We start from the raw sequence: 57,334 nt of genomic DNA, 5'->3' as shown, positions 1-57,334 counted from the left end.
CGAGTTGCTCGACAGGCTCGGCCCGCAGATTTCGCTCGCCGCCGAGAACGGCCCCACGGCCTGCGTCGCCGCCGGCCCCTTCGACGCCATTGCGGCCCTGCAGGCGGCACTGGAAGCAGACGGCATTCCGAGCCGCCCGCTGCAGACCTCGCACGCTTTCCATTCCGCCATGATGGACGCGGCCGTCGCGCCCTTCGAGGCGCTGGTCGGCAAGGTGACGCTGCGCGCACCGCAGACGCCGATCTACTCGACGCTGACCGGCCAGCCGCTCGAAGACGCCGAAGCCACCAGCCCTGCCTACTGGGCCCGACACCTGCGCGGCACCGTGCGCTTCTCGCCGGCCGTGCGCTGCGCGATGGAGCAGGTGACCAACCCGCTGTTCGTCGAATCAGGCCCGCGAAACATGCTCGCCACGCTGGTGCGCCAGCACGGCGCGAACGGCGTCGTGTCGCTGCTGCAGGGCGAGCCGGCCGACGAGGCCCGCACCCTGCACCTGGCGCTGGGCCGCCTCTGGACCTGCGGCGCCGATGTCGAGCTGTCGCGCCTCGTCTCACGCATCGGCGCGCAACGCGTGCGCCTGCCCACCACGCCGTTCGAGCGCAAGCGCTTCTGGGTCGACATCGCCGCCGTCCCGCCCATCGCCACCGTGGCCGCGCCCGCCGCCGCCCCGGCCCCTTCCTTCGTCCCTCTTGTTTCACCTACCGCTCTGGAGTCGATCGTGACAGCAGCAACGCCCTCGCCTCTTCATCCTCCCGCTTCGAACGTGGATGCGCGCCTGCGCAGCCTGTTCGAGGACATCTCCGGCCTAGACATGGCGCAGGCGGAGGGGCACGCGCCCTTCGGCGAACTGGGCCTGGACTCCCTCACGCTGACCCAGGCCGCCACGCAGATCAAGAAGCACTTCAAGGTCAACCTCAGCTTCCGCCAGCTGATGGAAAGCTACCGCAGCTTCGACGCGCTCTCGACCTTCCTGCGCGAAAGCCTGCCGCCCGAGGCAGCGCCTGCATCGGTACCTGCCCCTGCCGTTGTGGCCGCGCCAGTCGAAAACGCAGTCTCCGTACCGCAGGCCGCGCTGCGCCAGCAGATGCCGGTGTACATGCCGATGCAAGGCAGCAATGCGGGCGACGCCCAGCTGTCGCAGCTGATTTCGCAGCAAATGGAATTGATGCGCCAGCAGCTCGCACTGCTGTCGGGCGGCATTCCGTCCGCACCAATCGTCACGCTGCAGGCCATGCCAGCCCAGGCCGCCCCCGCGCCTGCCACACCTGCGGCCGCGGCCCCCGCTGAAGACCCCGCGCAACCCGTGCGCTACGACGTGAACAAGGCCTTCGGCGCCATCGCCCGCATCCATACGCAGCGCAACGCCGAGCCAAGCGGCCGGCAGAAGGCCCGGCTCGCCGCCTTCATCCGGCGCTATGTGGAACGCACGCAGAAGAGCAAGCAGTTCACCGAAGCCAACCGCGCCCACATGGCCGACCCGCGCGTGGTCAACGGCTTCCGGCCGGTCACCAAAGAGATCACCTACCAGATCGTCATCGAGCGCTCCAAGGGTTCGAAGATGTGGGACCTCGACGGCAACGAGTACGTCGATGCGCTCAATGGCTTCGGCATGAACATGTTCGGCTGGCAGCCCGACTTCGTGCAGGACGCCGTGCGCAAGCAGCTCGACGACGGCTACGAGATCGGCCCGCAGCACCCGCTGGCAGCCGAAGTCACGGCGCTGATCTGCGAGCTCACCGGCAGCGACCGCGCGGGCCTGTGCAACACCGGCTCTGAAGCCGTGATGGCCGCGCTGCGCATCGCGCGCACCGTCACCGGCCGCAGCACGGTAGTGGTGTTCACCGGCTCCTACCACGGCACCTTCGACGAAGTGCTGGTGCGCGCCGGCAAGGGCGGCAAGGGCCTGTCGGCTGCGCCGGGCGTGATGAGCGGCATGTTCGGCGACATCCGCGTGCTCGACTACGGCACGCCCGAGGCGCTGGACTTCATCCGCGAGAACGCAGACGACCTGGCCGCCGTGCTGGCCGAGCCAGTGCAAAGCCGCCGCCCCGACTTCCAGCCGCGCGAGTTCTTGCACGAGGTGCGCGACATCACCGCCAAGAGCGGCTGCTGCCTGATCTTCGACGAGGTCATCACCGGCTTTCGTACAGCGCTGGGCGGCGCGCAGGAGCTGTTCGGCGTGCGCGCCGACCTCGCCACCTACGGCAAGGTGATCGGCGGCGGCTTTCCGGTCGGCGTGATCGCGGGCAAGCGCGAATTCATGGACGCGCTCGACGGCGGCCCCTGGCAGTACGGCGACGACTCGATCCCCGGCGTGGGCGTGACCTACTTCGCGGGCACCTTCGTGCGCCATCCGCTGGCGCTGGCCGCAGCCAAGGCCTCGCTCACGCATCTGAAAGAGGCAGGGCCCGCGCTGCAGGCCGGGCTCACGGGCAACACCGCCGCCATGGCAGCCGAGCTTTCGGGCTGGTGCAAGGAAGTCGGCGCGCCCATCGAGATCCGCCATTTCGCTTCGCTGTGGCGCGTGAGCTGGCTCGAAGACCACCCGCTGCAGGACCTGCTGTTCGCAATGATGCGCAGCCGCGGCGTGCACATCCTGGACAACTTCCCGTGCTTCCTCACGAGCGCGCACAGCGCCGAGGACATCGCCTTCATCCAGCGCGCCTTCAAGGACTCGGTCGCCGAGATGCAGGAGTCCGGCTTCCTGCCGCGCCGCGCTCCCGCCCCCACCCGCTTCGACGTGCGCAAGCCCGTCGAGGACGGCTGCGTCCTGGCCCGCGACATCGACGGCCAGCCCTTCTGGTACGTGCCCGAGGACGCCGCCTCCCATCAACACCTCATCAATGGAAAGGCCGCAGCATGAACGCCGTCCTCAAGCCCACCGCCAGCGGTGGTGTCATCGAATGCATCATTCCGACGACGGAATCGCAGCGCGAAGTCTGGCTCGGCGCAGCCTTGAGCACAGAAGCCTCGATGGCCTACAACGAGTCGGTCGTGCTGCGCCTGCGCGGCGCGCTGGACTGCCCGGCCCTGGCGCGTGCCATGGCCCGGCTGCTCGAGCGCCACCAGGCGCTGCGCGCCACCATCTCGCCCGACGGCACCTACATGCTGGTCAGCCCTCCGGGCGAGAACCTGCTGCTGGAGCAGGACCTGGGCAGTCTCGAGCCGGAAGCCCGCGCGCAGGCACTGCGCGACGCCCACGACGATGCGGTGTGCACGCCCTTCTCGCTGGAGCATGGCCCGCTGTTCCGGGCCGCGTTGTACCGCCTGGACGACGCCGAGCACGAACTCGTGATGTCGGCGCACCACGTGGTGTGCGACGGCTGGTCGTGGGCTGTCATCACCGAGCAGCTGGGCCATCTCTATGCCGAGGAAACCGGCATTGGCCTGAAGCTCAAGCCCGCGCCGCTCTTCGCCGACTTTGCCGCCGAGGAAGCCGCCGCTGCCGCGAGTGCCGACATGCAGCCGCACATCGACTACTGGCTGGGCCGCTTCTCCGGCAGCACGCTGCCGGTGCTCGACCTGCCGCTGGACCGCCCGCGTCCGGCTGTTCGCACCTTCAATTCGCGCCGCGCCGAGCGCCTGCTCGACAAGCGCCTGGTCAGTGCCGTGCGCACGGCGAGCACCAGGGCCGGCGTCAGCCTTTTCACGGGCCTGCTCAGCGGCTTCGTTGCCACGCTGCACCGCCTCACCAGTCATGAAGACATCGTCGTCGGCATTCCGGCGTCGGGCCAGCTCGCGCACGACATGCCCGGCCTGGTCGGCCACTGCGTGAACCTGCTGCCACTGCGTATCGCCACTCATTCGGGCATGCGCTTCGACGCGCTGATGGATGAATGCAGCACCGCCGTGCTCGACGCCTTCGACCACCAGGCGCTGACTTACGGCGCGCTGCTGGGCCAGCTGTCGCTGGAGCGCGACCCGAGCCGGCTGCCGCTGGTGAGCGTGGCCTTCAACGTCGACCCCGACGTGGCGAGCAGCGCACAGGCATTCACGACCCTCGATGTCGTGCAGGACACGATCGCCCGCCAGTACGAGAACTTCGAACTGTTCGTCAACCTGCGCCCGCTCGATGGCGGTCTGCAAGTGGAGGTCCAGTACAACACCGACCTGTTCGACGAGGTCAGCGTGCAGCGCTGGCTCGGCATGTTCGAGTGCGTGCTGCAGTCGGCCTCGCACAAGCCCGACGAGACGGTCGGCCGGCTCGAAGTGCTGTCCAGCACCGCCGCGCGTTCGCTGCTGGCGCTGCAGCCCGCGCGCGTTCCGCTGGTCGGCGAACCGCTGGCGCACGCCGGCTTTCTTGCACGCGTACCGCGGCAACCCAACCACCCGGCGGTGCGCGACGGCGCGCGAAGCTGCAGCTACGGCGAGCTCGACGCGCAGTCCAACCGCCTGGCGCGTGCACTGCGCATGCGCGGCGTGGGCCGCGGCCAGCGCGTGGGGCTGTGCCTGGAGCGCAGCCTGGAGATGGTCGTCGCGATGCTCGGCATTCTCAAGGCGGGTGCGTCCTATGTGCCGCTCGACACCGCGTTTCCCCAGGCGCGGCTGGACCACTACGCGACCGACGCCAGCCTCAGCCAGATGCTGACCACATCGGACATCGCGGCGGCGCCGCGCGGCTGGCGTGCCGACGCGGCCCTGCGCGTCTTCGAGATCGATCGCGACACCGCCTGGCTCAAGCTGTCCGGCGATGCGCTGCCGCCGAGCACCGACGACCCGGGGCCCGAAGACGCCGCCTATGTGATCTACACCTCCGGCTCGACCGGTTTGCCCAAGGGCGTCATCGCCCATCACCGGGGCGTGGCGCACCTGCTGCAGTGGATGCAGCGCGAATCGGGCATCGGCCCGGCCGACCGCATCGCCGCCGTCACGACCCTGTCGTTCGACATGGCCGTGCCCGACCTGCTGCTGCCGCTGGCGGCGGGCGCCGAACTCGTGATGGTGAAGCGCGAAGTCGCCATGGACGGCAATCGCCTCTCAAAAGCGCTCGACGAAGAACAGATCACGCTCCTGCAAGCCACCCCCGGCATGTGGCAGCTGCTGCTCGATGCGCAGTGGGCTGGTGGCGCGCCCGGCTTTCGCGGATGGACCGGCGGAGAAGCGCTGCGCCCGAGCATGGCGCTGGCGCTGTGCGAGCGCATGGAAGGCCTGTGGAACGGCTACGGCCCGACCGAAACAACGGTGTACTCCACGGCCTGGCACGTTCGCCCCGAAGAGATCGCATCGCGCGGCGTGTCGATCGGCAAACCCGTCGACAACACCGAGATCTGGATCCTCGACGCCAACCTGCAGCCCTGCCCCATCGGTGTGCCGGGCGAAATCTGCATCGCGGGCGAAGGCGTGTCGCTGGGCTACCTCGACCGCCCCGAACTGACCGCCGAGCGTTTCGTCACGGTGCGCATCTTCGGCACCGCGAAGAAGGTGTACCGCTCGGGCGACCGCGGCCGCTGGCGCAACGACGGGCTGCTCGACCACCTCGGCCGGCTCGACTTTCAGGTCAAGGTGCGCGGCTACCGCATCGAGCCCGGCGAGATCGAGGTGCGCTGCTGCGAGGTGGCCGGCGTCTCGCGCAGCGTGGTCGTGGCCCGCGAAGACAACCCCGGCGACGTGCGCCTGGTGGCCTACCTCGCGCTCGCCCAGGGCACCGGCTTCGACCTCGATGCGCTGATGGTGCATCTGCGCAAGCACCTGCCGGCCTTCATGCTGCCGCAGCACGTGGTGACGCTCGACGCGCTGCCGACCCTGCCGAACGGAAAGATCGACCGCGTCTCGCTGCCGCCGCCGCAAGCGGTTGCGCGCAACGAGGTACGGCGCGGCGCCGCCCCGCGCAACGAGCACGAACGCAAGGTGCTCGCCGTCATGGAAAAGGTGCTGAGCCTGCCGGGCCTCGACATGCACGACAACTTCTTCACCATGGGCGGCCACTCGCTGCTGGCTGCGCGGCTCACCACGCTGCTGAGCCGCGAGTTCCAGGTCACGCTGCCGCTGCGCACCCTGTTCGAGGCGCCTACAGCCGAGAAGCTGGCCGCGGCCATCCAGGGCCTGCAGGGCGCAGGCGTCGGCCTGGAGGCGCCGATTGCCTGCCGCAGCGAGCGCCGCAGCGCGCCGCTCACGCTTGCGCAGGAACGCATCCGCTTCATGGAGCAGCTGCACCCGGGCCGCTCGGTCTACAACGCGCCCTCGGCACAGCGGCTGACCGGGCAGCTCGACGCGGCGCGCTTCGAAGGCGCGCTGCGCGAAATGATCCGCCGCCAGCCCTCGCTGCGCACTTCCATCGGCATCGATGCGCAGAGCGGCAAGCCGATGCAAATGATCGCGGAGTCTGTGGAATTCGCTCTGCCGCTGGTCGACCTGCGCGGCCTGCCCGCTGACCAGCGCGAAGCCGAGCTGGCCGAACACATGCAAGAGCTGTCGGACCGGCCGATCGACATCCATCGCGCGCCGATGATGAACACGACGCTGTTCCAGCTCGACGACAACGAGCACGTCTTCCTGTTCGTGCCGCATCACCTGATCTGGGACGGCTGGTCTTTCGACCTGATGCAGCGCGAGCTGGGCGCGCTCTACGACGCCGCCGAACGCGGCCGTCCGCACAACCTGCCCGCGCTCGCCATCACCCACGGCGACTATGCCGAGTGGCTGGAAAAGTGGCTGACGGAGCCTGCCTGCGAGGAGCAGCTCGCGTTCTGGCGCGGCCGGCTCGAAGGCGCAAAGGCCGTGCGCCCGCCAAAGACAGACATGCCACGCCGCGCGGGCAAGAGCGGCCAGGGCGGCGCGCACTGGATCCACGTCGACCTGCAGAGCACGCAGCATCTGCGCGAGATCGCGCGCGACATGGACGTGACGCTCAGCATGCTGACCTTCGGCATCTACGCGCTGACCATGGCGCAGGTAACGGGCAACGACACCATCGTCATCGCCAACCCGGTGCGCGGACGCCAGCAGGCCGAGACGGAAGACGTCATGGGCTTCTTCAACAACGTGCTGCCGGTCTCGCTCGCGGTCGACCAGTCGCTGCCGCTGCCTGCCTTCATGCGCTACGTGAAGCAGGAGCTGCTGTCGATGATGAACAACCAGCAGGTGCCGTTCGAGCGCCTGATGGCCGAGCCGGGCTATGCGGGGCAGATCAAGACCTCCGGCCCCTACCAGGCGATGTTCTCGTTCCAGGATGCACGCGAACGCGCCCGCAGCGTCGGCAGCCTGCAGACCCGCCAGATGCACGTGATGCAGCACGGCGCCACCGACGACATCGGCGTGTGGCTGATGGACAAGCCGCACGGCCTTGAAGGCGCGCTGATCTACAACGCCGACGTGTACCTGCGCGAGACCGGCGCCCAGCTGCGCGAGCGCTATCTCGAAGTGCTGCGCCGCGTTGCCGACGATCCCGCCGCCACGCTTGCGCAGATCGCCAGCACCGAAGGCTCGACCAGTGCGGCCTACCTGCGCAAGCTGGCAGCCGCGGATGCGGACAAGAGCGCGCCGGCCGATGCCATCAATGGCAATGGGCACAAGGCGCCACAGAGCCTGCTCAACCCCGAGCAGGCGCAGCTCGCCCAGATCTGGGCCGGCGTGATCGGCATCGACGTCAGCGACATCCGCGCCAGCGACAACTTCTTCGACCTCGGCGGCGACTCGCTGCTGGTGCTGCGCGCGGTGCAGCAGGCCGCGCAGATGCTGGGGCACCGCGTGGAGCCGCGCCGCTATCTGTTCGAGAACCTCGGGCAGATCGCCTCTTCGGCCCACGCCGCGCCGCAGGGCGTGCCGTCGGACCTCGCGGAACTGGCTGCCGGCACGGCCGCGCAAGCACAGCGCGGCGGGCTGTTCGGCGCCCTCGGCCACTGGTTGCGCAAGGGGTGAAGAGCATGAACAGCTCCGCCTACGCACTTTCCATCGACGCGCCGGTCTGCCGGTACGTCGATCTGGACAGCTTCACCGACCTGCTGCCCGCCCAGGTGCTCTCCGAAGAAGAATGCGCGCGCGCCGAGAACCTGCGCTCTCCCATCGACCGCCAGCGCTTCGTGGCTGCGCACATCGCGCTGCGGCAGGCGCTAAGCGAGTACACGGGCCTGCACAACGCCGCGCTGCAACTGTCCACCGGCTCCTTCGGCAGGCCCTCGCTGTCGGGTCACACGCGCACCCAGTTCTCGCTGAGCCACAGCCAGGGCCTGGCATTGATCGCCATCGGCGGGCGCGGCCCGCTGGGTGCCGACGTCGAACTGCTGCGCCCGGTGCCGGATGCGGCAGTGCTCGCGGCGGAATACTTCACCCACCGCGAACAGGAAGCGCTGGCCGCCCTGCCCGCGCACGAGCGCGATCGTGCCTTCCTGACCTGCTGGAGCCGCAAGGAGGCCTGCCTGAAGGCCATCGGCGTGGGCCTGCTGGTGTCGTCGCAGACCTTCGAGGTGGGCCTGACGCCGGAGCGCCGCAGCGTCGAGCTCTCGGTGGCCGGCCGCATCCTGTGGCTGGTGGTGGGGCCAGCGCCCGAGCGGCTCGACTGCGTGGGCTCGCTCGCCGAATGGCGCCAGACCGAAGCCCGCGCCCAGTCGTTCGGGTCGGATGACGGCGGCACACACATGAGCCGGTCGACCGCTCCCAAGACGAGCACTGCGGCGCGCTACGCAGGGGCCACGCAATGACCCGCTTCACGCCGCTCATGTTCGGGCCGGCCTCGCGCCAGGTCTTCGGCGTGTTCCATGCGGCCGACGAAGACCGGGCGGAGAACACCGCGGTGCTCCTGTGCCCGCCCTTCGGGCAGGAGGGCCTGCGCACCCATCGCTTCTTCAAGGTGCTGGCCGAACGCCTCTCGCGCGCCGGCATCGCCACGCTGCGCTTCGATTTCTACGGATCGGGCGACTCGCCCGGCGACGAGAGCGAAGGCGAGCTCGACGGCTGGCGTCGCGACCTGTGCTCGGCGCACGAAGAACTGCGCCGGCGCGCGCCGGGCGCCTCCATCGTGTGGATCGGCGCACGGCTCGGCGCCACGCTGGCCGTGCTGGCCGCGCGCGGCGGACGCTGCGACCCCGTACGGCTGGTGCTGTGGGAGCCGGTGATCGACGGACGCCGCTACGCGCGGCTGCTGCGCGAACAACACGTGGCCGCCATCGACACGACCTTCTGCATTCCCGACCTGGCCTGGCGCCGCGGCCTCGTGCAGGAGCCCGACGCGCTGCCCGAGGAAGCCCTGGGCACCGCGCTCTCACCCGCGCTGCGCGCACAGCTCGCGGCACTCGTCCCCGAGTCGCTGCCGCTCACCGCCCTGCACGACACGCTGGTGCTGGCCGAACCCGACGACGAGCGCACCGCGCAGTGGGCCGCCGACCAGCAGTCGCGCCACATGCCGGTTCGCCTCGCGTACTTCAAGCACCAGCTCGACTGGGCCTCCGACCCGTATCCCAACAGCGCGATGGTCCCGGCCGATGCGCTCAACCGCCTCCAGGGGGCTCTTCATGAATGACATGCCGACAGCAAGAGCAACGCAGACGCCGATGCGCTTCGGCCCCGGCGAGGCGCTGGTGGGCATGCTCACGGCACCCGCGCAGCAGGCGCCGGGCGGCATTGCCTGCCTCATGTTCAACATGGGCGCCAACCACCGCGTGGGTCCGCGCCGCATCAACGTGAAGCTGGCGCACGTGCTGGCCGCGCGCGGCGTGAGCAGCCTGCGCTTCGACCTGGGCGGCGTGGGCGACAGCGACGCGCTCGACACCTCGCCCGACCTGCAGGCGCGTGCCGTGCACAGCCTGCAGGCGGCCATGGACATCGCCGAACGCATGCTGGGTACCCGGCAGTTCGTGATCGTCGCCATGTGCTCGGGCGTGGAACATGCCATGTCGGCGGCCCTGGCCGACACGCGCGTGGTGGCGGTGTCGCTGTTCGACGGCTTCGCCTTCCCCGAGCGGCGCGCCCGCTGGGAGCGCAACCTGCGCCGCGCGCTGGCAGCGCCTGCGCATCCGTCCTTTCCCGGCAAGGCCAGGCGCTGGCTGCAGCGCCACTTTTCGCGCAGCCACTCGACAACGGCGCTGCCTGGTTTCTTCGCGGAGAAGCGCACGCCCGAAGTCAATGCGGCCTGGTTCGGCACTGCGCTGCAGAGCCTGGTCGAACGCAAGGTGGCGGTGCAGCTTCTGTATTCGGGCTCGCTGCATGTATGCGACCGCGGCCGCGACCAGCTCGGCGCCTTCGCCCGCCTGCCCTACACGCAGGCAGTGCAGTACGAGTTCATGGGCGAGGTCGATCACACCGTCTGCACGGAGAAGGGACAGCGACTGTTCCTCCAGTGTGTTGGCGATTGGGTCACCGACCGCTGCTTCGGCGCCAGCACCGAACGACGCAGCCAGAGCCGCCCGCTCGCGGGCGCCGAACACGCCATGCCCACCACCTGGGCCGCGCCCTGAGGCGCGCCTTTTCACCCTTTCATTCACCCCGAGCACCCACCTTCAACCGGCCGTCAAGGAGATCACCATGCAACGCAAAGATCCAGCGACGCAGTCATGCGGAACGCGCCCTCTCGCAGTCCGTGCCCAGGCACAGGTGGAGTCTCGCTTGCGATGGCTTGGCCTGGCCATGCTGCTTTCGCTCGGGCTGGTCGTGCTTTCGGGCTGCGCGCCGGGCTTCGGCTCGGTGGGGCCACTGGGCCTGGACAGCTCCACCGGTGACAGCACGGCCTCCGCCGGCAGCGGCAAGGTCATTGCGATCACGCCCGACCTGATCCGCGCGCAGATCGCGCAGAAGCCCAAGAGCGTGCCCGACAGCATCAAGCGCCTGTTCGCCGCGCCGCCGACCTACACCATCGGGCCGGGAGACGTGGTCGGCATCATCGTGTACGACCACCCCGAGCTGCTGCCGAACGCCGGCGCGGTGATCGCGCAGCAGTCCGACCCGACCGGCGTGACCGTCGCGCCCGGCTTCATCGTCGATGCCAAGGGCGAGATCTTCTTCCCCTACATCGGGCGTGCCAAGCTGCAGGGCCTGACGGAGAGTGGCGCGTCGGAGCTGGTCGCGAAGCGCATCAAGGCCTTCGTGAAAGACCCGCAGGTTTCGGTGCGCATCCAGTCGTTCCGCAGCCAGCGCGCCTACGTGCAAGGCGAGGTGCGCACGCCCGGCCTGCAGATCTTCACCGACGTGCCGATGACGCTGTCGGAGGCCATCAGCCGCGCAGGCAGCTTCACGCAGGCCGGAGACCGTTCGCGCATCACGCTGACGCGCGGCGGTGTCTCGACGGAGATCAACCTGCCGGCGCTCCAGGCCCTGGGCGCCGACGGCAACAACATCCCGCTGCGCAACGGCGACGTGGTGAACGTCGGCACCCGCGAGGACAGCCGTGTCTACGTGATGGGCGAAGTCAAGGCCCCGTCGGCACTGCAGATGCGCAACAACGGCCGGCTGAGCCTGAACGAGGCGCTGGGCGACGCGGGCGGACCCGACCTCGCGACTTCCGACCCCGGCCAGATCTACGTGGTGCGCAATTCGCCCGACAACCTCGACGTGCAGCAGGTCTACAACCTCAACGCGAAGAACCCGGTGGCGCTTGCGCTGGCCGATCGCTTCGAGCTGCAGCCGCGCGACGTGGTGTACGTCGACCGCGTGCCGCTGGTCAGCCTGAGCCGCGTGTTCGGCCTGATTCTGCCGGCCGCCCAGGTCATCAACCTTGCCCGCGACACCGCACGCCGGTAAGCGCCTAGCACCCCGCAACAGGAAAAGGTGAATCCCATGAACGCGCGTTGGCAACCTACGCTTCCCGCACCCGCGGCAGCCCCCGTGACGGTGCTCGAGACCACCGCCTGGACCCGGGAATCCCGGTTCCATGAATACCTCGACATCCTGATCGACAGCCGCTGGCTGATTGCCATCATCGCGGCGCTGGCCCTGCTGGTGGGCGTGGGCTATGCGCTGTTCGGCCAGCGCATGTACGAGGCCAACATCCTGATCCAGGTCGAGGATCCCGATCGCTCGGGCGGCAACTTCCCTGGCGACGCCAACGGCGGCGGGGGCATCAGCGTGAAGACGTCGACCGCCGGCGAGACCGAGATCCTGCGCTCGCGCATGGTGCTCGGCCAGGCCATGGAGAACACCAAGCTCTTCATCAGCGCCAAGCCGCTCTACACGCCGCTGGTGGGCGAGTTCCTCGCGCGGCATTCGAGCCATCTCTCCACGCCCGGCATCTTCGGCATGGGCAACTACGTCTCGGGCACCGAGCAGATCGCCGTGGCGCAGATGGACGTGCCGAGCGCGTTCGAGGGCAAGAAGTTCACGCTGATCGCGGGCGAAGGCGGCAACTACACGCTGACCAACCCGGACCTGGAAACGCCGCTGACTGGCAAGGCCGGCGTGCCGCTCGACGCCACCGTGCCCGGCGGCGCACTGCACCTGCTGGTGGGCTCGTTCGAGGCCCAGCCCGGCGGCGCCTTCGAGCTGGTGCGCCACTCGAAGCAGCTCACCCTGCTGGGGCTGCAGAAAGACCTGCGCGTGGTCGAGAAAGGCAAGCAGTCCGGCGTGATGGACGTCAGCCTGCAGGCCGACAACCGCGGCCAACTGGCCAACGTGCTCAACGAGATCTCGCGCCTGTACGTGCGCCAGAACATCGACCAGAAGACGGTGCAAGCCGAGCGCGCGCTGTCCTTCCTGGGCACCGAACTGCCCAAGTTCAAGCAGCAGCTGGAACAGTCGGAAGACGCCTACAACCAATACCGCAACCAGAACGGCACCATCAACCTGGACGACGAGGCCCGCAATGCCCTGGCGCAGAACGTGGACCTGCAGGCCAAGCTGCTCGATGCAAAGCAGAAGCGGCTGGACCTGGTGGGCCGCTTCACTTCCGCGCACCCGATGGTGCAGACGCTGGATTCGCAGATCGCTTCGCTGAAGAAAGAGCTCGGCGCGGTCGACGGCCGCATCCGCCGCATGCCCATGCTGCAGCAGAACTCGCTGCGCATGCAGCGCGACATCAAGGTCAACACCGACCTCTACGCGACGCTTCTGAACAGCTCGCTGCAGATGCGGCTGGCCAAGGAAGGCAAGGTTGCCAACGTGCGCGTGCTCGACCAGGCCCTGCTGGCCGAGAAGCCCGTGCGGCCGAAGCCGCTGATCGTCATCGCACTGGCGCTGGCGGGCGGCCTGTTCCTCGGTGGCGCCGCGGCGCTGGCGCGCAAGAACCTGAAGCGCTCCATCGGCAGCCCCGAGGACATCGAGGCCGTCACAGGCCTGAGCGTGTACAGCACGATTCCGCTGAGCACCCAGCAGCGCGTGCTCGACCGCGCCATCCGCACCGGCAAGCCCGGCGTCAAGGTGCTGGCGGCGCTGCACGTGGAAGACCCGGCGCTGGAAGGCCTGCGCCGCCTGCGCACCACGCTGCAGTACGCGATGCTGGGCGCGCCCAACAACCGGGTGCTCATCTCCAGCGCCACGGCCGGCGCGGGCAAGACATTCGTGTCGTCGAACTTCGCCACGCTGCTCGCATCCTCGGGCAAGCGCGTGCTGCTGATCGACGGCGACCTGCGCCGCGGCAGCCTGAGCGAGGAGTTCGGCCTGCAGCGCAAGAACGGCCTGTCCGACGTGCTCGCCGGCGGCGTGCCGCTCGAGCAGGGCATCCACCACCGCGTGCTGCTGAACCTGGACGTGATGAGCGCGGGCACGCTGCATCCCGACCCCGCCGGCCTGATGGCCAGTGATGCCTTCGAGCACACGCTGGCAACGCTGTCCGCACGCTACGACGTGGTGATCGTCGATGCGCCCCCCACCCTGCTGGCATCGGAGACCGCCGCAATGGCGCCGAACATGGGCACGCTGCTGCTGGTGGCCCGGGCCGACAGCAGCGAAATGGGCGAGCTGGTGGAAAGCGCCAAGCGCCTGGCCCACGTGGGCGCGGCCTTCCACGGCGTGGTGTTCAACGCGGTGGACACCTCGCGGCGCCAGCACCGCAGCTACGGCTACGGCTACTACGGCTATGCCCCGGCCACGACAACACGCAGCGAACCCCATTACGCGCTGGACACGGCCGACACCGTCATGCCCAAACGCATCGAACCGGAGCACGCAACATCATGAGCACGCTTCGATCGACCACCCCCGCAGGGCGAGGAACAGGCAGCGCGGCGGCCAACACTGCCGCGTACGGGCCGCTCGGCGGCTCGCCCTGGCTGCGCCATGCCAAGCGCGCGGCCGACATCCTGATGGCCGGCTCGTTCTTCGTTTTCTTCGGCTGGGCCTACGCGCTCATCTGGCTCGGCGTGCTCTACACCTCGGGCGGCCCGGCCATCTACATGCAGCCGCGCTACGGCAAGGACGGCCGCGTCTTCAAGTTCTACAAGTTCCGCTCGATGGTGGCCGACGCAGACGCAGTGCTGGCGCGCCACCTGCGCGAGAACGAGGCCGCGCGGCGGGAATGGGCCATTTACCAGAAGCTGGTGCACGACCCGCGCATCACCCGCTTCGGCGCCTTCCTGCGCAAGTACAGCATCGACGAGTTCCCGCAGTTCTGGAACGTGCTCAAGGGCGACATGAGCATGGTCGGCCCGCGCCCCTGCATGTTCACGCAGAAGGACCTGTACGGCGACTACTGGGACCACTACTGCGCCGTGCGCCCGGGCATCACGGGCCTGTGGCAGATCAGCGGACGCAACGAGATCAGCTACCGCCGCCGCGCCGCGATGGACGCGGAGTACGTGGCCCACCTGTCGCTGTGGCGCGACTTCGCGATCCTGCTGAAGACCTTCGGCGTGGTGACCGGTGCGCGCGGGTCGCGCTAGCCGCGGCCGTCACCGCTTCCTTCGATTCCTTTCGACTTCGTCTCCCTCGAACTTCATCAACCTCTTCACGAAAGCTCATATGCGTATCTTTGTTGCAGGTCATCGCGGCATGGTGGGTCAGGCGACGACAAGGCGCCTGCGCGAACTGGGCCACGACGTGGTGACGCGAACCCACAGCGAACTCGACCTCCTCGACCAGGCGGCCGTGGCCCGTTTCTTCGCGACGGAGCAGATCGACCAGGTCTACCTGGCGGCGGCCAAGGTCGGCGGCATTCACGCCAACATGACCTACCCCGCGCAGTTCATCTACGAGAACCTGGCGATCGCCACCAACGTGACGCACCAGGCATTCGTTTCGGGCGTCAAGCGGCTGCTGTTCCTCGGCTCCAGCTGCATCTACCCGCGCATGGCAGAGCAGCCGATCCGCGAGGAGTACCTGCTGGGCGGCAAGCTCGAACCCACCAACGAGCCCTATGCGATCGCCAAGATCGCAGGCCTCAAGCTGTGCGAGAGCTACAACCGCCAGTACGGCGCCACGCACGGCATCGACTACCGCAGCGTGATGCCGACCAACCTGTACGGTCCCGGCGACAACTACCACCTTGAAAACAGCCATGTGGTGCCGGCGCTGATCCAGCGCTTTCACCTGGCAAAGATCAGCAATGCGCCCAGCGTGCTGATCTGGGGCAGTGGCCGCGCGCGACGCGAGTTCCTGTACGTCGACGACATGGTCGAGGGCTGCATCGAGGTGATGAACCTGTCGCGCGCCGAATACGACCGGCAGACCGACGCGATGCGCGGGCACATCAACCTCGGCACCGGCGAAGACGTGTCGATCGCCGAGCTCACCGAGCTGATCCGCGACGTGGTGGGCTACACAGGCGCCATCCGCTACGACCTCGCGCAGCCCGACGGCGCACCGAGAAAGCTGCTCGACGTGTCGCGCGCCAGCAGCCTCGGCTGGCACGCGACGGTGTCGCTGGCCGAAGGCCTTCGCCGCACCTACGCCGACTACCAGACGGCGATCCGCCCGGTCGAGGAAATCGACCCGATCCAGACGGCGCAGGTCGCCGCCTGAGCCACCCCGGCAGCCACACCACAGCAGGCCCAACATGCGCATCCTCTCCTTCTGGTCCGGCATCGTCTGCGCCATGCTGTGCGGCCTGGTCGACCCTGTGTGGGGCTATGCGGCGGTGTGCGCGCTGTCGCTGATCCAGCTCTCGCTGCTGGGGTCCTCGGGCTCCAGCGTGTTCCTGCTGATCCACTACGCGACGATCCTCACGTACTTCTCGATCGCGCCGGCGATGCAGATCTCGCACGACGTGGAGTTCTGGGAGGCAGGCGTGATGAGCACGGCGGCGCACACGCAGGCACTGATGCTCCTGCTGCTGTACATGGCCGGCGTGGAGGCCGCGCGGCTGGGCGTGCCCGACGTACCCGCGCACCTGCCCGGGGGGCACGACCGGCGGCTGGTCGGCGTGGCCCACCCTCTTCTTCTGCTGCTGAGCTGCTCGCTCGCGGCCTTCGCCACGCTGTTCATCAAGCCCGAGCTCAACTTCGTGGCGCGCGGCCTCACTGGCACCAGCGGCGGCGAAGAGAACGTGCCGATCGACTTCATCTTCTATTCCACGCTGCCCAAGCTGGTGGTGCTGATGTGCTTCGTGGCCCTGGCCATCCACGCTGTGCGCCGTCGCACGCTGTGGTCCTGGTGCGCGGCGGGCCTGGCGTTCGGCCTGGCGCTGGCTGCGGCCAACCCGGTGAACACGGCGCGGCAGGTCTTGCTGATCGGGCTGCTGCCTCTGCTCATCCACGCCCTGGGGCGCAGCCGGCGCTGGCTGCTCGGCAGCGTGATCTTCGGCTCCATCGCGGGCCTGGGCCCGGTGCTGAACCTGATCTCGCGCGGCAGCTTCTGGGGCGAAGAGCTCACGACCTTTCCGTTCAGCCAGGACTTCGACGCCATGTTCGTGGTCGCGGGCATCCTGGAGCGCGCACCCATTCCCGATCTCGGCTGGGGTCGCTACCTGCTCTCGGCGTTCTCGTTCTTCCTGCCGCGCGACCTGAAGATGTTCCCGGACTTCGACCCGCTCGGCTGGTCGGCCATCCTCGGCAACTTCTCGCAGAGCAACCTGTCGCTGCCGCCCTTCACCACGGCGTATTTCGACTTCGGACTGGCAGGGCCGGCACTGTTCGGCTATGCGATCTCGGCGGGCTTTCGCGTGGTCGACCGCGCCATCGATCCGAACCGGCCGCTGTCGGGCTCCTACCTGTCGGCGCTGGTGCTGCTCGCCGCCTACGTGCCGTTCATGCGCGGCCCGATCCTGGGCTGGGGACCGTTCGCGGTCTCGGGCCTGATCGCCGCCGTCATTGCCGGCGCCCTGAGTTCCCGTGCCCGCCGGCCGCTGCCGCGCGCGGTGCGGCACGGCCTTCCGAGTGCGTGAGGACGTCGCTGATGGCCACCTACCTCTACTACGACACCGTGCGCCTGAACAAGGCTGCCGGCGGCGTGCTCAACGTGTCCGAGGTGCTGCTGCGCCACATGCGGATGTCGCGGGACGACCGCGTCGAGCCGGTCAGCGAGCGGCATCCGCGCATCTACGCGCTGGCGCAGCGCCTGAAGATCAGCCGCTTCGTGCTCGACACGCTGCTCTACAACTTCCACTACCTGCGCGCGCTGCTCACGGGCGAGCAGCTGTTCTCGGTGTTTCCCAACTACTTCCTGCCGGTGACGCCGTTCGGGCGTCATCGCGATTCGATCGTCATCGTCCATGACCTGCAGTACAAGGCCTACCCGCAGTACTTCAGGCGCAGCAAGCGGCTTTTCCTGGACTGGAGCCTCTGGCGCGCGGCGCACAGCGCGGCGGATGTGGTCTTCATCAGCCGCAGCAGCCAGCTGGACTTCGAGCGCCATTTCGGCCACTGCGAGCATTCGGCCGTGATCTTCAACCCGGTGGACGCGCCCCGGGTCGCGGCGGCACCCACTACACCGGGTGCAGCAACGAATGCGGCGCTGGGCGAGCGCTACCTCATCGCGGCCTACCACTACTACCCGCACAAGAACTTCGGCGGCATCCTCGCCCTCTTCGAGCGCATGAAGCGCGCGGGCCTGGTCGACTACCTCGACATCACCGGCAACGGCGCGGCCGATGTCGAGCGCATGGTAGCCGCGCTGGCGCCCGAGGTGCGCGGCTCGGTGCGGCACCGGGGGCTGGTGTCGCGCGACGAGCTGCTGCGGCTGTACCAGGGCGCCACCGCGTTCATCTCGCTGTCTACCTTCGAGGGCTTCAACCTCTCGGCGGCCGAAGCGGCAACGCTGGGCGTGCCGCTGCTGCTGTCGGACATTCCGGTGCACCGCGAGCTGTTCACGGACTACGCCTTCTTCGTGGGCAGCGCTGCCAGCGACCCGTACCGGCTGGCCAAGCACCTCGCGCGCCACGAGCGCACGCATCCGGTGTGGGCCCATGCCACCGCCTGCGCGCCCGCGGCGGTCGCGGGACGCTATCTCATGCTCAAGCGCGGCGCGCTGTCGCTCGCCCGGGCCATGCCATGACGAAATGGCCGTTCCCCGCGATGCGTTTTCTTGCAGCGCTGCTGTTGCTGGCAGTGATGCCGCTGGCCGGCCGCGCACAACCCGCGGTCACATCGGCGGGCGCCCCGATGCCGGGCTTCGGCGTGATGGTGCATTACCTGCCCGACAAGCAATCGATCAACGAGATCAAGCGCTTCGACGTCGAGGCCTTCGCCTCGACGCTGGCGGACATGCGCGCTTCGCACCTGATCCTGACGCTGGGCCAGAACAACGGCCAATACATCGCGCCCAATGCCGCGCTCGAAGTGCTCTGCCCGGGCAGCGCCGCGAACCGCTCGCCGCGCGACCTGCCGATGGAGATCGGCCAGGCGCTGCGCAAGCGCGGCATCTCGCTGATCCTCTACCTGCCGTTTCGTGCGCCGCAGGCAGACCCCGCGCTGATGGATTGCCTGGGCGACGTATCCGAGCAGGAGCCGCCGCCCGCGCGCTTCATCGCCGCATGGTCGAGCGTGATCCGTGACTGGTCGGAACGCTACGGCTCGCTCGTGAGCGGCTGGTGGTTCGACGGTACCTACAACACGAAGGGCATCACACCGGCCGGCTGGGAAATGCTGTGCAGCGCGGCCCGCACGGGCGCCGCCAACCGCTGGCTGGCCTTCAACGCGGGCGAAGGCGCGGAGCGCTTCAGCATCAAGTCGGCGCCCTGCCAGAACCTGATGGCCGGCGAATACATGCAACCGCCCGCGCATCTCACCGCCCCGCCGTCGGAGCTGGCGCTGCACGTGCTGACGCCGCTGAGCGCCTCGTGGGGCCGCGAGGCGCCGGCGCGCTTCACGGCGGCGCAGCTGCGCAGCTGGATTTCGGAAGCGGCCGCCGTGCGCGGCCTCTTCACGCTGGACATGCCCATCGACGCCGCCGGCCGCTTTCTTCCCGCGCACGTCGCGCTGATGAAGAGCGTTACGGCGCGCAAGCCCTGAGCACAAAGAACGCTGTCACATCCCGTCAACCCTCAACCAAGCGCCATGAACCCAACCCTGCCCTTCATCGTCGTGGAAGACCGCCAGAACAAGACCCTCGCGCTGTGCCGCGAATCGGCGGCGCTGGCCGGCGAGCCGCTTTTCGTGCTGTCGGACACCGACGCGGGCCCGGCCTACGAACGCTTCTGCCGGTCCTACGTGCATCTGTCGAGCAACCCGCCGGAGTTCGAGAAGATCTGCTTCCGACGCTACTTTCTCCTAGCGCAGTTTCTGGAATCCCACCCCGAAGTGCGCGAATTCGTGCTGATCGACAGCGATGTGCTGCTTTTTCAGGGTGCGGCGCCGCATATCGCGCGGCTCGCGGGCAAGTCCGACTTCTCGGGTTCCTGCATGCAGTCCGCGGACGGCTGGAACCCCTGCCAGATCTCGCCGCACGTGAGCTACTGGACCGCGAACGGCTTGCGCCGCTTCGTGGCCTACGTGCTCGACAGCTACGCCACCCCCTCGGGCCGCAGGAAGCTGCGCGACATTGCAGCGCGCTTCGCAGCGCGAGGGGTGCGCGGCGGCGTGTCCGACATGACCCTGCTCTATCTCTGGGCCCACGCCACGGGCAACGACGCCCCCATCAACCGGGTGCTCGACGGCACGGTCATCGACCACAACATCAACGGCATGCACAACCTCGTGCGGCGGGAATTCAAGGTGCTCGGCGGCGCCAAGCGCATTGCGTACCGCGATGGCAAAGCCTGGCTGACGAGCACCGCCGGCGAACTGACGCGCGTGGTGGCACTGCACTTCCAGGGCAGCGCCAAGATGGCCATGCCCTTCGCGCTGCGCGGCCATATGCACACCGTGGCGGCCGTGACCTACGCGCTGCAGATGGCCCGCCGCGCGAAGAACAACGCGTTCCGGGCCGGTGCATTCGTGCGCCGGCTGTTCGACACCGGCCGCGTATCCCGCGCCCCGGTCGGCAAGTAAGCGTGAAGCCAGCCGACGCCATGAAGCACTTCAGCCTGTCACTTGCTCCGCCCGGCGCGCGCATGGCCTGGCTGTCGGGCCTGGGCGCGCTTGCTTCGCGGCTGTATGTGTACCTGTCGGGCTTCCTGGCGATCTTCCTGATGGCGGCGAGCATTTCGCCGGCGCGCTTCGGCGAGTACTCCATCTACCAGTCGGTCATGGAAGTGGCGCTGGTGATGGGCACGCTGGGCAGCTCGCTGCTGTTCTCGCGCAATGCGGCGAGCGTGCCGCCGGGCGTGACGCGCGGCGACGTGGTGCGCACGCTGGCCATCGGCCTGCCGCTGGCCACGGTGCTGGTGACGGTAATCCTCACGGTGCAGCACATGCCCGTGGGCGACGCGCCCTTCCTTCTGCTGGTGGCCACGCTGGCGGTCTTCTCGTTCAACAGCCTGCGTCTCTCGTTCAGTCGCGGCCTGGGCCACGCGGGGCTGCTCAACCTGGAGGCCGGCATCCGCGCGACCATCCTGGTCGTGGGCATAGGCCTGTGCGTGGCGGTGCGCTTCGACCTGGGCGTGGCGCACCTGCTGCTCATCAACCTGTTCGCCGTCGTGGTGGTGTGCGTGGCCGTCGGCCTGCCGGGCAATGGCGCGGCGCCACCGGCCGGGCGCGCCGCGCTCGGGCTGGCATCGCAGGCCGGTGCGACGGTGTATTCGCTGCTCATGTTCCTGCTGCGCAAGTCGGACCTGCTCATCGTGGCGTACTTCATGCCGCTGAGCTACGTGGGGGCCTTCAAGCTCGCGTTCCTGCTGGCCGAAGCGCCGTCGCAGTTCGTGCAGGCCTTCCTGGTCACGAAGACGCCCGCGATGCTGGAAACGGACGCAGGCAATTTCACTGCGGCCAAGCTGCGCCTGGCGAAGCATTCCTTCCTGCTGGGCTGCGGGCTCTTCGTCGGGCTGGCTGCCCTCATCTCGGTGGCCGCGCCGCTGCTCAAGCTGGGCAACGAGGCGCGCACCATCTTCATGTGCATTGCGCCGTACTTCCTGCTGCGCACCTACACGATCCACCACGAGATGGTGCTGTCGCTGAAGACCTCGATGGGCTCGCTCGGCGCCTGGGCGCTGGTGGAGGTTGCGCTGCGGCTGGCGTCATACGGCGCGGTGGTGATGGTCTTTCCGGACAGGCCGCACTACGTGTTCTTCATTGCCTGCGTGACCGACTTCGTGCTGTACGAGACGCGCATGCGCCTGCAATTCGGCTTCTTCCCGATCGTGCGCCTGCTGACACGGAGGCAGGCATCGTGAAGATCCTCGTCTACTCGATGAACTTTGCTCCCGAGCTGGCCGGCATCGGCAAGTACTCGGGCGAGATGGCCGAGTGGCTGCACGCCCGCGGGCATGAGGTGCGGGTGATTGCGTCGCCGCCCTTCTTTCCGCAGTGGTCGGTGCTCGAGGGCTACTCGGCATGGGCCTACCGCAAGAACGACTGGAACGGCGTCACGGTCTGCCGCGCGCCCACCTGGGTGCCTTCGAAGCCTCGTGCGCTGGGGCGCATCGGGCACCTGCTGTCGTTCACGCTGTCGAGCATTCCGCTGCTGCTGGCGCAATTGCGCTGGAAGCCTGACGTGGTGTTCGTGGTGGAGCCGCCCATCTCCTGCGCGCCGGCCGCGCTGTGCTTCGCGAAGCTGCTCGGCATCCGCTCCTGGCTGCACGTGCAGGACTACGAAGTGGACGCAGCATTCGGCCTCGGCTGGTTGCGCGGAGAGCGTGTGCGGCGCTTTGCCCTGGCCGCCGAGCGCTGGCTGATGCGCAAGTTCGACCGGGTGTCATCCATCTCTTCCACGATGTGCACCAAGGCGCTGGAGAAAGGCGTGGACGAATCGCGGCTGGTGCTGTTTCCGAACTGGGTCGACGTGGAAGCCATCCAGCCCGTTGCGCGCCCGCCTGTGGTCGAAGGCGTGCCGGTGCAGGGCTTTCGGGCGGAGCTGAACATTCCCGCCGGCGCGGTGGTCGTGCTCTACGCGGGCAGCCTCGGCAGCAAGCAGGGCATCGAGCTGCTGGCCGAAGCGGCGCGCCTGCTGGTGTGCTCCCACAACATCCACTTCGTGTTCTGCGGCAACGGCCCGAGCCGGGCCTCGCTGATGGACGCCTGCATCCGGCTGGGCAACACGCATTTTCTCGATCTGCAGCCTGCCGAAAGGCTCAACGAGCTGCTGGGCATGGCCGACATCCACGTACTGCCACAGCGCGCCGATGCCGCCGACCTCGTCATGCCGTCGAAGCTGGGCGGCATGCTCGCGAGCGGCCGCGCCGTGATCGTGACCGCGCACGCCGGCACCGCGCTCAGCGAGGCCGTGTGGGGCCGCGGCGTGGTGGTCGAGCCGGGCGATGCGGCCGCGCTGGCCGATGCCATCGAACAGCTCTCGATGTCGCCCGAAACGCGCGAGCTGCTGGGCTCGGCCGGTCGCCGCTTCGCCGAGGACGAACTTGACCGTAACGCAATCCTGCAGCGCCTCGAAGAGGAACTGCAGCGCTGCATCGCCGGCTGACGCGGCACCCCACACGAGGACCACGACCATGCCCAAGTCCACATCCGCACCCAAGGTCCTCGTGACCGGCGGCGCCGGCTTCATCGGCAGCCACACCTGCGTGGCGCTGATCGCCGCGGGCTACCTGCCGGTGGTGCTCGACTCGCTCGTCAACAGCGACGCGCGTTCGCTGCACCGGGTGGCGTGCATCACGGGCGTCGAACCCGTTCTCGTGCGCGGCGACGTACGCGACGCGGCAACGCTCGACCGCGTGTTCGCGGCACACGGGATCGAGGCGGTCGTGCATCTCGCGGGGCTGAAGGCGGTCGGCGAATCGGTGGCCGACCCGGTGAGCTACTACGACGTCAACCTGGCTGGAACCCTGGCGCTGGTGCAGGCCATGAGCCGAGCCGATGTGCGCACTCTGGTGTTCTCCTCATCGGCCACTGTGTACGGCGACTCGCAGCCCTCGCCCATTGCAGAGAGCGCACCTTACGGCGCGGTCAACCCCTACGGCCGCACCAAGGCCATGGTCGAGACCGTGCTGGCCGACCTCGCGCAGGCCGATGCGCGCTGGGGCATTGCCTGCCTGCGCTACTTCAACCCCGTCGGCGCGCACGAAAGCGGCCTGCTCGGCGAGCGCCCGCACGGGCCGCCCAACAACCTGATGCCCTACATCTCGCAGGTCGCGGCCGGCGAGCGTGAATGCCTGGTGGTGCACGGCGACGACTACGAAACGATCGACGGCACCGGCGTGCGCGACTACGTGCACGTGATGGACGTGGCCGAAGGCCATGTGGCGGCGCTGCGCCACGCAGGACGCCACAGCGGCATCCTCATGACCAACCTCGGTACCGGCCGCGGCGCCTCGGTGCTCGAAGTGGTGTCGGCCTTCGAGCGCGCAAGCGGCCGCCGCATTGCCCTGCGCATCGGGCCGCGCCGCCCCGGGGACGCACCCGCCTACTGGGCCGACGCGCGCAGCGCCTTCCTCGCCTTCGGCTGGCGCGCGCGCCGCGACCTCGACCAGATGTGCGCGGACAGCTGGCGCTGGCAGGCCGCGAACCCGCACGGCTTCGACGATCCGGCGCCGGCCTTTACCGCGGACCTCCCGCGCTTTCAGAGCAACGGCACCAGCACCCACATCAACTCCAACCTGGGACACACCCATGTCTGACAACCCATCCCCCTTTCTTGGCGAGCAGGCTGATGGCCGCTCGGGGTTTCCACCGGGCATCGTTCCGCCAGTTGCACCGCTGTGGCCCGGCTTCCTGACGGGGCAGGAAGATGCGCCGGTGCGCGTGCTGCTCGTGGATGACGACGAATTCATGCGCCGGGTGATAGCGCAGGAGCTGCTGTCGGACCTGCGCATCCAGCTCGAAGGCCAGGCAGGCAGCCTGCGCGACGGCCGCCGTCTGCTGGCCACGCACGAGTTCGACGTGCTGATGGTCGACCTGCGGCTTGGCGACGGCACCGGCTTCGACCTGATCCAGGAAGCCCGAGAGCAACATCGCACGGGAGAAATCATCGTGATCTCCGCGCTCGAGGACGAGTCGCACGTGCTGCATGCCTTCGAGCTGGGCGCCACCGGTTACCTGCTGAAGGACGCGTGGCTCCAGAGCTTCGCGCAGGCCGTGCTGCAGGTGGTCAACGGCGGCGCGGCCATCACGCCGCGGCTGGCGCGCCGACTGCTCTCGCGGCTGAGCCACCGGCCCGACAGCCGCACGCCGCCGTCGGTGGAGCCGCCCCCGCGCGAAGCGACGCTGACGGCGCGCGAGTGCGAAATCCTGCGCTTCGTGGCGCGCGGCCACGTCACCGAGGAGATCGGCGTCAAGCTGGGCATCTCGGGGCAGACCGTCAACGCCCACATCAAGAACATCTACAAGAAATTGCACGTGCATTCGCGTGCCCAGGCCGTGAGCTATGCGGCGTACTCCGGCCTGATCTGAACCCCGCCCCACCACAACGCAAACGATCATGAACACCCCCCTCATCCATCCCGTGGTCCTGTGCGGCGGCAGCGGCACGCGGCTGTGGCCTTTGTCGCGCAAGGCGCTGCCCAAACAGTTCGCGCCGCTGGTCGGCGGCAAGAGCCTGCTGCACCTCACGCTCGAACGGCTGGCGGTGCTGAATGCCGACATCACCTGCGTCACGTCGGAAGACCATCGCTTCCTGGTGAAGGAAGCGGTGGAAAACGCGCACGCCACGGGCCTGCAGATCCTCGAGCCGGTGGCGCGCAACACCGCTGCCGCCATGGCCTCGGCCGCGCTGCTGGCCGAGCCCGACGACCTGCTGCTGTTCGCGCCCTCCGACCACCACATTCCCGACGCCGCGCTGTTCGCCCGCACCGTGCGCACCGGCGTCGAGGCCGCATTGGCCGGCAAGATCGTCACTTTCGGCGTGGTGCCGAGTTTTCCGAGCACCGCCTACGGCTACATCGAAGCCGGCGAACCCTCGGCCGACGGGCGCAGCCAGGCCGTGGTGCGCTTTGTCGAAAAGCCGACGACAGCGGTGGCTGAACAGCTGATCCTGCATGGCGGCTACAGCTGGAACGCGGGCATCTTCCTCGTGCAGGCGCGCACGCTGATCGCAGCGCTGCGCGGGCATGCACCCGACATCCTGCTGTCCTGCGAGCGCGCCACTGCCGCCGTTGCAACCGACGGCAGCTTCCTGCGGTTGGACCGCGCAGCCTTCGAGGATTGCCGCGCCGACAGCATCGACTACGCCGTGCTCGAAAAGCACAAGGACATCGCAGTCGTGAAGTTCGAAGGCCTGTGGAGCGACGTCGGCAGCTGGAACGCGGTTGCCAGCCTGCACCCGGCGGACGACGCGGGCAACCGGCTGAGCGGCAAGGCCAGCGCGCTGAACTCGCGCAACACCTTCATCCACGCGCCGCACCGGCCGGTGGTGGCGCTGGGCACCGAAAACCTGATCATCGTGGACACGCCCGACGCCGTGCTGGTGGCCGGCGCGGGCTGCGCCGAGCAGGTGGCCGACGTTGTGCGCAAGCTCTCGCTGGAGGGCTGCGCCGAGGCCACCGAGCACCGCCGCGTGGTGCGGCCCTGGGGCGCGTACGACAGCATCGACCTGGGCGAACGCTTCCAGGTCAAGCGCCTGACCGTGAAGCCCGGCGGCAAACTGTCGCTGCAGATGCACCACCACCGCGCCGAGCACTGGATCGTGGTGAAGGGCACGGCGCGCGCCACCTGCAACGGCGAAGTCACGCTGGTGCGCGAGAACGAATCGATCTACCTGCCCTCGGGCGCCATCCACCGGCTGGAGAACCCGGGCAAGACCGTGCTCGAAGTGATCGAGGTGCAGACCGGCGGATACCTGGGCGAAGACGACATCGTGCGCTTCGACGACACCTACGGGCGCTGCGGCCCGGTCAGGACACTGGCCGACGCATCGCCGACGCAGGCTTCGGCCGGGTCGGGGGCGAATGCGGTGCTGCATGCGCCCATAAGGCGCTGAGCTGTCGATTCAGCCCGCACAAGAGGTCATTGCGGCAGGTACGGCGTGATGTTTCCGAGTGCGTTGGCCACGTAGGCTTCCTTCTCGCCCACGGGGGCGACGTAGTGAAGCGCTGCGGCGGCAGCCTCCAGCCCTTCGGTGCGGGCAATGATCCAGCCGGCCAAATAAGGCGCGGCAAAGCAGCCGCCTGCGGTTGCGACATTGCCGCGTGCAAAGAAGGGCTGGTTCAAGACCTCCACGCCGGCCTCCTGCACCCAGGGCTTGGTGGTCAGGTCGGTGCAGGCCGGTATGCCGCCCACAAGGCCGAGCTTGGCCAGGATCAAAGTGCCGGAGCACTGCGCTGCGATCAACTGGCGGGCCGGATCGAGCGCCAGGCGCCCCATCAGCTCGGGGCTGGCGACGACCTCCCGCGTCTTCACCCCGCTGCCGACGACGACTGCATCCGCAAGGCGCGCATCCTCCAGCAACGACTGGGCGCGTACGGTCACGCCGTTCATGGACGTGACTTCCGGGGTCGGGCAGCACAAACTCACGCGCCATCCCGGCTTCTTGATACGGTTGAGCACGCCCAGCGCGATGAGCGAGTCCAGTTCGTTGAAGCCGTCGAAGGTGAGGATCGCGATGTGCATAGGATTCGTGCGTGAGGCTGAGATGCGCTCATCGTAGGCCGGGCGATCAATACAATCAAAAAATTGTCATGGATACATCGAACGATGGCCGAAGCCCGCTACAAGCAACTGGTCGATGAACTCGCCGCCGAGATCCGCGCGGGACGCCTGCAGCCGGGCGCCCGCCTGCCCACGCACCGGCGGCTGGCCGAGCGCCACGGCCTGGCACTGGTTACTGCTTCGCGCGTCTATGCGGAACTGGAGGCGATGGGACTGGTCAGCGGCGAAGTCGGTCGCGGCACCTTCGTGCGCGAAGCGGCGATGCACGGCGGTGTTGGCGTCGATCAGCGGACCATGGCACCGGACCTGGTGGACCTGAACTTCAACTACCCATCGCTGCCCGGACAGGCCGAGCTGCTGCGCGCCGCACTACGGCAGCTCGCCGCCGGTGGTGAACTGGACGCCATGCTGCGCTATGCACCCCATGGCGGCCGAATGCATGAACGCGCCTGCGTCGCCCGGCATCTCGCGTCGCGAGGACTGGCGGCCGAGCCGTCGAGCGTGCTGCTCGTCGACGGCGCACAGCACGGGCTGGCAGTAACGGTGATGGCGCTGCTGCAACCGGGCGACGTGGTCGCCGTCGACGCCCTCACCTACCCCGGCTTCAAGGTGCTCGCCGAGGCACACCGGCTGGAACTGGCGCCCATACCGGCATCCGGACAGGGGCCGGACCTGGACGCGCTGGAACGCCTGTGCGCGCGCCGCCGCGTGAAGGCCATCTACGCGATGCCGACCCTGCACAACCCGCTGGGCTGGGTGATGAGCGCAAGCCGGCGCCGCCGGCTGGCCGCCATCGCAAGGCGGCATGGCCTGCTCATCATCGAAGATGCGGCCTACGCCTTTCTGGCCGATGACCCGCCGCCGCCGCTGGCAACGCTGGCACCGGAGACGACGGTGTATGTCTCGGGTCTTTCCAAGAGCGTGGCGACCGGGCTGCGCGTGGGCTTCGTCGCCGCGCCCGATGTGTTGGTGCCCAAGCTCGAACGCGCAATCCGGGCCACGACCTGGTGCACGCCGGGCGTGACCACGGCCATCGCCTGCGCGTGGCTGGAAGACGGCACGGTCAACCGCCTCGAGGCAGAGAAACGGCAGGATGCAGCGGCGCGGCAAGCCATCGCCAGCGAGGAGCTTGCCGGACTGCGGTGCGTGCGGCACCCTTCGTCGTACTTCGTCTGGCTGTGCCTGCCGGACGAAACCCGCGCCGACTTGGTTGCGGCGGCGCTGATGCGCGATAGCGTCTCGGTGTCCACTGCCGAGCCCTTCGCGACGTCACAGCACGTGCCGCATGCGCTGCGCCTCGCGCTGGGGTCGGTCGGGCTGGACGAGCTGCGCAGTGCGCTACGGACGGTGCGACGAGTGATCGAGGAGCGGTCGTTCTGAGATGACGTGGCAGGACCCTGTCGACATTTGAGCCACTCTTCCCATGTCAAGGCGCGCTGCGGCGCAGGAACATATGCGTGGCGCGCTCGCCTGCCACCTGTCGTTCGCAGCTGTAGCCCATCGCCGGCAGGTCCAGGCCTGCGAACAGCGCCTCGCCTTTGCCCAACAGCACCGGACGCACGGCCAGGTGCAGTTCGTCGATCAGCCTGGCCTTCAAGTATTCGCGTACGGTGGCCACGCCGCCGCCCACGCGCACGTTGCGCGCACCCGCGGCGACCTGTGCCTGTGCCAGCGCTTCGCGGATGCCGCCGGTGACGAAGTAGAAAGTAGTGCCACCCTGCATCGTCAGCGGCGCGCGGGCATGGTGGGTCAACACGAAGACCGGCACGTGGTACGGGGGCTCATCGCCCCACCAGCCTTTCCAGCTCTCGTCCGGCCAGGGACCGCGCACCGGCCCGAACATGTTGCGTCCGAGAATCCAGGCACCTATTTCGGCGAAGCCTTGTTCGGCGATCTCGTTGTCGATGCCGGTCTCGCCGTTGGCCTCGCCCGTCTTGTGCATCTGCTGCCAGACGCGCGTGGGAAAGAACCAGTCCATGAGTTCAGGACCACGAACGCCCAGCGGGTGCTCCAGGCTCTGGTCTGGGCCAGCGGCGAAGCCGTCGAGCGAAACGCTGAAGCTGCGCACCAGTACTCGGGTCATGGGGCTGTCTCCTGAAAAAAGAGAGGCCACATCCTAGCGCGGTCGGCCTCCTCCGAGGCGACAGGGCTGGTGGCAAGATTCAGGAACCCTCCACGCGCACCCTGCTGCGGCGGCTCGACTTGGCTGACCGAAACGAGGCCGCTCTCGCTCAAGCGCCGACGCTGTGCACTCACCAGCCGTGGAAACGCCCCCAGGTTTCCAGCGAGCCGTCTTCAGACAGCGCTTGATATTCCGGAAACTGCGCGCCAGTCGCACAAGCGTGGTTCGGCAATATGCGCAGCCGCGTCCCGATGGGAAAACGCGCCGCAATGCCCGTGTCCGGCGCGCCTTCGCGCGAGAGGATGCCGTGCTCCTGATTGGCACCGCTGAGCACATAGCCGTCGAGTACGGTCCCATCCACGGAGCAGACCTGCCCATAGCCGAAGTCACGCTTCTGCTTCTGCGTGCCACGGTCGCGGCTCATCGCCATCCAGCCTGAGTCGACGATGGCCCAGCCCTTGTCGGCCTGGTGGCCGATCACCGTGGTGAGCACGCTCAGGGCGATGTCGCCCTCTGTGCACACGCCGATGTTGCGCATCACGAGGTCGAAGAACACGTAGACGCCGGCCCGCACCTCGGTAACGCCCTCGAGCGCCTCGGCCATCAGCGCCGTAGGCGTCGAGCCCACGCTGACCACCGGGCACGGCAGGCCCGCGTCGCGCAGCCGCTGGGCAGCGCGCACGCAGCCCGAGCGCTCCTGTTCGGCCATGGCTCGCAGGGCTTCGGGCGTGTCAAGCTCGTAGCTGGAGCCGGCATGCGTCATCACGCCGCCGAGGCGCATGCCACCGTCGTGCAACACATGCGCCACTTCGAGCAGCGCGTCTTCTTCGGGCCGGATGCCGGAGCGATGGCCGTCGGTATCGACCTCGATCAGCACGTCGAACACCTCGCCGTTCGCGCGGCCGAACTCCACGATCGCGCGCGCCGACTCGACACCATCCGTGAGGATGCCCAGCGCGCAGCCTCTACGGCGCAGATCCATCGCATGCTGCAGCCGATGCGGCGCCATGCCGACGGCATAGAGGATGTCGGTGAAGCCCTCGGCAAAGAACTGCTCGGCCTCCTTCAGCGTGGAGACGGTGATGCCCTGCGCACCCCCATCACGCTGTGCCTTGGCAACGGCGATGCACTTGCTGGTCTTCACGTGCGGGCGAAAGCGCACGCCAAGTTCGTTCATGCGCTGCTGCATGCGCGCGATGTTGCGCTGCATGCGCGAGCGCTCGATGAGGGCGGCGGGCGTGTCGATGGTGGCGAGGGTGTTGTTCATGAGCAAGCTCGTCATTTGCTGAAGGATTGCAGCCAGGGCAGCGTGGGTGCCAGCGTTGCCGCCTGCAGTTCGGGCGTCGGAGCACCCTGCGGCAGCGCCAGCCCGACGCGGTTATGCCAGTAGGTGCGCAGCCCGACCGCCGATGTGCCGAACATGTCGTAGCCCGAACCGGCAACGAAAGCCGCTTCTTCAGCCTTCACACCCAGCCGGTCGAGCGCCAAGCGATACGGACGTGGATCGGGCTTGTAGAAGCCGGCCTCCTCCGAAGTGACGACGACGTCCCAGTCGATGCCCAACCGCGCCGCCGCGCGATGACCGAGCCGCTTCGAGCAATTGGTGACCACAGCGAGCTTGCAGTGCGGCTTCAGCGCCAGCAGCAGCTCGCGTGCGCCGTCCCACACGGGCAGGGTGTCCCATTGGGCTTCGAGTGCGTCAGGTGCGGAGTCGGCCATGCCGGTGTGGCGCGCAGCGTCTTTCACCAGCTGCTCGTAGGGCACGTAGGCACCGCAGCCGTAAGTGAGCCGCAGGTATTCGGCGCGCCAGGCGCGGCCTTTCTCTTCGGAACCTGCGGCGGTGTTCCAGACGGTCCAGGAATCGAGCAGCGCCGTGAGCAGGTCGAAAAGCACGGCGCGTGGATAGGCGTTGTGGGCTTGCATGGGCATCGACTGTACGTTTCAAGGCCATGCTTGTGCTTCAATGCACGGTCATCAATCGTTAAGTACAAGTTAATGATCCAGATCGAAGACATGCAGCTTGCGGCCGCTCTGCTGCGCGAACCTTCGCTGAGCGCCGCGGCGCGCGCGCTCGACGTCACACCGCCCGCGCTGTCGATGCGGCTGCGCAAGCTCGAAGCCACGCTGGGCCTGTCGCTCGCCACCCGCACCGCGCGGCGGCTGAGCCTCACGCCCGAGGGCGAACGCTTTGCGCGCGAGGCGGCTACGCTGCTCGGCCAGATCGAGGGGCTGCGCGAGTCGATGCAGCGCGACGACCAGCGGCTCACCGGCACGTTGCGAATCGCCGCGCCCTTTGGCTACGGCCGGCAGTACATAGCGCCCATGCTCGCGCGCTTCGCCCGGCTGCACCCGGGCCTGAGCGTGCAGCTCGACCTGCGCGAAACCCCATGGCCCGACCGGCACGACGCCGACGCAGTGATCCACATCGGCACGGTGCGCGACTCGTCGTGGGTGGCGCGCACGCTGAGCGCCAACGAGCGCTGGCTGTGCGCGAGCCCGGAATACCTGCGCCTGCACGGCGTGCCCCGCGTGCCGCGCGACGTGATGGCGCACGACTGCATCAGCATCCGCGAGAACGACGAGGACGTGACGCTCTGGCACGTGCGCCCAACCGGCCGCGCAGCCGCCAAGGCCAAACCCCAGACCCTGCGCATCTCGCCCGCCTACGTTACCAACGACGGCGGCGTGGCCCGCCAGTGGGCCGAACAGGGCATGGGCTTGGTGCTGCGCTCCGAATGGGACGCGGCCGACGCCGTGGCACGCGGCACGCTGGTGCGCGTGCTGGCCGACTGGCAGTTCGACAGCGCGCCGGTCACGCTGCTGGTGCCCAGCCGCAAGGGGCGCACGGCGCGGGTGCAGGCCATCGTCGAATTCCTGGCGGAGAGCTTCGGCGCCAGGGAAAAGTAGTTGCGCGCATATCCATAGCCGCATTCATTCGTTGGCCGCGCGGGCCTCGCGCGCCAACACTCGCTGCTTCCAATTTTTCGGTGGAGAAGCTTGCGATGACCGTTCCTCTCGATCACTTACCGCCTTCGCGCCGCAGCGTGCTGCAGGCCGGGGCGGCGGCAGCCATCGTGGGCTCCGGTGCCCTGCTCGCCACCGTGGCACGCTCGCAGCCACGCAAACTCACCTTCGCCTGGAGCCAGGCCGGCTTCTGCCTGGCCCCGGTACCGGTGGCACTGGAGCGGGGTTTCTTCGAGAAGAACGGGCTCGACGTCGAGCTGCTCAACTGGGCGGGCTCGTCCGACCAGATGCTGGAGGCACTGGCGACCGCCAAGGCCGACGTGGGCGTGGGCCTGATCCACCGCTGGGTGAAGCCGCTGGAGGCGGGCTTCGACGTCAAGGTGGTGGGCAGCGTGCACGGCGGCTGCCTGCGGCTGGTGGGAGCCAAGGCCTCGGGGGTGACGACCGACCTTGCCAGCCTCAAGGGCAAGACCATCGGCGTGTCGGACCAGAACAGCCCGGCCAGGCAGTTCTATGCCATCCATCTCGCGAAGAAAGGCATCGACATCGAGAAGGACGTCGACTGGCGCGTCTACCCCGCGGACCTGCTCGACGTGGCCGTGAAGAAGGGCGAGATCCACGCGATTGCCGACGGCGACCCGAACGTGTTTCTCATCGAGAAGCGCAACCCCGGCGTCTTCACCGAGATCGCCAACAGCGCCAAGGGCGAATACGCCGAGCGTCTGTGCTGCATCGTCGGCGCCCGCGGCGAGCTGGCGCGCAACGACAAGCCACGCGCCGCCGCCGTGGTGCGCGCGCTCGCGCAGGCCTCCGACTACGTGTCGGAGAACCCGAACGAAGCCGCCAGGATCTATTCGAAATACGCGCCCAAAGTGCCGCTCGAAGACCTGCAGAAGCTGCTGGCCGAGCTCACCTACAAGCACCATCCGGCCGGCAAGGCGCTGCGCAACGAAGTGGAGGCTTTCGCCGCCGACTTCCGCAATGCCGGCATCCTGAAGAAAAGCACTGACGTGACGCGCTTCGCCAATCACGTGTCGCTGGACGTTCTCGCATGACCACCGCTGAACAGGTTCTGGACTCGCCGCTCGGGTTGCAGGGCAATGCGCCCGCTCATCACGCACCGCGGCAGAAAACCCCGCAGACGGTTGCGCTGCGCCCTCCCGCCCCCACCGGCATCTGGCCCACCGGCCTGCTCGCCGCAGCCGCCTGGGTCGCGCTGGGCCTGCTCACGCTGCTGTGGCCGAACAAGGAGGTCGGCTTCAACGACTGGGCCTTCACGCGCGAGTTCGGCATTGCCACGCTGGTGGTCGCCGCCCTGCTCTTCGCAATTTCGCTGCTGGGCCACCGCGCGGGCAAGCTGGCGCGAACGCTGCGGCCGGCCGGGCAATGGCTGGTCGCGCTGGCCGTGGTGCTTGCGCTGTGGGAGATCGGCACCGCCAAGCTCGGCGTGCTGCCTTCGCCTTTCTTCGCTCCGCCGCAGAGCCTGATCGACGTGGTTCATGAGGACTGGCAACGCCTGGGCCTGTCGACCGCGTATTCGCTGCGTCTGCTGGCCAATGGCTTCGTGCTGGGCGCGCTGATCGGCTTTGTCACGGGCGTGTCGATCGGCTGGTCGCGCATCGCGGGGTATTGGGTGCATCCGCTGCTGCGCTTCCTGGGGCCGGTGCCGGCGTCGGCGCTGTTGCCGCTGGCCTTCTTCTTTGCGCCGTCGAGCTATTCGGCCGCCGTGTTCCTCGTGGGCCTGGCCACCTTCTTCCCGGTGGCGGTGCTCACGTGGTCGGGCGTGGCCTCGGTGCACAAGAGCTACTACGACGTGGCGCGCACGCTGGGTGCTTCGGAGCGTTTCCTGGTATTGCGGGTGGCGATTCCGGCTGCCCTGCCGCAGGTGTTCGTCGGCCTGTTCATGGGCCTTGGCGCCTCGTTCTCGGTGCTGATCACGGCCGAGATGATGGGTGTGAAGGCCGGGCTCGGCTGGTATCTGCAGTGGGCCCAGGGCTGGGCTGCATACGCCAACATGTACGCGGCGTTGTTCGTCATGGCCGCGCTGTGCTCGGGCCTCATCACGCTGCTCTTCAAGGTGCGCGACCGCGTGCTGTCCTGGCAGAAAGGAACCGTCAAATGGTGAATGCAGTGCTTCCTCGCGCGCCCGCGCCGACCCAGACCACTGGCGGCGCCCACATCGACATCCGCGGCGTCAGCCACTGGTTCGAGGTGTCCGGCGGCGTGCTGCAGGTGCTCGATGGCGTCGACCTGCAGGTGCGCCCCGGCGAGTTCGTCGCGCTGCTGGGGCCCAGCGGTTGCGGCAAGTCGACCCTGCTGCGGCTGGTGGCCGGGCTCGAACCCGCAACCGCCGGCACCATCACGCAGAACGGCGAAGCCATCACGCGGCCCGACCCTTCGCGCATCGTCGTGTTCCAGGACCCGACGCTCTACCCATGGCGCAGCGTGTGGGACAACGTGGCGCTGGGCCTGCAGGCGCGCGGCGTGCTGAAGGAACAGCGCGCCCGCGTCGACGAAGCGCTCAAGCTCGTGGGCCTCACCGAATTCGCGAAGGCCTTTCCGCATCACCTTTCCGGCGGCATGGCGCAGCGCGTGGCGCTGGCGCGCGCGCTGGTCAACGACCCGCAGCTACTGGTGCTCGACGAGCCGCTGGGCAAGCTCGATTCGCTCACGCGCATCGCGATGCAGAGCGAGCTGGTCAACCTGTGGCAACGCGCCGGTTTCTCGGCGCTGCTGGTCACGCACGACGTGGAAGAGGCGCTGTTCCTGGCCAACCGCGTGATCGTGCTGAGCGACCGGCCGGCGCGCATTGCGGCGGAACTGGTGGTCGATCTGCCTTACCCGCGCCATCGCGGCGACCCGCGGCTGGCCGAACTGCGGCACGAGGCGCTCAAGCACCTGGGACTCGACGCCACGTGGTGACATGAACGCTTTGCCCGAGGCCGGTTGGCTCAACCTGCTGATCGGCCTGCTGCAGGGCGCGCAATTGCAGCTGTTGCGCCTGCTCGATGCGCTGGGGCTGGTCTCGCACGCGCACGGCCAGCCGGCATGGCCGTGGGCGCTGCGGTTGTCGGGCGAGAACCTGCTGATCGATCCTGGCCAGGCGCGACGGCTCGGGCTCACGGTGGTCGTGCTTGCGGTGGCGGTGCTGACGCTGCTGCTCGCCGCGCTCTGGCGTCGTCGCCGCGTGTGGCTCGTTGCGGCGGCCGCGTTGCTGGTCGCGCTGGCGCCCTGGCCCGAAGCCAACGTGGTGCTTGTACCCGCGTACCCGACCAGCTTCCAGACATCGCCCACGGGCTTCACCGCAGACAGCATCGAGCGCGGGCGCGTGCTGTATGCGGCGCAGTGCGTGGCCTGCCATGGCACCGATGGGCGTGGACAAGGACCGCTGGCAGCTTCACAACCCGTGTGGCCGCCCAATCTTGGCGGGCCGCTGCTGTGGCGACGCGCCGACGGCGATGTGCTCTGGCATGTGATGAATGGCATGCGCGACCGGCGCGGCGCCCCGACGATGCCCGGCTTCGGCGGTGTACTGCGTGACGCGGACGCCTGGGCACTGATCGACTTCATGAAAGCGCAGGGCGCGGGTGAAAGCCTGCGTGCGGCCGGGCTGTGGACGCAGCCGGTCGCTCCGCCCGATGTGGCTGTGCAATGCAAGGGCAAGCCGCCACGCAGTCTGAGCAGTTGGCGCGGGCAGCGCTTGCGGATCGTGGCTGCGGGTGCGAGCGTGCCGCCGCTGCTCGACGACCCGCGCCTCGTCACCGTGTTCCTTGCGCCAGATGCCACCACAGCCGTATCGCAGGCCGATGACTGCATCGCCGCTTCATCCGCCGCATGGGCCGCCTTCTCGCTGGTCGCCGCGACCTCGCAACTCGCGGGCACGCAGCTGATCGTGGACCGCGACGGCTGGCTTCGCGCGCGCGGCGAACCCGGCAAAGGCGCGTGGAGTGACGACGACCTGCTGTGCCGCACCGAGCAGCCTGCATCGGCTGGCACGCGGCCGTTGGCGCCGGACGGCCTGGGCGCACTCATCGCGCGCATGGACGCCGAACCCGTGCGCTTCGTCAAGGGCGGATTCGTTCACTGACGCCCGCAACAGGACTACGATGTTTTCCGGGCCCATCGCCCATCAACCCAGAAGGAGACAGACCCCATGTCCAACCACGTCTACAAATCGCTGGAGCTGACGGGCTCCTCCTCGACCGGCATCGAAGACGCCGTGCAAACCGCCATCGCCAAGGCGCACGAAACGCTGCGCAACATCCAGTGGTTCACCGTCACCGAGACGCGCGGGCACGTGGTGGACGGCAAGGTCGCGCACTGGCAGGTGACGCTGAAGATCGGCTTCACGCTGGAGTGAGCCGAACGCGGGGGCGTTCGAGCCAGGGCCTCTGCTAACGCATGTATCCCAGGTCCCGCACATCGGAGCGAACGGCCGAGCGGTCCGCCCCCTGCATCGGCAGGCTCACCAGCAGTTCGAGCCGGCGACGCAGCGAGAACAGCATCTGGATGGCGTCGTGCGCGGTCGTCTCCAGGTCGTTGCCGCCGGCGATGTCGGGGTAGGCCCACAGCGCCGCGTCGGGCTGGCCGGGCCATGACGGCTGGCGGGATGCGCTGGCCGCGTCCAGCGTGATGACGAAGTCCGCCGGGGAGGCATTCGCGCGCACCAGTTCGTCCCAGCTGCGCGGCGCCCGCTCGGGAGGGGGAATGCTGGCGCTCGTCAATGCGGCAACGGCCGCGGGATGGAACTCACGGGCAATGTGCCCGGGTTGACCGCAGGAAGATACCGAGAACCGCTTCGGGTCCAGGTGCGCGAGGCACGCTTCGGCCAGGATGCTGCGCAATGAATTTCGTCGCGAGACGAAGATCACGCCAATACGTTTTTGCATGGAGCCTTGAATATAGCCAAGCGCGCTGACCACGTCATGACTTAGGTCAAGACCCTGTGCAACTGCCCCCGAACGGTGCGGAACGGTGCAGACTTGGGGGCATGGACAAGCATTTCCTGACCCCGCTTTTCGCGCCCGCCTCCATCGTGGCCTTCGTCGGCCACGCCGACGACCCGGGCGGCCAGACCCCTGCGGGCCGCACGCTGCGCGAGGCCTTCCGTGCCGACCGTTTCGACGGCACCCTGCGCTTTCTGGACGTGCGCACCAAGGGCACGCTCGAAGAACTGGCCCAGACTCATGCCGACCTCGCGCTGATCGCGCTGGCGCCGCGCGACGTGGCGGCCGCGCTTGAAATCGCGGGTCGCATCGGCTGCAAGGCGGCGGTGGTTCTTTCGAGTGGCATCGGCGCCGACGAGGCAGCGCAGTGGCGCAAGATCGCGCGCCGCGAAGGCGTGCACCTGCTGGGGCCGAATTCGCTGGGCTTCCAGCGCCCACTGCTGCGCCTTAATGCCGGCGTGGCCGGGCCGCTGGCCAAGCCGGGGCCGCTCGCGCTGGTGGCGCAATCTGGCGCGCTCACGGCCTCGATGCTCGACTGGGCGCGCCAGAACGGCGTCGGCTTTTCGAGCGTGGTGTCGCTGGGCCCGCACACCTCGGTCGACATTCCGCAGGTGCTCGACTTCCTGGCCAACGACCAGGCCACGCACAGCATCATCGTGTACCTCGAAGGCATTGCCGATGCGCGCCGCTTCATGAGCGCGCTGCGCTCGGCCTCGCATGCCAAACCGGTGGTGGTGCTCAAGGCCGGGCGCAAGCCGGCGGGCAACGAGGCCGCACAGACGCACAGCGCCGCCATCGTGGGCAGCGACGACGTTTTCGATGCCGCGCTGCGCCGCGCGGGTGCGGTGCGGGTCCGCTCCTTCGTCGAGCTGTTCTCTGCCGCCAAGTGCCTGGCCTCGCGCTACCGGCCGGTGGGCAAGCGCCTGGCCGTGGTCACCAACGGCGGCGGTCCTGGTGTGCTGGCGGCCGACTGGATCAACGAGATCGGCCTCCACCTGGGCAAGCTTTCGCCGCCCGCGCAGAAGCTGCTGCAGCCCACCCTGCCCCCGCTCGCATCGTTGAACGACCTGATCGATCTTTCCGAAGAGGCCCTGCCCGCGCATTACCGCGCCGCCATCGATGCCGCCTCGGCCGACAGCCAGGTCGACGGCGTGCTCGCCATCTTCTCTCCCAAGGCCGGCGCCGACGCAGCTGCCACCGCGAAAGCGCTGGCCGACATTCCCCGGCCGATGAACAAGCCGCTGCTGGCCTGCTGGATGGGCGACTCGTCCGTGGGCAAGGCGCGCTCGGTACTGGCCGACGCCACCATTCCGAGCTTTCGCACGCCTGAAGCCGCGGTGGGCGCCTTCGGCAACATCGCGGCCTTCTATCAGAACCAGCAGTTGCTGCAGCAGACGCCGCCGCCGCTGTCGGCACTGGCCAAGCCCGACATTGAGGGCGCGCGCCTGATCATCGAAAGCGTGCTGGCCGAGCGGCGCCATGTGCTGACCGAGATGGAATCGAAGTCGCTGCTGTCGTCCTTCCACATTCCGATCACGCGTACGCTGCTCGCACGCAGCGCCAGCGAGGCCATGATGATCGCGACGCAGCTGGGCTTCCCGGTGGCGCTGAAGATCGACTCGCCCGACATCGCGCACAAGTCCGACGTGGAAGGCGTGGCGCTCAACGTGCTGAACGGCACCAGCGCGCGCGACACCTACGTCGAGATGATGGAGCGCGTTGCCCGCCTCGCGCCCCAGGCCCGCATCAACGGTGTGACCGTGCAGAAGATGGTGCGCGCGCGGCGCGGGCGCGAGATCTACGTGGGCATGGTCACCGATCAGCCCTTCGGGCCCGTCATCGTGTTCGGCGCGGGCGGCACCATGATCGAGCTGCTGAACGACCGCGCCATGGAGCTGCCGCCGCTCAACCAGTTTCTTGCGCACCGGCTCATCGAGCGCTCGCGAGTGGCCGAGACGCTGGGCGAATGGCGCGGCGCTCATGCAGTGAACATGGAAGCACTCGAAGACGTGCTGCTGCGCGTGTCCGAAATGGTGTGCGAGCTGCCCGAGCTGCGCGAGATGGACATCAACCCCATCATCGTGGACGAGTCGGGCGCCATTTCGGTCGATGCGCGCATCGTGGTCGGCAGCACCACGCAGGCGGTGGCGGCCCACGTCAGCAACGCGGTCAACGGCTACCAGCACCTGGCCATCATGCCGTACCCCGCGCGCTACCGGCGTGAATGGCCCCTGCCCGGTGGCGGCACGTACATCGTGCGGCCGGTTCATCCCAACGACGCGCAGATGCTGCAGGCGCTGGTGCAGGGCCTGTCGCCCGAGAGCCGCTGGTTCCGCTTTGTCTCGCGCTTCCACGAGCTGCCGCCCTCGATGCTGTCGCGCTTCACGCTGATCGACTACGACCGCGAGATGGCGCTGGTGGCGGTGGTGATGGAGCGCAGCGTGTCGCCCGAGGGCACCGTGCTCGAAAGCGAGCACATCGTGGGCGTGTCGCGCTACATCACCAACCCCGACCAGACCAGCTGCGAGTTCTCGCTGGTGGTGGCCGACGAGTTCAGCGGCAAGGGCATCGGCTCGCGGCTGATGGAAAGCATCATCGACGTGGCGCGCGACAAGGGCCTGGCCGAGATCGACGGGCTGGTGCTGGCCAACAACCCCGACATGCTGAAGCTGGTGCGCAGGCTGGGCTTCACCGTGAAGCCCTTCCCCGAAGACCCGGACTTCAAGCTCGTGACGTACATGCTGTAGAGGCCCCGGGGCGCCCGGGTCGGGCGGAGATAATCGCGCCTCACTCTCCGATGACCTGAATGTTCCTGCGCTTCCTCGGCCGCTTCGCGGCATCGCTAGTCGTATTGCTGTCGGCGATGTGGGCCTGCATGGCACTTTGGTATCAGTTGCCGGGGCCTTCCTTCGTGAAGATCGGCGCAGGCGTGCTGTGGGCCGGCTTCGGCCTTGCCGCCATCGCGCTGCTGTGGCGCGGCAAGGCAGCGCGCGCCCTGCTCTCCTACGTGGTTGGCTTCGCATTGCTGATGGGCTGGTGGGGCACCATCCTGCCCTCGCAGAACCGCCTGTGGGCCGATGACGTGTCCCGCCAGTTGCACGCCCATGTCGACGGCAACATTGTGACGATGGACAACGTGCGCAACTTCGAATGGCGCAGCGACACCGACTACACCCAGCGCTGGGAAACGCGCAGCTACGACCTCGACCGCCTGCGCTCGGTCGACGTGGCGCTCTCGTACTGGAGCGGCCCGGCCATCGCGCACACGCTGGTGTCCTTCGGTTTCGATGACGGGCAGTTCGTTACCTTCTCCATCGAGATCCGCAAGGAGCGCGGTGAAAGCTTCTCGTCGGTCGGCGGCTTCTTCAAGCAGTTCGAGACCAGCCTCGTTGCGGCCGACGAGCACGACATCATGCGCGTGCGTACCAACGTGCGTGGCGAAGACGTCTACATGTACCGCGTGCGCCTGCCGCAGCAGGAAATGCGCTCGCTGTTCGTGGCCTACCTCGGCGAAAGCGCGGCGCTGGTGCGCGAGGCCAGCTTCTACAACACGCTCACCGCCAACTGCACCACCATCGTGTATGCATTGGCCAAGCGCATCGTGCCCGGCCTGCCGATGGACTGGCGGTTGCTGGCCTCGGGCTACCTGCCCGGCTACCTCTACGACGTGGGCGGCCTTACGCCCGGCTACAGCATGGAAGCGCTGCGCGCGGCGGGCCGCATCACCGACCGTGCCATCGCCACCGACAAGGCGGCGCCGGGCGTGAACTTCTCGCAGGCGATCCGGCAAGGCCTGCCGGGCCTCGAGGACTCCAAGGCACCCAAGGCGAAGCCGTGATGCGCATGCGCTTTCTTTGCCTTCTGTGCTCTGCCGTGCTGCTGGCCGGTTGCGCAGGCGTGAAGGTCGGCTCGATCTCGCCGGCCGAATACCTCGCGCAGCGCCGCGGCGACGTGCTCACCACCGGCGAGCTCAGCACCTCCGCACAGGAAGTGCTGCGCGTGATCGGCTCCGACGCCGATCTGTGTCGCAAGGACGGCCAGGCCTGCCGCAATGCGCTGGCCGACTCGTCGGGCCTGAGCGACGAACAGCGGCTGTCCGCGCTGTCGGAAGTGTGGCTGCAGGTGGCGCTGGCGGCAGACAAAGGCGGCACCGCAGCGCAGCCAGATTCATCGGCCACCACGGCCATCGAGGCCTGGCTCGAAACCGCGCGCCATGCCTACGCGTACCTGTTCTACACCGCCCGCAAGCCGCGCGACCGCGCCTTCGAAGACCGGCAGACGCAGGTTCGCGACTACTACAACTACGCAGTGCAGCAGGCCATCACCGGCCTTTTCAAGACCTACCGGCGCACCGGTTCGCCATCGGACCCGCCCCCGGAAGTGCCGCAGGTCGGCGACTGGCGCATCGAAACCGACGTATCAGCACTGCGCCTGCCCACCAGCGCGCCGCTGCCTGACGAACTGATTCCCGCCGCCTCGCTGACCTTCTCTGGCCTGCGCAACACCTACCGGCGCGACGGCTTCGGCGCGGAACTGGTGGCGGCAAACGCCAAGCGCACGGACGACGAGGCAACGCCCGGCCCGGCCGACGACAAGCGCCCGCCCCGGCCGCCCTACCGCGAGATGCCGTTCCCCGCCGTCACCGCGCTACTGCTGTTCGACGGCGCCAATCTCGACGAGATCCTGCGCACCCACACGTTGCGTATTGCGGCCTACGACCCGTACCGCACCGCCAACGTGCAGCTGGCCGGGCAGGAGGTGCCGCTGGCCGCCAACTTCACCTCGGGCTACGGCCTGTGGCTCGCGCGCTCCGACTTCGCGCTGCAGGCCCTGCGCAGCCTGTTCGGCGGCCGCGACGGGCTCACGCAGCCGCGCATCTACCTGATGCAGCCCTACGATCCGAACCGCCGCACGGTCATCATGCTGCACGGCCTCGCGAGCAGCCCCGAGGCGTGGATCAACGTGGCCAACGAAGTGCTCGGCGACGAAACGCTGCGCCGCCGCTACCAGATCTGGCAGGTGTATTACCCCACCAACGCACCGCTGCCGATCAACAACTTCGCGATCCGCGAAGCCGTCACGCAGACGCTTGCGCACTTCGACCCCACGGGCAAGGCCGAGGCCTCGAACAACATCACGCTGATTGGCCACAGCATGGGCGGCGTGCTGTCGCGGCTGATGGTGTCGTCGTCGGAAGACAAGCTCTGGGAGGCGCTGCTGGCCAGCTACCCGATGCAGGGCGCGCAGCAGCAGCGCATGGAAGAAAAGCTCGCGCCCTACCTGCGCTTCGAGCCGCTGCCGCAGGTGAGCGACGCGATCTTCATCGCCTCGCCGCATCGCGGCACCGACTTCGCCAACAACCGCGTCTCGCGCTGGGTGGCCAACCTCATCACGCTGCCGGTGGCAATGCTGGGGCAGCTGAGCGACATCTCGCGCGAGCTGATCCGCATCGCGCCCAGCACGCAGGGCCAGGAGCCGCTGCGCATTCCCAACAGCATCGACAACCTGAGCGACCGCGATCCGTTCGTGCGGCTGTCATCGGGGCTGCCGATGAATCCGCGCGTGCGTTTTCATTCGATCATCGGCAACGACACGCCGGGCGTGGCGCAGGCGCTGTCGAGCGACGGCATCGTGCCGTACGCAAGCTCGCACCTGGACGGCGCGGCATCGGAGCTGGTGATTCCGTCAGCGCACAGCGTGCAGGAGAACCCGCTGGCGATCCTGGAGATACGGCGGATCCTCAGGGAGCAGCTGCGTTCGCAGCCGCCGCGCTGACCGCGCGGCTACCTCTTCACGGAGCGCTGCGCCCGCACGCGCTTCAGGAAGTCCTGGAAGAGCGCCTTCTTCTCGGGAAAGCGCTCCACTCCCTCCGCGAAGATTGCCTCCGCGGCGGCCAGTTCGCCCAGCCGCATCAGGCACTCGCCCTTTGAGAAGAAAGCAGCCGGCCCGTCGGGGTTCACCCGCAGCGACTGCTCGAAGTCGTTCAGCGCTTCGCTGAAATTCCCGAGTTCCATGTGGGTGAACGCCCGTACATGGACGCCCCCAAATATGCCAGGCATTCAGTTGATGATGACTTGAAGGTTCGATTGCACCCGTACATTCGGACTTTCGCTGCGGCTTTTCGCCGCTGTCCCTGATGGGGTTTGCTGGTCGGCTCCTCTATCGGTTGTCCGCACTCCGAGTGCCCCGGACGTTTTGGGCTTCGCCAACCACGGTCTAACCTGTTTTGCCATCACTGCGTGATTGCCTGAGCAATCGGTGGTTCAGTCTCCTGCCTTCTGTGTTGATGGGTTGGGTCGGCTACGCAGCGAGCTGCGGCGGCACGTAGTTAGGTCGGAACTCCCGCCCATGGGCTAGCAGTGCCCAGACCGTTCGCACGTTCTTGTTGGCCAGTGCCACAGCAGCCACGTTCGGATGTCGTCGGTTCAGCAGGCTCGCCAGCCACACGTTGGTGTTCACGGCCTTGCGCTGCGCCGCAACAATGGCCGAGCGCGCGCCGTGAATGAGCAAGGTGCGCAGGTACACGTCCCCGCGCTTGCTGATGCCCAGGAGCGTTGGCTTGCCTCCGCTCGAATTCTGCCTCGGCACGAGGCCGAGCCAAGCCGAGAGCTGCCGGCCGTTGTCGAAGCTGTTCGCATCCGCGATGGAGGCCACCAGAGCACTGGCTCCCAGCGGTCCGATGCCGGGAATCTTCTCGAGCCGGAGGCTGAGCTCGCTGCTGCGATGCCAGACCTTGATTTGGTCCTCGAACTCGTCGACCAGCTTGTCCAATTCCTTGAGGTGCTCGGTTAGGCGAGCGATGAGTCGGCGGAACGTTCCGGGCAGCTGGTTGCTCGCGTCTTCAAGCAGCTCGGGGACTTGCTTGGCGACGTGGCAGATGCCCTTCGGGATGACCAGGCCGAACTCGCCCAGGAGGCTGCGAATCTGGTTCGCCTGCGCCGTGCGGGCGATGACAACGCCTTGGCGCGCGCGATGCAGCGACAGCACGGCTTGCTGCTCGACGCTCTTCACCGGCACGAATCGCATGTTGGGTCTGGTGACGGCCTCGCAGATGGCTTCCGCATCAGCCACGTCGTTCTTGTTGCTCTTCACATACGGCTTGACGAACTGTGGCGACATCAAGCGAACCGTGTGGCCGAAGCCCTGCAGGGTTCGCGCCCAGTGGTGGGCGCTGCCGCACGCCTCCATGCCGATGAGACACCGAGGCAAGTTCACGAAGAATGCCGTCATTTGGTCGCGCCGCAGTTGCTTGCGCAACGCGACCTTGCCATGCTCATCCACTGCGTGAACCTGGAACACGTTCTTTGCCAGGTCAATGCCAACAGTCGTAATCTTCATGGTGGACGCCCCTTTCAGTTCAAGTGGTTGCTGACACTTCCACTGTGGCACATCGATGCCGGTACGGGTGGGGGCGTCCATCCCATTGGTTGTCGATGGCTTCGAAGAACAGCGGAAACAGCTCCACCGCCGCGTCGTACTCGGCAATGCCCTCCTGTTTCCTGCCCTGCTCGCAGAGTTCGTTCCCGCGCAGGTAATGCGCGTTGGCCTCGCGGACGATCTCCTTGCTGTCCTTTCCAGTCACCTCGAGGTAGCGCGGAAAGTCCGTGAGCCTCAGGTACTCGGCAAAGCCGATCAGGTCTTCTTCGGTGGGCTGCCGGTTGCCGATCAGCTCCCAGCCCTCCTCACCGAAGCTGCCTGCGTCGATGGGGGCATGCCATATCGACACCTCCGCCTGTTTCAGGGAATCGGTCGTGGGCTTGGCGTCCATCGGCTTGTAGCTCAGGCAGTGGGCGGCCGCCGTTCCATCGGGCCATGGGTCGACTTCGAGGATCCAGACGGCCCGCCAGACCTGTCCGTCGCGCCGGGTCAGCAGGTCGCCTGGCTTCACCGCGAGCTGGTTTTCCGCCGGAGAGTCGGGCGTCGAGGTCGAACCACCAAGGCGTGCGGCGAGCCGCTGGATGAATTGGGGCAGCATGGTTTGCGTCGGATATCGGAAGGATGGATGTGCGCGCCACTGTAGCCGCTCGCTGTCTGTCCGTTGACCGGCGCGCGCATCGTGCCCTAACATCCCGCCCGCGGTGCAAGCCGCGCCCGGGCCCGCGGGAAGGGTTGAACCCACTTGCCTTCATTTGCCGATCCACAACACCTTTTGTGCAGCCGGATTTGCGGGTCATCGGCGTCTGATGCACGGAGGTTCAAATGAAGCGCATGCCCGCCCGGCCCGACCTGGGCCACCTGAAGAAGCAAGCCAAGGAGCTGCTCGCTCTCTACCGAAGCAACGACCCCACCGCCACCGCGCGATTTCGCGATGCACTGCCTGCCGCCGCCGGCAGGAGCGATGCCGAGATAACAGCGCTCGGCTTGCGCCTGCACGATGCGCAGTCGTGCGTGGCGCGCGAATACGGCTTCGCGTCCTGGGCCGAGCTGCAAAGCTTTGTTCTCGCGCGCCGGCCGCAGTCCGACGATCCGGCGAAGTCGGTTCTCTACTGGCTGCGCCTTGTCTACGCGGGTGACGTCGCCGGCGGAACGAACCACGCGCGGCCGTCGGTGGCCCTGCGCCTGCTCGATGAAAGCCCCGGCCTGCTGAGTGACGACCCCAGCCTCGCCTGCGCGGTCGGCAACGAAACGCTGCTGCGCCGCGCCATCGAACACGACCCGGGCTGGGTGCACCGCGCGAGAGGCCCGCTCGCACTCCCGCCACTCGTTGCGGTGGCTCATTCCGGCCTGATGCAGCTGCCTGACTTCCGCGAACGCCTGCTCGCCTGCGCGAAGCTGCTGCTCGATGCCGGCGCGGACCCCGATCAGTCGGTCGGTAACCGCTGGCCTCCGTCGTCAATCGATGCACCCTCCAACACCGACCGGCTGTCCGCGCTCTACGGCGCCGCCGGCCAGAACCACAACGCCGAGCTCACGAAGCTGCTGCTGGACGCAGGCGCCGATCCGAACGACGGCGAATCGCTCTATCACTCGCTGGAGAACCCGGCCTGCACGCGGCTGCTGCTGAACGCCGGTGCGCGCATCTCGGGCACGAATGCGCTCTATCGCGTGCTGGACCTCGACGACGTGGAAGCGCTGAGGTTGCTGCTCGCGCACGGCGGCAATGCGAACGAACCGCCCATAGGCTCTCCCACAAGCGACTGGGGTTCGCTGCTGCTGTGGGCAATCCGGCGGCGCAGGTCGCCCGCGCATATCGAGGCCTTGCTGGCAGCAGGCGCCGATCCTTCAGTCACCACCATCGATGGCACGAGCGCATATACCGTCGCCCTGCGCTTCGGTCTGCCGGAGGTCGCACGCTTGCTGCAAAAAGCCGGAGGTGGTGCCCCGCTTTCAGTGGATGAAGCCTTCGTCGCAGCCTGCGCCCAAGGTGACGAGGCCGCCGCCCGCCGTATCCACGCAGCGCACCCCGGCATCGTCGGTACGCTCTCAGAAACGCAGCTGCGCCAGTTGCCGGAACTCGCAGCGCAGGGATGCAGCGACGCGGTGAAGCTGATGGTCGAACTCGGCTGGCCCATCGCAACTCGCGGCGGCGACTGGGATGCCTCGGCGTTGAACAAGGCCGTGTTTCGCGGCGATGCCGGCCTCGTCCGCTTCCTGCTGGAGCACGGCGCAAGCTGGAAAGAACGGCACGGCTTCGACGACAACGCCTGCGGCGGCCTCTCGTGGGCTTCATGCAACGAACCGCCGGACGGCGAAGGAGACTGGCTCGGCTGCGCCGAAGCGCTGGTCGCCCATGGAATGCCCGCTGCACGGCCGGCCCCCGAGAGCCCGGACTGGGTACTCGTCGACGGGCAGCGCTACGTGTTCTCGGACGAGGTCACGGATTTCCTGCTCGGCGTGTCCAGTCAGCGATAGACGCTCTTGATCAGGGCCTGATCCTTCGGCGCGTCGTCACCATGGGCAGCCCTGTTTTGGGCGAGGTGCTGCACCAGCGCTTTCGGCTGGCTGCCTTCCACGATCAGGCGGCCGAGTCGCCGGTTGTGCAGCGTAGCCTCGATCAATACCGACCGGCCGTGCATCGTAATGCCGTTGCGCGTGAGATCCAACGCGCGCAACGCGGGCGATGTCGCGATCAGTTTCGCCGCGCAAGCTGCGCCCTCGTCGCCCATTTCGTTGGCACGCGCGCCGAGCGCTTTGCCCGACACCGCGTAGCCCAGATTGAGGTTGCGCAGGCCCGAATCCCCGACCGCCTCGAAGAGTGCTCTGGCCCCTTCGCTCCCGATACCGTTGCTCGCGAGTTCCAGTGTTTGCAACGTGCTGTTGTGACGCAGGGCTTTCGCCAGTTCGATCGCACCCGCATCGCCGAGGTGATTTGCGCTCACATACAGCGCCGCGATCTGCGGCGCTTCGCGCAACAGCCGGGCAAGGTCTGGCACGACCGAAGGTCCCAGGCCGTTGCCACTCAGGTAGAGGCTTCGCAGACTGCTGTTGCCGGCGCACAGGGCATCGGCCACTGCGCGCACGCCCGCGCCGCGCAGATCGGTGTTGACAAGGTCGAGCATGCGCAGGTGCTTGTTGTCGCGCAGCATGCGCGCGATGCTTTCCGCCCCCTCCGGCCCCAAGGGGTTGCGCTTGAGCCAGAGGCCGGTGATCTGCGGCGCCTGCGCAACCATGGCGGCCAGCTCACGCGCGCCCTCAGGACCGATGTTGTTGCACCCCAGATAGAGCACCTGGAGGTGCGCATTCCCGGCCACCAACCTGGCCACAGCTCCCGCTCCAACATCGCCAATGGCGTCGGTGCCCAGCATGAGACTGCGCACCCTCGTGTTGTCCTGAAGTGCCGCTACGAGCCGCAGGCAGTTTTCGGTACCCAGACTTTGCTTGCAAAGGTCCAGGCGGCCATCGTCCAGCATCGTGCCGCGCGGAAAACGCTGTTCGCCCTGGACGGCAAGATTTGCGCTCAGGTGAGCCAGCAAAGGCGCAAGCTCTTGCGCGCCGCACGGCGTGACAGCAACGCGGTGAACCGGGCAATGCACCGAGTTCTCGTCCGTCGGCAAATCACCAGGCATAGGATTCGTAGTCCTTGAGGAAATGTCCGAATAGCGGCGTGCCCGGCTCGTTGATACCGCGTGCGATTGGATCGAACAGCCGGGCCATGCCATCGATCGTATCCAGCGGCGTATAGAAGTTCTGTGTCTGCCGCGCGCGCATGGCACGGGGGTAAGGCTTCTCGTCCGTCACCCAGCCGGTATCAACCGCATTCATGTAGATGCCGTCACGGGCCCACTCCTGGGCGCTGGTGCGCACCATCATGTTCATCGCGGCCTTGGCCATGTTGGTGTGGGGATGGAACTCCGTCTTTTCGCTGCGGTTGAACTGCCCTTCCATTGCGGAGGCCTGCACCACGAAACGGCGTGGATGCGGGGAGCGCAACAGTGCCGGCCTGAGTCTGCCCGTGAGCACGAAGGGGCTCACGGCGTTGACGAGCTGCACCTCCAGCAGTTCCAGCGTGGACACTTCATGCAGTCGTTGCGACCACGAATTGTCCGGTCGCTTGTCAAGCGTCTGGCCATAGCTGTCCAGCTCCTTCTGCACAAAGTAATCGCCGTAGCCCGGCAACTGCCCCAGGTAGTGGCTCCTGGCCTCTAGCAACCATGGCGTGGGTTCGGCGGCCATCAGCGCGGCGTAGAACTCGCGTGGGCGCTTGATCGTCTGTGCCGCGTTGTTGATCAGGATGTCGAGGTGCGGCAACCGCTGGCAAAGATCGTCAGCAAACGCCTCCACCGAAGGGACGTTACGCAGATCCAGCGCTTCCAGCGTCAGGCGGTCGCGCCACGAATCGGCATCGGGCATGGCGAGGAATCTCTGCTGTGCATCCTTCGGAAAACGGGTAGTGACGACGACGTCGGCGCCGTCGCGCAACAGGCGCAACGCGGTCTGGAATCCGATCTTTATGCGCCCGCCTGTCACCAGCGCCACGCGCCCGTGCAAGTCCGCACGCTGGGCGCGCTTGGCCCAGTTCCTCTCCGCACAGCCGGGGCACAGCAGATGATAGAAATGGTGCAATTCCCCGTATGGCTGCTTGCAGACATAGCAGCGCTGGAGCCGCAGCAGCGCGCCCATCGAGTTGGAAGGGACGGAAGAATCCCGCAACGCGGGCACCTCCTGTTGCGCGCGCACCAGGCCAGCCTGCAGGCGGGCCTCCTGCAACTGCGCCGCAGCCATGGCCTGGCGCGCATGGCGCTGGCCCCGCTTGGCCTCCTTCTGGATCTTCGCGACCAGCGTCTTGAAGCGCGGGTGATGGTCCATGCTGGAAGGGTCATCCGAGATGGCTTGCAACACTCGCAAGGCAATCGCCAACTCTTCGTCCGTGAAGCTCACCGCCGGCAGCCCATCGATCAAAAAACGCCCTCCCGCATGCATGCCGGCCGTATCCACGCCGAGTTTGTGTGGGGAGAACGAGCTGGACTCGAACCAGCGCTGCCCCCGTGGCGGGGGGCGTGCTTCCGCTACACCACCGTTCTCCGGCAGCGATTCTAAGAACGAAATGCCGGAATCGCGGCCATCGTCCAAGGCAAAAAAAAGCGAGCCTCGCGAGGCCCGCCCAAAGCCGTCCATCGAATTGCACAAGAAAGCGCAACCCGACTCCGACTCACCTCGAACTCAACTCCTGCTTCCTCTCATTTCCTCCTCCAGATCAAAGCGATCGCCAACCAAGCTCCGGCGCGATGCGGCGGGACAGGTCGGTCAATATCTGTTCGTAGTCCTCGCTGCTGAAGTTGTAGGGCAGCTCCACGCGCAATTCGCTCACATGCGGCAGCACCGGGTCGTGCCGCAGGCGCTCCAGGATTTCATCGGACGTGCCCACGAGATCGGTCGCGAACAGCGTGCGCCGCTCACCCTGCGGTGCCAGCGTGCGTTCGACGCGTCCTGCCGCGAACTCGCGGTAGCGCTTGCGCGTGGCGGTGTCAGCGCCGTCGAGCGGCACGATCACACGGCCCAGCGCCACTCTGCCCTTGCGCGCGTCCGCCTCGCTGGCGCGATAGCGCTCGATCAAGCCCAGCTGTGCCTGCAGAAAGTCGTCGGTGGTCTCGCCCGAGAGCACATTGCCCAGCAGCAGGTTGAACCCGTTGCGCCCCGCCCATTCGACCGAGCGCAGCGAGCCGCCGCCATACCAGAGCCGGTCGATCAGGCCCGGCGCATGGGGCTGCACACGCGGCCGCACACGTCCGCCGGCCGATTCGACAAAAGTCTGCTCGTCCCCAAGCAGCGTGTCTTCCAGATTGGCCTTGAGCCGCCCCACGCGCTTGTGCGTGAAGTCGATGGTGTTCGGCGCCGCGTCGTAGAAGCGGTTGCCGAGCAGTGCTCCATGCAGCGGCGCGCCAGCGCTCAGGCCCACCTGCAGCCTGCCGCGCGACAGCACATCGACCGTGGCCAGGTCTTCGGCGAGACGGAACGGGTTCTCGTACCCCATCTGGATCACCGCTGCGCCCAGTTCGATGCGGCGCGTGCGCTGCGTCGCGGCGGCCAGGAAGGTCGCGGCCGACGACACACCGCGCTCCAGATGGCGCTGCCGTACCCATGCGCCGTTGAAGCCCCGCTTCTCGCCGAACTCGAAGAGCTTCAGCGCGGCCTCGATGCCCGCGAAAGGGTCGGCCTCGGCGTAGTTGCCCGGCGTCAGGAATGCGAGATGGCGAATGCTCACGGCGCGAACTTCGGCAACCCGGGCGGGTTGATCTCCGACTTTGGCAACGCCTCTTCGGCCAGGCTCCAGCGCGCGAGCGCCTTGGCATAGGTGCCGTTGCGGATCAGGTTGTTGGCCGCGGTGGTCAGCGCCGCCGCGAGGCCGCTGCCCTTGCGCGTGGCAATGGCCACGTCCGACTTCAGCGGCCAGCCCGCGTTGACGGTGCCCACCAGCCGGATCTGCCCGTTCTTCGCCGCCTCGTAGGCCTGTGGCGCATTCGGATTGAAATTGGCGTCGACCCGCTTGGTGACCACCGCCAGCGTGCGCGTCACATCGTCGTCGTAGTACTGGATCTCGACGGGCTTCAAGCCCGCCGCAACGTTCTGCCGGTTCCATTCGAGCAGGATGCGCTCCTGGTTGGTGCCTGCACCGGTCGTCAGCTTCAGGCCCGCAACGTCCTTCGGCTCCCTGATCGCCTTGATGGCGCTGTCGGTGCGCACATAGAAGCCGTGCAGGCCGAGGCGATAGGTCGAGAAGTCGAACTTCTCCTTGCGCTGCTCGGTCACGCCCACGTTGGAGATCACCGCGTCGTACTTGCCCGAGCTCAGGCCCAGCGGCCAGTCGGCCCAGGCAATGGGCTGCAGGTCGAGCTTGAGGCCCAATGCGTCGGCGATGAGAAGCGCAAAGTCGGGGTCGAAGCCGACGACGGTCTTCGCATCGGTGGCGTAGGTCGATATGGGTGGCGCGAACGGTGCGATCGCGACCGTCAGCACGCCTTCCTTCACGAACTTGAAGCCCGGCGGAATCGCGTTGACGGCCTCGGCGTCCTTGCCGGTGCGCAGGCGGCCGCGTTGCTCGGGGCTGAAGTCGAACTTGTCGGCGGCATGGGCCGCGCCGGCCACGAGCGTAAGCGCGACAAGGCCACGGGCGATCCAGGCGTGCTTGAGAAAAGTCATGGCCATCATCAGTTCTTCGGCAGGCCCGGCGGGTTGGTGCGCGAGGCTGCGATGGCCTCCGACTCCAGGTTCCAGCGCGACAGCGCCTTGGCGTAGTTGCCGTTCTTGATCTGCGTGTTCAGCGCCAGCGTGACCGCATCGGCAAGGCCCGAGCCCTTGCGCGAGGTAACGGCAATCTCGGCCGTCTGCGGCCAGCCGCCCGAGAACACGCCCGCGAGCTTCGTCTTGCCGTCGCGCGCCTCGTAGGCAGCGATGGCGTTCGGGCCCACGTAGGCATCGGCGCGGCCCGACTGGATGGCCAGGCGCTGCACCACATCGTCGTCGTAGTACTGGATCTCCACCGGCTTCAGCCCGGCCGCCACGTTCTGCTTGTTCCAGCGCAGAAGAATCTGCTCCTGGTTGGTGCTGGCGGAAACGATCACCTTCAGGCCCGCGATGTCCTTCGGCTCCTTGATCGCGCCGAGCTTGCTGTCCGACTTCACGTAGATGCCGATCTGATCGTTGCGGTAGGTCGAGAAGTCGAACTTCTCCTTGCGCTCTTCCGTGACGGTCACGTTGGACACCACCACGTCGAACTTGCCCGACTGCAGGCCCAGCGGCCAGTCGGCCCAGGCGGTGGACACAAGCTCCAGCTTGCGACCGAGGCTGTCGGCCACCAGCTGCGCGATGTCGGGGGCGTTGCCCACCGGCGTCTTCGTGTCTGTCGCATAGGCGGCGAACGGCAGGCGGCCGGTGGTCGTGCCGACGACGAGCACGCCCTCCTTCTGGAACTTGAAATCCTTCGCGAGCTTGATGGCCTCGTCGATCTTCTGCGCGCGCGGGCGGCCGGCCTGCTCGGGGCTCAGGTCGGCGGCGGGCTGGGCCGAGGCGGCGAGCGGCACCAGCAGCGCGGCCAGGAGAACGGACAGGATGTTTCGTCGATGGGTCATGAAGGGCAATGCAGCAAGAAGAGAGGAAAGGAAAAGTCAAAGAACCTTGGCCAGGAACTCGGCCGTGCGCGGATGCTCCGGCGCGTTGAACACCTTGTCGGGCGAGCCGGTTTCGAGAATCCGCCCGCGCTCCATGAAGACGATGGTGTCGGCCACCTCGCGGGCAAAGCCGATCTCGTGCGTGACGACGACCAGCGTGGTGCCCGAGCGCGCCAGCTCCTTGATGACGGCCAGCACTTCGCCGACCAGTTCGGGGTCGAGCGCCGAGGTGGGCTCGTCGAACAGCAGCACCTTCGGCCTGAGCGCCAGCGCACGGGCAATCGCCACGCGCTGCTGCTGGCCGCCGGAGAGCTGCCTCGGATAGGCATGCGTCTTGTCGCTCAGGCCCACGCGCACCAGCAGCTCCGAAGCCAGCGCCTCGGCTTCCGCGCGCGGCAGGCCGCGCACCGACACCGGCGCCTCCACGATGTTCTCCAGCACCGTGAGGTGCGGGAACAGGTTGAAGTTCTGGAACACCATGCCCACGTCGACGCGGCGCTTGAGAATTTCCTTCTCGTGCAGCTCGTAGAGCGTGTCTTCGTCGCGGCGGTAGCCGATGAGCTCGCCGTCGATGGCAATGAAGCCGTCGTCCACGCGCTCCAGGTGGTTGATGGCGCGCAGCAGCGTCGACTTGCCCGAACCCGACTGGCCGAGGATGACCGTCACGCTGCCCTGCCCCACGGTCAGCGTCACGTCGTCGAGCACCTTGAGCGCGCCGAAGCTCTTCGAAACGCCGTGGATAGTGACCTCGCCACCCTGCGTGAGCGGATCGGTCCATCGCGGCACCTGTGCAGGGGCATCGGCAACGGATGCTTCCTCGGCCACAGGCCGCGCAGCCGGCATCTTCGCGCGCCACAGCCCGCGCACCACGCCGCCAAGCCACGAGCTCGGCGGATTGCGCAGCGCCCCGCGCGAGAAATTCCGCTCGACGTAATGCTGCACCACCGACAGCACCGTGAGGATGATGAGGTACCATACCGTCGCCACCATCAGCAGCGGAATCACTTCCAGGTTGCGCCGGTAGATGATCTGGATCGTGTAGAACAGCTCGGGCAGCGCCAGGATGTAGAGGTTCGACGTGCCCTTGGCCAGCCCGATGATGTCGTTGAACGCCGTGGGCAGAATGGTTCGCATGGCCTGCGGCAGCACGATGCGAAAGGACTGCCGTGTGCGCGACAGCCCCAGCGCCGCCGCCGCTTCGAGCTGCCCCTGCTCCACCGACAGGATGCCGCCGCGCACGATCTCCGAGGCAAAGGCCGCCTGGTTCAGCGTGAGGCCCAGCAGCGCCGCCACGAACGGGCTGATCAGTTGCGTTGTCGGGTACGAGAAGAAAGTGACGTCGGTGCCCGGAATGCCCAGCGTCACCGTCTCGTAGAGATAGCCCAGGTTGTTGATGATCAGCAGCAGCACGATCACAGGAATCGACCGGAAGATCCAGGTGAACACCCAAGCCAGCCGCGCCAGCAGCGGCGAGCGGGACACACGCGCCAGCGCCAGGGCAGTGCCGAAGAAAAAGCCCAGCAGCGCACCCAGCGCCGTCAGCAGCAACGTGCGGCCCAGGCCTTGCAGCACAGGCTCGGCGAAGAACCATTGCGCGAATACGCCCCAGCCCCAGCGCGGGTTGGTCAGCGTCGAATGCAGCACGATGCCGATGACCAGCACCGCGAAGATCGTGCCGGCCGTTCGCGCGGGGTATCTGGCCGGCACGACGCGGAAGTGCGAGTAGTCGCCCTTCGCGGGCACTGGTGCAGGTGCTGGGCGCTGCGGTTGCGGCGCGCGAACCGGTACGGGGCTTCGCGGCTCGGCGCCGGCATCGAGAACGGTCGTATTCATCGCTGCACCGCCTCAGCCTGTTGCTCGGCAAGGCGACCGTGATGGTGCCCCGTGTTCAAGTACTTCTCGAACGGCAGCTTGCGCGGCGTCTCCGGGTCGACGGGCGGATCGAACAGCGCCGTGTAGCCATGGCCGATGTACAGGCCCACGGCCTCAGGCTGGCGAAAGCCGGTCGTCAGGTAGATGCGCTCATAGCCCTGCCGCAGCACCTGTGCTTCCAGTTCCGCGAGCACCTTGCTGGCCAGGCCCTGCCGCCGCAAATCGCTGTGCGTCCACACGCGCTTGAGTTCCGCCGTGCGCTCGTCGTGGCGCATGAACGCGCCGCCACCGATGGCAACGCCGTCGCGCAGCAGCAGCACGAAGTTGCCGCCGTGCGATGGCGCGAACGCCTCGGGCGGATAGCGATCCATCTCGCGCGGCGCACCCGGCTCGCGCAGCACGTCGCCGTAGCGGCTGTCGTACTCGAAGGCCAGGCCCTCGATAAGCGGCTTCGCGCGCGGGTCGAGCGGCGTGGTGTAGAGGAACTGTTCGCTCATCAGGCAGCCTTCTGCACTGCGGGCGCAACTTCCTGCGCCGCATAGCGGCTCGCCTTGCGCGGCAGGCCCAGGTGGTCACGCAGCGTGTGACCGGGCAGTTCGCGCTGGTAGCGCCCGCGCGCTTCCAGCACCGGAATCACGAACTCGATGAAGTCGTCGAGGCCCTGCCCCAGCACCGGAAAGCCGAGGATGAAGCCGTCGGCCGCGCCCTCGTCCACCCAGCGGATGATCTCGTCGGCAATGCGCTCGCCGGTGCCCACGAACTGCGTGCGCGGCGTGGCCACTTCGAGCGCCACTTCGCGCAAGGTCTGGCCCTTGGCCTTCGCATTGGCCTTGATGCGGTCGGTGGTCGAGCGAAAGCTGTTGCGGCCGATTTCGCCCAGCTCGGGGAACGGCACGTCCAGCGGGTACTGGCTGAAGTCGTGGTGGTCGAAGAAGCGGCCGAGGTAGGCCAGTGCCTCTTCCACCGTCAGCAGCTCGCGGATGGCGCGGTACTTGGCCTCGGCCTCCGCCTCGGTGGCCGCGACCACGGGGCCGATGCCGGGGAAGATCTTCACGTCGTCGGCCTGCCGGCCCTGTGCGACCGCGCTGGCTTTCACCTGCCTCAGGAAGCTGCGCGTGTCTTCCAGCGAAGGCGAATGGGTGAACACCGCGTCCGCATACTTGCCCGCGAGCCCGATGCCCGCATCCGACGAACCGGCCTGGAAGATCACCGGCTGCCCCTGCGGCGAGCGCTGGATGTTCAGCGGGCCCGACACCTGGAAGAAGCGCCCCTTGTGGTCCAGCGGGTGCAGCTTCTCGCGGTCGAAGAACTGGCCGCTCTCGCGGTTGCGCACGAAGGCGTCGTCGTCCCAGCTGTCCCACAGGCCTTGCGTGACGGCCAGGTACTCGTCGGCGATCTCGTAGCGCAATGCGTGCTCGGGGTGCGCGCGGCTGTAATTCTTGGCGCTGCCTTCAAGCGGCGTGGTCACCACGTTCCAGCCCGCGCGCCCGCCGCTGATCAGGTCGAGCGAGCCGAACTGGCGTGCCACCGTGAACGGGTCGCTGTACGAGCTGGAGACAGTGCCCGCGAGGCCGATCTTCGAGGTCACGGTCGCGAGCGCTGACAGGATCGAGATCGGCTCGAAGCGGTTGAGAAAGTGTGGGATCGATTTCTCGTTGATGTAGAGCCCGTCCGCCACGAACGCGAAGGCGATGCCCGCCGCTTCGGCCTTCTGTGCGGTGCGCACGAAGAAGTCGAGGTTCACGCTGGCATCCGCAGGCCCGCCCGGATGCTTCCAGGAATTCATGTGGCTGCCGGCCCCCTGCAGCATGACGCCGAACTTGATGTTGTTGCTCATGACGATTGCTCTCTTGTCTCTTCTGGAATGGAAAGGAAAGGCTCAGGCCGGCACGGGTGTCGATTTGTGCGCCTTGGCGAGCAGTTCGACAGATGCGTGACGCTCCGCAAAGCCGGCCACCGGGATGTCGATGACGAACTCCTCGATGCCATAGCGCTCGCTCAGCGTATCGAGCGCATCGCGCACCTCTTCACCGGTGCCCGCGACCACATGAGGGCGGCGCTCTTCGGTGCGGTAGTCGCTCACGCCAGCCTGCCGCGCGAACTCGGCGGCGGCTTCGAGGCTCGGCAGGTTGACGCTCTGGCCGGTAGGCAGGTGCACACGAAAGCTTCGCAGCGCGCCAACAAGCTCCGCGGCTTTCTCGTGCGTCTCTGCCGCGAATGCAAAGAGCGCGAGCAGCGGTGCGCGCCCCGACTCCGCGCGATAGGCCTCGAGCGATTGCGCGAGATTCACCGGGTCGCTGTTGAAGTGCCCCGCATAGGCGAACTGCCAGCCGAGGCGCGCGGCAAGCACCGCGCTCTCAGGGCTGCCGCCGAGCAGCACGCGCTGCGGCAGCTGTGGCGGGTTGGGCGTGGCGACCGCACCGGCCAGTGCATGGCCGGAGGCAATGCCGTCGTGCAGGAACGCATCGAGCTCGGCCAGGCGCACGCCGAAGTCTTCGCCCTTCTTCACCGGATCGTGCAGCCACTGCAGCGCCTTGCTCGTCAGCGGCAGGCCGCCCGGCGCCTTGCCGATGCCCAGGTCCACGCGACCCGGTGCCAGCGAGGCCAGCACGCGGAAAGTCTCGGCCACCTTGAATGGGCTGTAGTGCTGCAGCATGACGCCACCCGTGCCCACGCGGATGCGCGAAGTCTTCGCAAGCACGTGCGCGGCCAGCACCTCGGGCGCCGAGCCTGCGTAGTTCTTGTTGCCGTGATGTTCGGCGAGCCAGTAGCGGCGGTAGCCCAGCCGCTCAGCGCTCTGTGCGAGCGAGATGGTGTGCTGGAACGCCTGTGCGGCGTCGGCGCCTTCGGGGATCAGGCTCTTGTCGAGAAGGGACAGCGAGTAGGACACGGTATGAGGCGGGAAGCGCCCTTGAAAGAATTGCTTCAAATTCTCTTGGGCATCGCGCGCACCGTTTGCGCCGAATTTCTATATCGATATCTGCTGAGTGCTCAGTCGCGCGTGTGAGAAAGAATTACCTCGGC

General features: G+C 67.7%; 47 protein-coding genes and 1 tRNA gene (2 of these 48 running past the window's edge). 29 read left to right on the top strand and 19 right to left on the bottom strand.

Going from position 1 to position 57,334, the window contains the following annotated elements; translation table 11 throughout:
• The 18 genes from ACTG4X_RS17735 to ACTG4X_RS17650 form a co-directional block, all read left to right on the top strand.
• A protein-coding gene (locus tag ACTG4X_RS17735; protein ID WP_440531498.1) for an amino acid adenylation domain-containing protein crosses the window boundary here: on the top strand, positions 1–2,863 show its final stretch. It extends 4,454 nt beyond the left edge of the window; 2,863 of the gene's 7,317 nt are visible here — the last part of the coding sequence; its start codon lies beyond the left edge, outside the window; it ends in the stop codon at positions 2,861–2,863.
• Positions 2,860–7,857 carry an amino acid adenylation domain-containing protein gene (locus ACTG4X_RS17730; protein WP_440531497.1) on the top strand — a complete coding sequence of 1,666 codons (4,998 nt, stop codon included), beginning with the start codon at positions 2,860–2,862 and terminating at the stop codon, positions 7,855–7,857. Before ACTG4X_RS17735 ends, ACTG4X_RS17730 begins: the two co-directional genes overlap by 4 nt.
• Before the next feature lie 5 nt (positions 7,858–7,862).
• Positions 7,863–8,636, top strand: a complete 774-nt coding sequence (locus tag ACTG4X_RS17725; protein ID WP_440531496.1) for a 4'-phosphopantetheinyl transferase family protein — start codon at positions 7,863–7,865, stop codon at positions 8,634–8,636.
• Entirely contained in the window at positions 8,633–9,454 is an 822-nt protein-coding gene (locus tag ACTG4X_RS17720) for a serine aminopeptidase domain-containing protein (RefSeq protein ID WP_093058355.1), read from the top strand. Before ACTG4X_RS17725 ends, ACTG4X_RS17720 begins: the two co-directional genes overlap by 4 nt.
• 1 nt (position 9,455) lies before the next feature.
• Positions 9,456–10,388, top strand: coding sequence for a hypothetical protein (locus tag ACTG4X_RS17715; protein ID WP_440531495.1), 933 nt, complete (start codon positions 9,456–9,458; stop codon positions 10,386–10,388).
• Between the two features lie 67 nt (positions 10,389–10,455).
• On the top strand, positions 10,456–11,667 hold the full coding sequence (locus ACTG4X_RS17710) for a polysaccharide biosynthesis/export family protein (RefSeq protein ID WP_426393096.1): 1,212 nt from the start codon (positions 10,456–10,458) through the stop codon (positions 11,665–11,667).
• 36 nt (positions 11,668–11,703) lie between these two features.
• The gene (locus ACTG4X_RS17705; RefSeq protein WP_097199310.1) at positions 11,704–14,037 is read left to right on the top strand and encodes a polysaccharide biosynthesis tyrosine autokinase; all 2,334 of its coding nucleotides are present in this window, start codon (positions 11,704–11,706) and stop codon (positions 14,035–14,037) included.
• Entirely contained in the window at positions 14,034–14,738 is a 705-nt protein-coding gene (locus ACTG4X_RS17700; RefSeq protein ID WP_440531494.1) for a sugar transferase, read from the top strand. Before ACTG4X_RS17705 ends, ACTG4X_RS17700 begins: the two co-directional genes overlap by 4 nt.
• Before the next feature lie 79 nt (positions 14,739–14,817).
• A complete protein-coding gene (locus ACTG4X_RS17695; protein ID WP_093058350.1) occupies positions 14,818–15,816 on the top strand; it encodes a GDP-L-fucose synthase family protein in 999 nt (332 codons plus the stop codon).
• A gap of 34 nt (positions 15,817–15,850) precedes the next feature.
• On the top strand, positions 15,851–17,176 hold the full coding sequence (locus ACTG4X_RS17690; protein WP_093173713.1) for a hypothetical protein: 1,326 nt from the start codon (positions 15,851–15,853) through the stop codon (positions 17,174–17,176).
• Positions 17,177–17,187: 11 nt separating this feature from the next.
• Positions 17,188–18,285, top strand: coding sequence for a glycosyltransferase (locus ACTG4X_RS17685; RefSeq protein ID WP_440531493.1), 1,098 nt, complete (start codon positions 17,188–17,190; stop codon positions 18,283–18,285).
• Positions 18,282–19,241, top strand: a complete 960-nt coding sequence (locus ACTG4X_RS17680; RefSeq protein ID WP_440531492.1) for a hypothetical protein — start codon at positions 18,282–18,284, stop codon at positions 19,239–19,241. Before ACTG4X_RS17685 ends, ACTG4X_RS17680 begins: the two co-directional genes overlap by 4 nt.
• 45 nt (positions 19,242–19,286) lie before the next feature.
• Positions 19,287–20,219, top strand: a complete 933-nt coding sequence (locus ACTG4X_RS17675) for a hypothetical protein (RefSeq protein WP_440531491.1) — start codon at positions 19,287–19,289, stop codon at positions 20,217–20,219.
• Between the two features lie 20 nt (positions 20,220–20,239).
• Positions 20,240–21,499 (top strand): lipopolysaccharide biosynthesis protein, encoded by a 1,260-nt coding sequence (locus ACTG4X_RS17670; protein WP_093173719.1) that lies wholly within the window; start codon positions 20,240–20,242, stop codon positions 21,497–21,499.
• Positions 21,496–22,743: a glycosyltransferase WbuB gene (locus ACTG4X_RS17665; protein ID WP_440531490.1), complete on the top strand. Its 1,248-nt coding sequence runs from the start codon at positions 21,496–21,498 to the stop codon at positions 22,741–22,743. Before ACTG4X_RS17670 ends, ACTG4X_RS17665 begins: the two co-directional genes overlap by 4 nt.
• A 28-nt stretch (positions 22,744–22,771) precedes the next feature.
• Complete coding sequence (gene galE / locus ACTG4X_RS17660) at positions 22,772–23,896, top strand: UDP-glucose 4-epimerase GalE (RefSeq protein ID WP_440531489.1); 1,125 nt, start codon at positions 22,772–22,774, stop codon at positions 23,894–23,896.
• Positions 23,889–24,668: a LuxR C-terminal-related transcriptional regulator gene (locus ACTG4X_RS17655; RefSeq protein ID WP_093058343.1), complete on the top strand. Its 780-nt coding sequence runs from the start codon at positions 23,889–23,891 to the stop codon at positions 24,666–24,668. Before galE ends, ACTG4X_RS17655 begins: the two co-directional genes overlap by 8 nt.
• A gap of 28 nt (positions 24,669–24,696) precedes the next feature.
• A complete protein-coding gene (locus ACTG4X_RS17650) occupies positions 24,697–26,193 on the top strand; it encodes a mannose-1-phosphate guanylyltransferase/mannose-6-phosphate isomerase (protein WP_440531488.1) in 1,497 nt (498 codons plus the stop codon).
• Between the two features lie 26 nt (positions 26,194–26,219).
• On the opposite strand, the gene ACTG4X_RS17645 is transcribed toward ACTG4X_RS17650, so the two are convergent.
• The gene (locus ACTG4X_RS17645; RefSeq protein WP_440531487.1) at positions 26,220–26,822 is read right to left on the bottom strand and encodes a DJ-1/PfpI family protein; all 603 of its coding nucleotides are present in this window, start codon (positions 26,820–26,822) and stop codon (positions 26,220–26,222) included.
• A gap of 84 nt (positions 26,823–26,906) precedes the next feature.
• Between ACTG4X_RS17645 and ACTG4X_RS17640 the strand changes: the two genes are divergently transcribed.
• Positions 26,907–28,241, top strand: coding sequence for a PLP-dependent aminotransferase family protein (locus ACTG4X_RS17640; RefSeq protein WP_440534400.1), 1,335 nt, complete (start codon positions 26,907–26,909; stop codon positions 28,239–28,241).
• A gap of 46 nt (positions 28,242–28,287) precedes the next feature.
• On the opposite strand, the gene ACTG4X_RS17635 is transcribed toward ACTG4X_RS17640, so the two are convergent.
• From ACTG4X_RS17635 to ACTG4X_RS17625, 3 genes are all read right to left on the bottom strand, one after another.
• Positions 28,288–28,944, bottom strand: a complete 657-nt coding sequence (locus ACTG4X_RS17635) for a dihydrofolate reductase family protein (RefSeq protein ID WP_093058339.1) — start codon at positions 28,942–28,944, stop codon at positions 28,288–28,290.
• A 169-nt stretch (positions 28,945–29,113) separates the two neighbouring features.
• On the bottom strand, positions 29,114–30,250 hold the full coding sequence (locus tag ACTG4X_RS17630; RefSeq protein WP_440531486.1) for a DSD1 family PLP-dependent enzyme: 1,137 nt from the start codon (positions 30,248–30,250) through the stop codon (positions 29,114–29,116).
• An 11-nt stretch (positions 30,251–30,261) separates the two neighbouring features.
• Positions 30,262–30,912, bottom strand: a complete 651-nt coding sequence (locus ACTG4X_RS17625) for an HAD family hydrolase (RefSeq protein ID WP_440531485.1) — start codon at positions 30,910–30,912, stop codon at positions 30,262–30,264.
• A 66-nt stretch (positions 30,913–30,978) separates the two neighbouring features.
• Between ACTG4X_RS17625 and ACTG4X_RS17620 the strand changes: the two genes are divergently transcribed.
• The 6 genes from ACTG4X_RS17620 to ACTG4X_RS17595 all read left to right on the top strand — a co-directional run bounded on the left by ACTG4X_RS17620 (position 30,979) and on the right by ACTG4X_RS17595 (position 36,307).
• Complete coding sequence (locus tag ACTG4X_RS17620) at positions 30,979–31,890, top strand: LysR family transcriptional regulator (RefSeq protein WP_440531484.1); 912 nt, start codon at positions 30,979–30,981, stop codon at positions 31,888–31,890.
• Positions 31,891–31,985: 95 nt separating this feature from the next.
• On the top strand, positions 31,986–33,002 hold the full coding sequence (locus tag ACTG4X_RS17615; RefSeq protein ID WP_440531483.1) for an ABC transporter substrate-binding protein: 1,017 nt from the start codon (positions 31,986–31,988) through the stop codon (positions 33,000–33,002).
• Positions 32,999–34,072, top strand: coding sequence for an ABC transporter permease (locus ACTG4X_RS17610; protein ID WP_093058335.1), 1,074 nt, complete (start codon positions 32,999–33,001; stop codon positions 34,070–34,072). Before ACTG4X_RS17615 ends, ACTG4X_RS17610 begins: the two co-directional genes overlap by 4 nt.
• Positions 34,066–34,869 carry an ABC transporter ATP-binding protein gene (locus ACTG4X_RS17605; protein ID WP_426393083.1) on the top strand — a complete coding sequence of 268 codons (804 nt, stop codon included), beginning with the start codon at positions 34,066–34,068 and terminating at the stop codon, positions 34,867–34,869. The genes ACTG4X_RS17610 and ACTG4X_RS17605 overlap by 7 nt, the downstream gene beginning before the upstream one ends.
• Before the next feature lies 1 nt (position 34,870).
• Entirely contained in the window at positions 34,871–36,034 is a 1,164-nt protein-coding gene (locus ACTG4X_RS17600) for a c-type cytochrome (RefSeq protein ID WP_440531482.1), read from the top strand.
• A 66-nt stretch (positions 36,035–36,100) separates the two neighbouring features.
• Positions 36,101–36,307, top strand: a complete 207-nt coding sequence (locus ACTG4X_RS17595; protein WP_093058332.1) for a dodecin — start codon at positions 36,101–36,103, stop codon at positions 36,305–36,307.
• Between the two features lie 34 nt (positions 36,308–36,341).
• Here the strand turns inward: ACTG4X_RS17595 and ACTG4X_RS17590 are convergent, their stop codons facing one another.
• Positions 36,342–36,836 (bottom strand): arsenate-mycothiol transferase ArsC, encoded by a 495-nt coding sequence (locus ACTG4X_RS17590; protein WP_440531481.1) that lies wholly within the window; start codon positions 36,834–36,836, stop codon positions 36,342–36,344.
• A gap of 101 nt (positions 36,837–36,937) precedes the next feature.
• Here ACTG4X_RS17590 and ACTG4X_RS17585 point away from each other — a divergent pair, with 101 nt between their 5' ends.
• Genes ACTG4X_RS17585 through ACTG4X_RS17575 form a run of 3 tightly spaced genes read left to right on the top strand, consistent with a single transcriptional unit; the run spans position 36,938 to position 42,668 of the window.
• The gene (locus tag ACTG4X_RS17585) at positions 36,938–39,640 is read left to right on the top strand and encodes a bifunctional acetate--CoA ligase family protein/GNAT family N-acetyltransferase (RefSeq protein WP_440531480.1); all 2,703 of its coding nucleotides are present in this window, start codon (positions 36,938–36,940) and stop codon (positions 39,638–39,640) included.
• Between the two features lie 59 nt (positions 39,641–39,699).
• Positions 39,700–40,731 carry an Lnb N-terminal periplasmic domain-containing protein gene (locus ACTG4X_RS17580; RefSeq protein WP_440531479.1) on the top strand — a complete coding sequence of 344 codons (1,032 nt, stop codon included), beginning with the start codon at positions 39,700–39,702 and terminating at the stop codon, positions 40,729–40,731.
• On the top strand, positions 40,731–42,668 hold the full coding sequence (locus tag ACTG4X_RS17575) for an esterase/lipase family protein (protein ID WP_440531478.1): 1,938 nt from the start codon (positions 40,731–40,733) through the stop codon (positions 42,666–42,668). Before ACTG4X_RS17580 ends, ACTG4X_RS17575 begins: the two co-directional genes overlap by 1 nt.
• Positions 42,669–42,676: 8 nt before the next feature.
• Here ACTG4X_RS17575 and ACTG4X_RS17570 read toward each other — a convergent pair whose 3' ends face one another.
• The 3 genes from ACTG4X_RS17570 to ACTG4X_RS17560 form a co-directional block, all read right to left on the bottom strand.
• Entirely contained in the window at positions 42,677–42,907 is a 231-nt protein-coding gene (locus ACTG4X_RS17570) for a tetratricopeptide repeat protein (protein ID WP_440531477.1), read from the bottom strand.
• Between the two features lie 286 nt (positions 42,908–43,193).
• A complete protein-coding gene (locus ACTG4X_RS17565; protein WP_097197991.1) occupies positions 43,194–44,231 on the bottom strand; it encodes an IS110 family transposase in 1,038 nt (345 codons plus the stop codon).
• A 19-nt stretch (positions 44,232–44,250) separates the two neighbouring features.
• Positions 44,251–44,868 carry a tetratricopeptide repeat protein gene (locus tag ACTG4X_RS17560; RefSeq protein WP_440531476.1) on the bottom strand — a complete coding sequence of 206 codons (618 nt, stop codon included), beginning with the start codon at positions 44,866–44,868 and terminating at the stop codon, positions 44,251–44,253.
• 224 nt (positions 44,869–45,092) lie between these two features.
• Between ACTG4X_RS17560 and ACTG4X_RS17555 the strand changes: the two genes are divergently transcribed.
• Positions 45,093–46,745, top strand: a complete 1,653-nt coding sequence (locus ACTG4X_RS17555) for an ankyrin repeat domain-containing protein (RefSeq protein ID WP_440531475.1) — start codon at positions 45,093–45,095, stop codon at positions 46,743–46,745.
• Here ACTG4X_RS17555 and ACTG4X_RS17550 read toward each other — a convergent pair.
• From ACTG4X_RS17550 to ACTG4X_RS17500, 11 genes are all read right to left on the bottom strand, one after another.
• Positions 46,736–47,899 carry a hypothetical protein gene (locus ACTG4X_RS17550; RefSeq protein WP_440531474.1) on the bottom strand — a complete coding sequence of 388 codons (1,164 nt, stop codon included), beginning with the start codon at positions 47,897–47,899 and terminating at the stop codon, positions 46,736–46,738. The genes ACTG4X_RS17555 and ACTG4X_RS17550 overlap by 10 nt on opposite strands.
• Positions 47,889–49,268: an SDR family NAD(P)-dependent oxidoreductase gene (locus ACTG4X_RS17545; RefSeq protein WP_440531473.1), complete on the bottom strand. Its 1,380-nt coding sequence runs from the start codon at positions 49,266–49,268 to the stop codon at positions 47,889–47,891. The genes ACTG4X_RS17550 and ACTG4X_RS17545 overlap by 11 nt, the downstream gene beginning before the upstream one ends.
• 12 nt (positions 49,269–49,280) lie before the next feature.
• A tRNA-OTHER gene (locus ACTG4X_RS17540) sits at positions 49,281–49,355 on the bottom strand.
• Positions 49,356–49,527: 172 nt separating this feature from the next.
• Positions 49,528–50,535 carry an LLM class flavin-dependent oxidoreductase gene (locus ACTG4X_RS17535; protein WP_440531472.1) on the bottom strand — a complete coding sequence of 336 codons (1,008 nt, stop codon included), beginning with the start codon at positions 50,533–50,535 and terminating at the stop codon, positions 49,528–49,530.
• Complete coding sequence (locus ACTG4X_RS17530; protein WP_440531471.1) at positions 50,532–51,470, bottom strand: ABC transporter substrate-binding protein; 939 nt, start codon at positions 51,468–51,470, stop codon at positions 50,532–50,534. Before ACTG4X_RS17530 ends, ACTG4X_RS17535 begins: the two co-directional genes overlap by 4 nt.
• Positions 51,471–51,478: 8 nt before the next feature.
• Positions 51,479–52,399: an ABC transporter substrate-binding protein gene (locus ACTG4X_RS17525; RefSeq protein ID WP_258354994.1), complete on the bottom strand. Its 921-nt coding sequence runs from the start codon at positions 52,397–52,399 to the stop codon at positions 51,479–51,481.
• A 36-nt stretch (positions 52,400–52,435) separates the two neighbouring features.
• Positions 52,436–54,271 (bottom strand): amino acid ABC transporter permease/ATP-binding protein, encoded by a 1,836-nt coding sequence (locus tag ACTG4X_RS17520; RefSeq protein ID WP_440531470.1) that lies wholly within the window; start codon positions 54,269–54,271, stop codon positions 52,436–52,438.
• Positions 54,268–54,807 (bottom strand): GNAT family N-acetyltransferase, encoded by a 540-nt coding sequence (locus ACTG4X_RS17515; protein WP_440531469.1) that lies wholly within the window; start codon positions 54,805–54,807, stop codon positions 54,268–54,270. The genes ACTG4X_RS17520 and ACTG4X_RS17515 overlap by 4 nt, the downstream gene beginning before the upstream one ends.
• Positions 54,807–56,147 carry an LLM class flavin-dependent oxidoreductase gene (locus ACTG4X_RS17510; protein ID WP_440531468.1) on the bottom strand — a complete coding sequence of 447 codons (1,341 nt, stop codon included), beginning with the start codon at positions 56,145–56,147 and terminating at the stop codon, positions 54,807–54,809. The genes ACTG4X_RS17515 and ACTG4X_RS17510 overlap by 1 nt, the downstream gene beginning before the upstream one ends.
• Before the next feature lie 42 nt (positions 56,148–56,189).
• A complete protein-coding gene (locus tag ACTG4X_RS17505; protein ID WP_440531467.1) occupies positions 56,190–57,200 on the bottom strand; it encodes an LLM class flavin-dependent oxidoreductase in 1,011 nt (336 codons plus the stop codon).
• Between the two features lie 101 nt (positions 57,201–57,301).
• Positions 57,302–57,334, bottom strand: the 3' portion of a protein-coding gene (locus ACTG4X_RS17500; RefSeq protein WP_440531466.1) for an AAA family ATPase. It continues 468 nt past the right edge of the window; only the last 33 of its 501 coding nucleotides appear in the window; its start codon lies off the right edge, out of view — the gene reads right to left on this strand; the stop codon is at positions 57,302–57,304.

It is taken from the genome of Variovorax sp. YR566, assembly GCF_051992195.1.
GTDB lineage: Bacteria > Pseudomonadota > Gammaproteobacteria > Burkholderiales > Burkholderiaceae_C > Variovorax.
The sequence above is the reverse complement of the archived record's forward strand: the minus strand, read 5'-3'. Positions and strand labels throughout refer to the sequence as shown.

Excerpts from the sequence above, each read along its gene's own strand:
- ACTG4X_RS17730 (WP_440531497.1), top strand. The coding sequence starts at position 2,860 with ATGAACGCCGTCCTCAAGCCCACCGCCAGCGGTGGTGTCATCGAATGC.
- ACTG4X_RS17725 (WP_440531496.1), top strand. The coding sequence starts at position 7,863 with ATGAACAGCTCCGCCTACGCACTTTCCATCGACGCGCCGGTCTGCCGG.
- ACTG4X_RS17720 (WP_093058355.1), top strand. The coding sequence starts at position 8,633 with ATGACCCGCTTCACGCCGCTCATGTTCGGGCCGGCCTCGCGCCAGGTC.
- ACTG4X_RS17715 (WP_440531495.1), top strand. The coding sequence starts at position 9,456 with ATGCCGACAGCAAGAGCAACGCAGACGCCGATGCGCTTCGGCCCCGGC.
- ACTG4X_RS17710 (WP_426393096.1), top strand. The coding sequence starts at position 10,456 with ATGCAACGCAAAGATCCAGCGACGCAGTCATGCGGAACGCGCCCTCTC.
- ACTG4X_RS17705 (WP_097199310.1), top strand. The coding sequence starts at position 11,704 with ATGAACGCGCGTTGGCAACCTACGCTTCCCGCACCCGCGGCAGCCCCC.
- ACTG4X_RS17700 (WP_440531494.1), top strand. The coding sequence starts at position 14,034 with ATGAGCACGCTTCGATCGACCACCCCCGCAGGGCGAGGAACAGGCAGC.
- ACTG4X_RS17695 (WP_093058350.1), top strand. The coding sequence starts at position 14,818 with ATGCGTATCTTTGTTGCAGGTCATCGCGGCATGGTGGGTCAGGCGACG.
- ACTG4X_RS17690 (WP_093173713.1), top strand. The coding sequence starts at position 15,851 with ATGCGCATCCTCTCCTTCTGGTCCGGCATCGTCTGCGCCATGCTGTGC.
- ACTG4X_RS17685 (WP_440531493.1), top strand. The coding sequence starts at position 17,188 with ATGGCCACCTACCTCTACTACGACACCGTGCGCCTGAACAAGGCTGCC.
- ACTG4X_RS17680 (WP_440531492.1), top strand. The coding sequence starts at position 18,282 with ATGACGAAATGGCCGTTCCCCGCGATGCGTTTTCTTGCAGCGCTGCTG.
- ACTG4X_RS17675 (WP_440531491.1), top strand. The coding sequence starts at position 19,287 with ATGAACCCAACCCTGCCCTTCATCGTCGTGGAAGACCGCCAGAACAAG.
- ACTG4X_RS17670 (WP_093173719.1), top strand. The coding sequence starts at position 20,240 with ATGAAGCACTTCAGCCTGTCACTTGCTCCGCCCGGCGCGCGCATGGCC.
- galE (WP_440531489.1), top strand. The coding sequence starts at position 22,772 with ATGCCCAAGTCCACATCCGCACCCAAGGTCCTCGTGACCGGCGGCGCC.
- ACTG4X_RS17655 (WP_093058343.1), top strand. The coding sequence starts at position 23,889 with ATGTCTGACAACCCATCCCCCTTTCTTGGCGAGCAGGCTGATGGCCGC.
- ACTG4X_RS17650 (WP_440531488.1), top strand. The coding sequence starts at position 24,697 with ATGAACACCCCCCTCATCCATCCCGTGGTCCTGTGCGGCGGCAGCGGC.
- ACTG4X_RS17645 (WP_440531487.1), bottom strand. The coding sequence starts at position 26,822 with ATGCACATCGCGATCCTCACCTTCGACGGCTTCAACGAACTGGACTCG.
- ACTG4X_RS17640 (WP_440534400.1), top strand. The coding sequence starts at position 26,907 with ATGGCCGAAGCCCGCTACAAGCAACTGGTCGATGAACTCGCCGCCGAG.
- ACTG4X_RS17635 (WP_093058339.1), bottom strand. The coding sequence starts at position 28,944 with ATGACCCGAGTACTGGTGCGCAGCTTCAGCGTTTCGCTCGACGGCTTC.
- ACTG4X_RS17630 (WP_440531486.1), bottom strand. The coding sequence starts at position 30,250 with ATGAACAACACCCTCGCCACCATCGACACGCCCGCCGCCCTCATCGAG.
- ACTG4X_RS17625 (WP_440531485.1), bottom strand. The coding sequence starts at position 30,912 with ATGCCCATGCAAGCCCACAACGCCTATCCACGCGCCGTGCTTTTCGAC.
- ACTG4X_RS17620 (WP_440531484.1), top strand. The coding sequence starts at position 30,979 with ATGATCCAGATCGAAGACATGCAGCTTGCGGCCGCTCTGCTGCGCGAA.
- ACTG4X_RS17615 (WP_440531483.1), top strand. The coding sequence starts at position 31,986 with ATGACCGTTCCTCTCGATCACTTACCGCCTTCGCGCCGCAGCGTGCTG.
- ACTG4X_RS17610 (WP_093058335.1), top strand. The coding sequence starts at position 32,999 with ATGACCACCGCTGAACAGGTTCTGGACTCGCCGCTCGGGTTGCAGGGC.
- ACTG4X_RS17605 (WP_426393083.1), top strand. The coding sequence starts at position 34,066 with ATGGTGAATGCAGTGCTTCCTCGCGCGCCCGCGCCGACCCAGACCACT.
- ACTG4X_RS17600 (WP_440531482.1), top strand. The coding sequence starts at position 34,871 with ATGAACGCTTTGCCCGAGGCCGGTTGGCTCAACCTGCTGATCGGCCTG.
- ACTG4X_RS17595 (WP_093058332.1), top strand. The coding sequence starts at position 36,101 with ATGTCCAACCACGTCTACAAATCGCTGGAGCTGACGGGCTCCTCCTCG.
- ACTG4X_RS17590 (WP_440531481.1), bottom strand. The coding sequence starts at position 36,836 with ATGCAAAAACGTATTGGCGTGATCTTCGTCTCGCGACGAAATTCATTG.
- ACTG4X_RS17585 (WP_440531480.1), top strand. The coding sequence starts at position 36,938 with ATGGACAAGCATTTCCTGACCCCGCTTTTCGCGCCCGCCTCCATCGTG.
- ACTG4X_RS17580 (WP_440531479.1), top strand. The coding sequence starts at position 39,700 with ATGTTCCTGCGCTTCCTCGGCCGCTTCGCGGCATCGCTAGTCGTATTG.
- ACTG4X_RS17575 (WP_440531478.1), top strand. The coding sequence starts at position 40,731 with ATGCGCATGCGCTTTCTTTGCCTTCTGTGCTCTGCCGTGCTGCTGGCC.
- ACTG4X_RS17570 (WP_440531477.1), bottom strand. The coding sequence starts at position 42,907 with ATGGAACTCGGGAATTTCAGCGAAGCGCTGAACGACTTCGAGCAGTCG.
- ACTG4X_RS17565 (WP_097197991.1), bottom strand. The coding sequence starts at position 44,231 with ATGAAGATTACGACTGTTGGCATTGACCTGGCAAAGAACGTGTTCCAG.
- ACTG4X_RS17560 (WP_440531476.1), bottom strand. The coding sequence starts at position 44,868 with ATGCTGCCCCAATTCATCCAGCGGCTCGCCGCACGCCTTGGTGGTTCG.
- ACTG4X_RS17555 (WP_440531475.1), top strand. The coding sequence starts at position 45,093 with ATGAAGCGCATGCCCGCCCGGCCCGACCTGGGCCACCTGAAGAAGCAA.
- ACTG4X_RS17550 (WP_440531474.1), bottom strand. The coding sequence starts at position 47,899 with ATGCCTGGTGATTTGCCGACGGACGAGAACTCGGTGCATTGCCCGGTT.
- ACTG4X_RS17530 (WP_440531471.1), bottom strand. The coding sequence starts at position 51,470 with ATGACTTTTCTCAAGCACGCCTGGATCGCCCGTGGCCTTGTCGCGCTT.
- ACTG4X_RS17525 (WP_258354994.1), bottom strand. The coding sequence starts at position 52,399 with ATGACCCATCGACGAAACATCCTGTCCGTTCTCCTGGCCGCGCTGCTG.
- ACTG4X_RS17520 (WP_440531470.1), bottom strand. The coding sequence starts at position 54,271 with ATGAATACGACCGTTCTCGATGCCGGCGCCGAGCCGCGAAGCCCCGTA.
- ACTG4X_RS17515 (WP_440531469.1), bottom strand. The coding sequence starts at position 54,807 with ATGAGCGAACAGTTCCTCTACACCACGCCGCTCGACCCGCGCGCGAAG.
- ACTG4X_RS17510 (WP_440531468.1), bottom strand. The coding sequence starts at position 56,147 with ATGAGCAACAACATCAAGTTCGGCGTCATGCTGCAGGGGGCCGGCAGC.